Here is a 48,068-nt window from a genome sequence, read left to right on the forward strand (position 1 = left end):
GCCTGCTGCGCGTTGCGCTGGACCGTCACCATCAGGTCCTTCTTGTCGCCGCGCTGCGGGATGCGCAGGCTGACCTGGGAGCCCCGGCGGCCGGCGAGCCACTGGGAGACCGCTTCGGGGTCCTCCGGAAGGGCCGGGACGAGGACCTCCTTGGGGACGGAGTCGCCCGTCTCCTCCCCGTACAGCTGCTGCAGGGCGTGCTCGACGAGGCCCGAGGTGTCGACCGCCTCGACCTTGTCGGTGACCCAGCCGCGCTGGCCGCGCACCCTGCCACCGCGGACGTGGAAGATCTGCACGGCGGCTTCGAGCTCGTCCTCGGCGACCGCGATCAGGTCGGCGTCGGTGGCGTCGGCGAGGACGACGGCGCTCTTCTCCATGGCCCGCTTGAGGGCCTCCACGTCGTCCCGGAGCCGGGCCGCCCGCTCGTACTCCATCTCTTCGGCCGCCGCCATCATGTCCTTCTCCAGGCGGCGGATGTACGTGCCCGTGCGGCCGGCCATGAAGTCGCAGAAGTCGTCCGCCAGTTCGCGGTGCTCCTCGGGGGTGATCCGGCCGACGCAGGGTGCCGAGCACTTGCCGATGTAGCCGAGGAGACAGGGGCGGCCGGTCCGCGCGGCGTTCCTGAAGACGCCGGCGGAGCACGTACGGACGGGAAAGACCCGGAGCATCAGGTCGACGGTCTCGCGGATCGCCCAGGCATGGCCGTACGGACCGAAGTAGCGCACGCCCTTCTTCTTGGCGCCGCGCATGACCTGGACGCGTGGGAACTCCTCGTTCAGCGTGACCGCGAGATACGGATAGCTCTTGTCGTCGCGGTACTTGACGTTGAAACGGGGGTCGAACTCCTTGATCCAGGAGTACTCCAGCTGCAGCGCCTCGACCTCGGTGGCGACAACGGTCCACTCGACGGAGGCCGCCGTGGTGACCATGGTGCGGGTGCGCGGGTGGAGACCGGCCAGGTCCTGGAAATAGTTGGCCAGCCGCTGGCGCAGGCTCTTCGCCTTCCCGACATAGATCACCCGGCGGTGCTCGTCGCGGAATTTGTAGACCCCCGGGGAGTCGGGGATCTGTCCCGGCTTGGGGCGGTAGCTGGAGGGGTCTGCCATGTGTCCCACCCTACTTGCGGGCGGTGACAGTCCGGTGTCCCCCGGAGTGGTGCCGTGCTCCCGGGTGCGGGGGTGAGGAAGCGCGCCCCGGAGCACGGGATCAGCGGGCACCGTCACCGTTCAAGGAGCCGCAACCGTTGTCGGGAACGGGTCAACACGCTTCAATGCGGGGGAACAACGCGGTGTGAACGGTGTGACGGATGCGTGAACCGTCCGGCCCCGGCCACCTGCCGTCCCGCTCCCACCGGCGCGGTCTCCCCGCCCCGTGCCGTGAACGTTCACTGGAGGCACGTCATGCAGCGCACCGAGGTCGAACTGGCGCAGGTGCTGCGCACCGGCCCGTTCCATCTGGCGCTGCGCACCGCCTTCTCGGTGCGCGGGCTGCCGCTCCAGCGAGTGCAGCACCATCTCGCGCACCGCGGGGTCAAGGTCGGCGTGACCAGCCTGAGTTACTGGCAGCAGGGGGCCCGGCGCCCGCAGCGTGCCGAGTCCCTGCGGGCGGTGAAGGCGCTGGAGGAGGTACTGGAACTGCCGGGGAACTCGCTGCTCCGGCTGCTCAGCGCCGGGGATGCCGGCGCGGACGCCGAGCGACCCGCCGCGCGTTCGTACCGCTCCCTGATGGAGCCGTCCGGCACGGTGGAGCGGCTGCTCGACGCGCTGGGGTCACCGGCCGACGGCGGGCTGCACACGGTGGGGCACCAGGAGCGGGTACGGATCGGAGCCGGCCGGGAGCTGCGGCGCCGGGACTCGCAGCATGTCGTGCGCGCGCACCGCGACGGGATCGACCGTTATCTCGCCGTGTACCGCGGCGATCCGGGCTGCGACCCCGCGCGGATCGAGGTGGCGGCCCGGGAGAACTGCCGGACGGGCCGGGTCCGCTGGGACCGGGAGGAGGGGGTGCTCGTCGCCGAGCTGCTGTTCGACACCCGGCTGCGGGCGGGTGAGACGTATCTCTTCGGCTATGGGTTCGGCGACGGTACGGGCGGGCCGTGCGGCCAGTACGTGCGCGGCTTCAGCTTCGGCGGCGGACAGTACGTGCTGCAGGTGCGCTTCGACGAGGACGCGCTGCCGGTACGGTGCCGGCGGTTCGCCCAGACTTCGGTGGGAGCTCCGCGCGGCGGGCGTACGGACCTCGCACTCACCGGCCGGCACCGGACCGTGCACCTGGTGGAGCAGGGGGTGCGGCCCGGCCTGGTCGGCATCGACTGGGACTGGGAGTGACGACCACTGTCGCCGTGCGGCCCGGCGTCGAGCACCGTGCGTTCTCAGGCGTCGGGACCGGCCATCAGCTTTCCGCCCTCGACCTTGACCGGGACGGAGGGCAGCGGCACGGTTGCCGGACCGTGCACCGCCTCGCCGGTCGTGGTGTCGAAGCGGCTGCCGTGGCAGGGGCAGTTCCCCTCATTCTTCTCGACCTTGTCCAGCAGGCAGCCCGCGTGGGTGCACTGGGCGCTGAACGCCTTGTACTGGCCCTTGGCCAGGCAGCTGACGACGACCCGCTGCTCGCGGTAGAGCTTTGATCCGCCGACCGGCACCTCGTCCGCGGCGCCGAGCTCGACAGGGACGGTGGGGGTGGGCGTCTCGGCGTGCCCGAGCTTCGACTCGGTCGAACAGGCGGCCACTCCCAGTCCGGCGACACCGGCGAGAGCGGCACCCTTCAGCACGGTACGGCGGGCGGGCTGGCCGGACATGCGGACTCCACGGGGTGAGAGCGGGCAGGGCGAGGGGCGTCGAGGAGGCGCCGGGGTACCGGGGCACCGGGGCACCGGGGTACCAGGGCACCGGGGTACCAGGAGGCTCCGGGGATACGAGGGGCACCAGGGGCACCCCAGGCATCGGTGACAGAACCGACGATACCGGCGGAGAAGGACGACCTTGCGGCCGGGCCGGTCCTGGACGATCGCGCCTGGTCACAGCCCCACGCGCGAGGCGGCGGCTCCCGTCCGGGAACCGCCGCCTCGGCGTCGTGCGGGTCAGGCCTTGCGTGTGCGGGTCGCCTTCTTCGCCGCCGGCTGCTTCGCCGCAGCCGCCGCTGCCGAAGCCGTCTTCGCCGTCGCCGTCTTCCTCGCCGGGGACGACTTGGCGGCCACCGTCTTCGCCACCGCCTTCCCTACCGGCTTGCGCGCCGCCGGCACCGCCGCCTCGCTCACCCGGTCCGCGTCCAGGACGCCCTGCAGGAACTTGCCGGTGTGACTCGCCGGGACCGTGGCGACCTGCTCCGGCGTGCCCTCGGCGATGACCAGGCCGCCGCCGTTGCCGCCCTCGGGGCCCATGTCGATGACCCAGTCCGCGGTCTTGATGACATCGAGGTTGTGCTCGATGACGATCACCGAGTTGCCCTTGTCGACCAGCCCGGACAGCACCTTGATGAGCTTGCTGATGTCCTCGAAGTGCAGTCCGGTGGTCGGCTCGTCCAGGACGTAGACCGTGCGGCCGGTGGAGCGCTTCTGCAGCTCGCTCGCGAGCTTCACGCGCTGCGCCTCACCGCCGGAGAGCGTCGGCGCGGACTGGCCGAGCCTGACGTATCCGAGGCCCACCTCGTGGAGCGTACGGAGGTGGCGGGCGATCGTCGGGACGGCCTCGAAGAATTCCAGGCCCTCCTCGATCGGCATGTCCAGCACCTCGGCGATGGACTTGCCCTTGTAGTGGACCTCCAGGGTCTCCCGGTTGTACCGCGCCCCGTGGCAGACCTCGCACGGGACGTACACGTCCGGCAGGAAGTTCATCTCGATCTTGATCGTGCCGTCACCGGAGCAGTTCTCGCAGCGGCCGCCCTTGACGTTGAAGGAGAAGCGGCCCGGCAGATAGCCGCGCACCTTCGCCTCCATCGTCTCGGCGAACAGCTTGCGGACATGGTCGAAGACGCCGGTGTACGTCGCCGGGTTGGACCGGGGCGTACGGCCGATCGGCGACTGGTCGACGTGCACCACCTTGTCGACCAGATCGTCGCCGTCGACCCGGGTGTGCCGACCGGGGACCGACTTGGCGCCGTTCAGCTCACGCGCCAGGTGGGTGTAGAGGATGTCGTTGACCAGCGTCGACTTTCCTGAGCCCGAGACACCGGTGACCGCCGTGAGCACGCCGAGCGGGAACGAGACGTCGATGTCCTGGAGGTTGTTCTCCCGGGCTCCGCGCACCGTGAGCCGGCGGGCCGGGTCGGCCGGACGCCGGATGTCCGGCATCGGGATGGACTTCTTGCCGTTCAGATAGTGGCCGGTGATCGACTCGTCGTTGGCCAGCAGTTCCTTGAACGATCCGGAGTGGACCACCTTGCCGCCGTGCTCACCGGCGCCGGGGCCGATGTCGACGACCCAGTCGGCGACCTTGATGGTGTCCTCGTCGTGCTCGACGACGATGAGCGTGTTGCCCATGTCGCGGAGGCGGACCAGGGTCTCGATCAGCCGGTGGTTGTCGCGCTGGTGCAGCCCGATGGACGGCTCGTCCAGCACGTACAGCACGCCGACCAGGCCGGAGCCGATCTGGGTGGCGAGCCGGATGCGCTGCGCCTCGCCGCCGGACAGGGTGCCTGCCGCGCGGTTCAGTGAGAGGTAGTCGAGGCCGACGTCGACCAGGAACCTCAGCCGCTCGTTGACCTCCTTCAGCACCCGCTCGGCGATCTTCTTGTCGCGGGCGTTCAGCTTCAGCCGGCCGAGGAATTCGGCGCACTCGCTGATCGACATCGCGGAGACCTGGGCGATGGACTTCTCCATCACCGTCACCGCGAGGACGATCGGCTTCAGCCTCGTGCCCTCACAGGTCGGGCAGGGCACCTCACGCATATAGCCCTCGAAGCGCTCCCGGCTGGAGTCGCTCTCGGCCTCGGAATGCCGCCGCTTGACGAACTGCACCGCACCCTCGAAGGAGGGGGTGGTCCACGCGCGCTCGCGCCCGTAGCGGTTGCGGTAGCGGACCTCGGTCTGGATCTTGTGGCCGTGCAGCAGTGCCTTCTTGGCGCGCTGCGGCAGCCCGGCCCAGGGGATGTCCGTACGGAATCCGAGGGCGTCGGCGAGTGCACCGATCAGCCGCCCGAAGTACTCCTTGGTGTGGCCGTGCGACCAGGGGTGGATCGCGCCTTCGTCGAGGGACTTCTCCACGTCGGGGACGATCAGCTCCGGGTCGACCTCCATCCGCGTACCGATACCCGTGCAGTCGGGGCAGGCACCGAAGGGCGAGTTGAAGGAGAAGGAGCGCGGCTCCAGCTCCTCGAAGGAGAGGTCGTCGTACGGGCAGTAGAGGTGCTCGGAGTACATCCGCTCACGCTCGGGGTCGTCCTCGGGGAGGTCGACGAAGTCGAGCACGACCATGCCGCCGGCGAGACCGAGCGCGGTCTCGACCGAGTCGGTCAGCCGGCGCTTGGCGCTGTCCTTCACCGTGAGACGGTCGATGACCACCTCGATGGTGTGCTTCTCCTGCTTCTTGAGCTTGGGCGGCTCGGCAAGGTGGATGGTCTCGCCGTCGACCCGGGCCCTGCTGTAGCCCTTGGTCTGCAGATCGGCGAAGAGGTCGACGAACTCGCCCTTGCGCTCGCGCACCAGCGGCGACAGCACCTGGAAGCGGCTGCCCTCGGGCAGAGCAAGCACCTTGTCGACGATGGCCTGCGGCGACTGGCGGGAGATCGGCCGGCCGCATTCGGGGCAGTGCGGCTTGCCGATCCGGGCGAAGAGCAGCCGGAGGTAGTCGTAGACCTCGGTGATCGTGCCGACCGTCGACCGCGGGTTGCGCGAAGTCGACTTCTGGTCGATGGAAACGGCGGGCGACAGGCCCTCGATGAAGTCGACGTCCGGCTTGTCCATCTGGCCGAGGAACTGCCGGGCGTACGAGGAGAGCGACTCCACGTAGCGCCGCTGGCCCTCGGCGAAGATCGTGTCGAACGCCAGCGATGACTTGCCCGACCCGGAGAGCCCGGTGAAGACGATGAGGGAGTCGCGGGGGAGGTCGAGCGAGACGTTCTTGAGGTTGTGCTCGCGAGCGCCACGGACGATGAGACGGTCGACCACGCCGGTCCGCACCTTTCTAGAGAGAAGCGGGGGAACTGAGCCCCTGTCCCAGGGTATGGGGGGCGCCACAGCGATGTACGAAGCTTTCGACTCCGAGCGTATAGCACGCGCATTCGATTTACGGACGTCCGATATCCCCTTCACCCGAATGAGTGGCGACGCTAGGCTCGGCCCCATGATTGATCATGCGCACGACCTGGAAGCCGTACGTGAAGCGACCGATCGGCTCCTCAGCGCAACGGTCACATTGGACAACATCACAGTCGCCGAGCCGTCGCGGCTGCCCGGCTGGAGCCGGGGCCATGTTCTTGCGCACCTCTCTCGTAACGCCGACGCGCTCGTAAATGTTCTCCAGGGCCGCCCGATGTACGCAGACAGCGAAACCCGCGATAGCGACATCGAGCGCGACGCACCCCGGCCGCTCGCCGAACAGCTGGCCGATCTGCGCGAGAGCGCGGCCCGCTTCGTGGCCGCGTCCGCCGAGCCGGCCGACTGGTCGCGCACGATCACGATGCGCAACGGCGTGACGGACTCGGCGTCCCGCGTCCCCTTCCGCCGCCGGATCGAGCTCGAGCTGCACCATGTCGACCTGGGCATCGGCTATGAGCTGGAGGACCTGCCGGACGAGTTCGTGGTCCGCGAGATCGACTTCCTCGCGGAGCGGTTCGGCCGGCACCCGGAGGTCGTGTCCACGGGTGTGGCCGCAGACAACGGCCGGTTCTGGACCACCGGCGGCGGCGCGGAAGGCCGTCCTGTCGTGGTCCGTGGCACGGCACCGGACCTGCTGGGCTGGCTCTCCGGGCGCCGAGACGGGTCCGCACTCACCGTGGACGGCGGCCCCCTCCCCGCACTGCCCCCGCTATAGGCTGAGACGTATGACGTACAGCGGAGCGGTCAAGGTCGGCGGACCTGCGGATGTACACGAGTTGACGGATCTGATGATCTCCAAGGTCGCCGTCGGCCCGATGAACAACAACGCCTATCTGCTGCGCTGCCGGGCCACCGGCGAGCAGCTCCTGATCGACGCGGCCAACGACGCCGGGACCCTGCTGCGGCTGATCGGTGACGACTCCATCGCGTCCGTCGTCACCACCCATCAGCACGGCGACCACTGGCAGGCGCTGGCCGAGGTGGTGGCGGCCACCGGTGCGCGTACCTACGCCGGACAGTACGACGCCGAGGGCATCCCGGTCCCGACCGATGTCCTCGTCGACGACAACGGAACGATCCGGGTGGGTCAGGTCACACTGACCGTCCGCCATCTGGTCGGCCACACCCCGGGCTCCATCGCGCTGGTCTACGACGACCCGCACGGCGCTCCGCACCTGTTCACCGGGGACTGCCTCTTCCCTGGCGGGGTCGGCAATACGCACAAGGACCCCGAGGCGTTCGCGAGCCTGCTCCACGATGTGGAGACCAAACTCTTCGACAAGCTGCCCGACGAGACCTGGGTCTATCCGGGCCACGGCCACGACACGACGCTCGGTGCCGAGCGGCCGCAGCTGCCCGAGTGGCGCGCACGCGGCTGGTGAGGGAAGGGCGGGCGGCTCCGCCGCCCGCCCCGCCCGGATCAGGCGTCGATGCTGGAACTCTCCTCCGTCGCCCGGTCCGCCTCCGCGGCCTCGGCCGCCTCCTGCTTCTTGTTGGCGATGAGGCTCGTGATCGTGGTGATCACGAGCACCGCGCAGATGAAGCCGAGCGAGAAGGGGATCGAGATCTCGGGGACATGCACCCCGGACTCGTGCAGGGCGTGCAGCACCAGCTTGACGCCGATGAAGCCGAGGATGACCGAGAGCCCGTAGCTGAGGTGCACCAGCTTCTTCAGCAGACCGCCGATCAGGAAGTACAGCTGCCGCAGCCCCATCAGCGCGAAGGCGTTGGCGGTGAAGACGATGTACGGGTCCTGGGTCAGGCCGAAGATCGCGGGGATGGAGTCCAGCGCGAACAGCACATCGGTGGTGCCGATGGCGAGCATGACGACCATCAGCGGAGTCAGGACCCGCTTGCCGTTGCTCCTGATGAAGAGCTTGGTGCCGTGGTACCTGTCGGCGACACCGAAGCGGCGCTCGATCGACTTGAGGAGACGGTTCTCCTCGAACTCGTCCTCCTCCTCGTCGGTCCGCGCCTCCTGGATGAGCTTCCAGGCGGTGTAGATCAGGAACGCGCCGAAGATGTAGAAGACCCACGAGAAGTTGGCGATGACCGCGGCGCCCGCGGCGATGAAGATCCCTCGCAGCACCAGGGCGATCAGCACACCGACGAGCAGCACGCGCTGCTGAAGGTGGGAGGGCACCGAGAACTTCGCCATGATCAGGACGAACACGAAGAGGTTGTCGACACTGAGCGACTTCTCGGTGATGAAACCGGCGAAGAACTCGCCCGACGCCTGACTCTCGCCGAAGACCAGCAGGCCGAGCCCGAAGAGCACGGCCAGCACGATCCAGACGATCGTCCAGATTCCGGCTTCCTTCGTCGTCACGTCATGGGGCTTGCGCCCGATGAAGAAGTCGATGGCAATGAGGGCTGACAGACCAAGAATGGTCAGCGCCCAGAGGGTTCCTGAAACGTCCACTGCGCCTCCGGCAGTTCGCTACGGCTACTGATCAGCGTCGTCGCTGCCGGAGGTCTCTTCCACCCGGGCGCACGGGATGCGCACCACGGGCCGACGCCCCGGGACCGGTCACAGTCCGTATTGACGGGAACGCCGCATATGGGAGTACTCCCCTCCGTCCGAGGAACAGTACAGGCAACACCAAGAAAAGGTAAAGCCCAGGGCAAAGATCACCCAAAAGACCAGGTCAGGAGCGCCTGAGGGGGCATTGCCCTAGGGGCGTCGGCCGGTGCGCCGGACGGCGGCGACCTGGGCGAGGACCTGCTCCAGCACCCGGCTGCCGGGCGGCGTCCTCAGCGGCTCGTACGTCCAGGCATGGCCGACCCAGGGATCGGCCAGGTGGTCGTCGGCGACCGGGGTGATCCGCAGCAGGGACCGCCACAGCGGATCGAGCACCGGTCCGTAGGCGCTCGCGTCCTCCCGGTCCGCGACCATCAGCAGATGGACGCCGACCGAGGGCCCCTCGTCTGCCAGATAGCGCAGCTGGGTGACGGCCCGGTCGTCGAAGCCGTGCGGGAAGTCGTTGACGATCAGCAGCTGCTCGGCGGTGTCCAGGTCCGGCGGAAGCGAGTCGGCGGCGCCGGCCCGGATCGCCATCTGCACCAGATCGACCCGCCGCGTGAGACGGGCGAGGACCGATGCCACTCCCTGGGTGCCGGCGGCGGGCGGCCCGGCGAGCACCCCGGAGTTCGCCAGAGGGGCGAGTGCTGCCGCCGCCGAACCCGCGGGGTCGATGACATGGACGGAGAACTCGCCCGCGGGGTAGACGGCGAGCAGCCGGGCGGCGTGCGCGACCGCGTTGTCCATGGCGAGGCGGCGGAGCCGGTCCGGATCGGTCAGAGCCGCGGCTTCGGACGCCGTACGCCCGCTGTCGACCCAGATGCCGCGCTCCAGCGGCAGCCGTACGAGCAAGGGGATGCGCAGATCGGGGCTCTCGGGCAGATGGAGGTCGCCGATCCGCAGGGCCATGGGGATCTCCATAGGGACGCGGTAGGCGTGCCAGACGGGATTGTCCCAGCCCGCGAACGCGGCGGGGAGCGCGGGCTCGACGACGGCCGACTCGGCGGCGAGCTGCGCGAGATCGCGGTCGAGCGCCTCACGGGCCCGGTCGGTCAGCTGGTCGCGCTTGGCGCGCGCCTCCTCGCGGGCCCGGTCGCCCGCCCCGCCGATCCTGTTGCGCGGGTCGGACAGGGCCCGGTCCAGCTCCTGCTCCATGCGGGACTCGGCGAAGTCGACGGCGCTGCGGTACGCGGCGGTGGTGCGGGCCAGGTCCTCGAACATGCCCCAGACCTGGTTGTAGAGGCGCTCCTCCATGGACCAGCCGGTCGCGTCCCCGGCGACGGGCTGCGCGGGCCGGCCAGGTTCGGCGGGCGGTGCGGTGGGCGGGGGCGGCGGGGGCGCGGTCGCCTGGCGGCGTGGGTGCGCGTAGTTGATGGGACCCATGGCGGGGCCCGCGCTCGGTCCTGTGGTGGGGCCGCCCGCGGTGGGGCCCGTGGCGGCTGCGGGCCGGGAGGGCGCGGGGTCGGCCGACGGGGTGACGGGCGGCGCCGGATCGCCGATGGCCGCGGTGTGGCGGACCCGGTCCCCCTCCGGGGTGCGGGGCGGGGGCGGCGCCACCGAGCGGGCCATGCCCCGGGCGACCGCCTCTTGGATCGACCGGGCCAGCTCCGCCGCTCCGGTCACCCCCTGGTCGGCGAGCATCGCGGCGAGGCCGCCCGCATATCCCTGGCCGACCGCACGGACCTTCCAGGCGCCCTGCCGACGGTAGAGCTCCAGGGCGGCGACCGCGGACTCCGCGTCCAGGCCGGTGAGGGTGAAGGTGGCGATCTCGGCGCCATCGAGGCCGGTGACGGCGACGAAGGGCGCGGCGACCGCGCCGAACGTGACCGGGCCACCGGCCTCCATGGGCAGGGCCAGCAGCACGGTGACGCGGTGCACCGCGGCAGGCACGGCATCGAGGTCGACGGCCAGCCGGTGCTCGGCGGCGGCCTGCTTGGACACTTCGAGTCCGGGCAGCTGGGGCGAGCCCGGGTGGGCGATCCACTCGATGCCGTGCACGGTGCCCTGCTCGTCGCCGAGCGTGGCACCGGCCACGACGGGCGCACCGGCCGATACCCGGATCTCCAGACGGGTCTGGGGCAAGGTGTGGTTCTGCCCCCGGACCAGCTCGGCCGTCATTGCCCTGTCCCCTCGACGCGTTGATGATGCGCGGTCCGCCGCCACGATCCGCCGTGCCGCGCGATGCCGCGCCATGTGGTGCGGTGCGGTGCATGTGCTGCAGCTCCCGGCGGCCGATGCCTCCGGGAGCTGCACATACCGATACGGACCCGATCGGCCCGGCCGTGCCTACAGGTGCGGCAGGATCGCCGGCATCAGGTCCTGGAACGTGCGGCCGTTGGCCGGGTTGCCGAGGGCCGTCATCTGCCACCCTGCGCCGACGCGGTGCACCTTGGCCATGATCTGCGCGGTGTACTGACCGCCGCCGTCGAGCGTGTAGCGGGCGAGCTCCTGGCCGTTGGTCTCGTCGACGATGCGGCAGAAGGCGTTCTGCACCTCCTGGAACGTCTGGCCGGTGAAGGAGTTCACCGTGAAGACGATCTGGTCGATGTGGACCGGCACCCGCTGCAGGTCGACAAGGATCGCCTCGTCGTCGCCGCCCGAACCGGCACCGCCGACCAGGTTGTCACCGGTGTGCTTGATCGACCCGTCGTCACTGACGAGGTGGCGGAAGAAGACCACGTCGACCGGCTGCTTGTCGGCGAACAGCACCGCCGACGCGTCCAGGTCGATCTCCCGCGTGCGTGAGCCGAACAGACCGCGGCGCGGCGCCGCCTGCCAGCCGAGTCCCATCCGTACCGCGGTCAGGGTCCCCCCGTCGCTCTTCTGCAGGCTGATGGCCTGACCCTTGGTCATGTTGACCGTCACGCGCTGTCCCCTCTCCCCTTGCCCCGCAACCGTCCGTGCGCGGTTTCCCAGCACCCTACGCAGTCACGCCGAAGGCGCAGCAGCCTTGGACCGTTTTTGTGTCGGTCCTGCAACACACGCCGGTACGACAGGTCAGCCGAGGCCCGCCTCGCGCATGTGGCGCAGCTCCTTCTTCAACTCTCCGACCTCGTCGCGCAGTCGGGCGGCCACCTCGAACTGCAGGTCCGCGGCGGCTGCCCGCATCCGGTCGGTCATCTCCTCGATGATCCCGGCGAGCTCGGTCGCGGGCCGGTCGGTGACCACCGCGCCGGCCTTCTTGGCTCCGGCCGCCTTGCCCGCCTTGCCGCCGAGCGCGGGCACCGGGGCCTTGACGCCCTTCGTCTGGCGGTAGCCGGTGCCGAGCAGTTCCTCGGTGTCGATCTCCTCGCGGGCGATCGTCGCGACGATGTCGTTGATCTTCTTGCGCAGCGGCTGCGGATCGATCCCGCGCTCGGTGTTGTAGGCGATCTGCTTCTCCCGGCGGCGGTTGGTCTCGTCGATGGCCTTCTCCATCGCCGGGGTGATCTTGTCCGCGTACATATGGACCTGGCCGGACACATTGCGGGCCGCGCGGCCGATGGTCTGGATGAGGGACGTCCCGGAGCGCAGGAAGCCCTCCTTGTCGGCATCGAGGATGGCCACCAGGGACACCTCGGGCAGGTCGAGCCCCTCGCGCAGGAGGTTGATCCCGACCAGTACGTCGTACTCACCGGCGCGCAGTTCGCGCAGCAGCTCGATGCGGCGCAGCGTGTCGACGTCGCTGTGCAGATAGCGGACCTGGATGCCCAGCTCCAGGAAGTAGTCGGTGAGGTCCTCGGACATCTTCTTGGTGAGGGTGGTGACCAGGACTCGTTCGTCCTTCTCGGTGCGCTTGCGGATCTCGTGCACCAAATCGTCGATCTGGCCCTCGGTGGGCTTGACGACGACTTCCGGGTCGACGAGGCCGGTGGGGCGGATGATCTGCTCCACGAATCCGTCGCCGCGGGACAGCTCGTACTTGCCCGGGGTGGCGGAAAGATAGACGGTCTGGCCGATCCGCTCCACGAACTCCTCCCACCTCAGGGGACGGTTGTCGAGAGCGGACGGCAGCCGGAAGCCGTGGTCGACGAGGTTGCGCTTGCGGGAGGCGTCGCCCTCGTACATCGCGCCGATCTGCGGCACGGTGACATGCGACTCGTCGATGACGAGCAGGAAGTCCTCGGGGAAGTAGTCGAGGAGGGTGTTGGGGGCGGTGCCGCGATCGCGGCCGTCCATGTGCATCGAGTAGTTCTCGATGCCGGAGCAGGTGCCGATCTGGCGCATCATCTCGATGTCGTACGTGGTGCGCATCCTCAGCCGCTGGGCCTCCAGCAGCTTGCCCTGCTTGTCCAGCTCGGCGAGGCGCTGCTCCAGCTCCTGCTCGATGCCGTTGACCGCCTTCTCCATGCGCTCGGGTCCCGCCACGTAGTGGCTGGCGGGGAAGACATAGAGCTCGCTGTCCTCGCTCATGACCTCGCCGGTGAGCGGATGGAGGGTGGAGAGCGCCTCGATCTCGTCGCCGAACATCTCGATGCGGACGGCGAGCTCCTCGTAGACCGGGAAGATCTCGATGGTGTCGCCGCGCACCCGGAAGGTGCCCCGGGTGAACGCAATGTCGTTGCGGGTGTACTGGATCTCTACGAAGCGGCGCAGCAGCTGGTCGCGGTCGATCTCGTCGCCCACCTTGAGCGGGACCATGCGGTCCACGTACTCCTGTGGCGTACCGAGGCCGTAGATGCAGGAGACCGAGGCGACCACGATCACGTCGCGGCGGGTGAGCAGCGAATTCGTCGCGGAGTGGCGCAGCCGCTCGACCTCGTCGTTGATCGACGAATCCTTCTCGATGTACGTGTCCGACTGCGGAATGTACGCCTCGGGCTGGTAGTAGTCGTAGTACGAGACAAAGTACTCGACGGCGTTGTTGGGGAGCAGTTCGCGGAACTCGTTCGCCAGCTGGGCCGCGAGGGTCTTGTTCGGCGCCATCACCAGGGTGGGGCGCTGCAGCTTTTCGATCATCCAGGCGGTGGTCGCCGACTTCCCGGTGCCGGTCGCGCCGAGCAGCACGACATCCTTCTCACCTGCCCGGATGCGCCGCTCCAGCTCGGCGATGGCCGCGGGCTGGTCGCCGTTGGGCTGGTAGGGACTGACGACCTCGAAAGGCGCCACCGAACGTTCGATCTTCGAAACGGGCCGCATGGAACCACCGTACGACCACCCACTGACAACCGGGGTCCGGTCACCGGTCCCGCGACGGCGGGGCGTCCTGACGCTGCGACTGGAAGGACGCCGGGTCGGCGTAGGTCCCGAACCGCGGGACCTGCCGCTGGACGGGGATGCCGGGGGCCCGGCCGATGCCGTGGCTTCCGCGTCCCGCCGGATCGTCCCAGTCCGGGTCACCCATCACCATCAAGGGGTCGAACATCACGACCACCGCGGCGAGCACGAGCAAGCAGCCGGGACCGATCAGCAGCGGGATCAGGGGCGGGACGGTCGGCGCGCTGTCGGCCGCGTGGCCGGTGACGGCGGGGTGCAGATGGACGCTGAGCGCGGCCATGCCCGTGTAGTGCATCCCGCTCACCGCCACGCCCATCACCACGCTGGCACCGAGGCTGGGCAGGAAGCCGCGGATGGAGACGGCCGCCCAGAGTGCGACCGTCGCGGCGACGACGGCAATGACGACGGAGAGCGAGACGGTGAGCGTGTCGTACTCGAACTGCCCCCGGAGCCGCATTCCGGCCATGCCGAGGTAGTGCATGGTGGCCACGCCGAGGCCGGTGATGGTGCCGCCGGTGATCATGGCCATGCGGGTCGCACCCTGGTACCCGACGATGAACATGCCGATGCCGACCATGACGATCGCGACGGCCAGGCTGGCGAAGGTGATCGGGATGTCGTAGCTGATCGGCACCTCTTCGACGCTGAACCCCGTCATCGCGATGAAGTGCATCGTCCAGATGCCGGAGCCTATGGACGTCGCCCCGAGAGCCAGCCAGCCGGCCTTGAAGGAGCGCTCGGTCCGCAGCGACCGCGTCGTGCAGCGCAACCCCAGGGCCGCGCCGAGGCACGCCATGAGGAAGGCCGCAGCGGGCGTCACCATCCCATAGCTGAAGCCGTCGATTGTGCCCTGCATGCTCGTACGCCCTTCGAGTGAAGCCCGGGTTCGGGGTGACCCTAAGGCGCCATGCCCGGCAAACAAACAGAAGAACTGCATTTTATCGGCAGGTCAATCGGCCAGAGACCCGGTCTCGGCTCTTCCGTTCATGTGGTGGCCATCCTTCGCCAGTCCGTCGTTCGGAGGCGGCTGTCACCCTCGGCCGGGACGTAACTCTGACGCAAGGAGTACACGTGTACGCACGCACCGCTACCGCCTCCCTTGCCGCCGCCGTCCTGCTGGGCGCCGGCGCGCTGCTGCTGATCCCCCACTCGCAGGCCACGGACTCCGGCACGGACACGGGTGCGGGTACGCGCATGGACACGGGCACAGGGAAAGTCATCCGGACCGTCGTGAGCACGCGGGCCATGCCGGCACCCGGCGTCCCGGTCGTCTTCGCCCACCGGGGCGCGTCGGCGTACGCGCCGGAGAACACCCTGGCCGCTGTCGACCGGGCCGACCGTCTCGGCTTCGACTGGGTGGAGAACGACGTCCAGCTCACCAAGGACGGGGTGCTGGTCGTCATCCACGACCCCGACCTGAAGCGGACCACCGACGTGGAGAAGGTCTTCCCGAAGCGCGCACCCTGGGCGGTCAAGGACTTCACGGCGGCGGAGATCGCCCGGCTGGACGCGGGCAGCTGGTTCGGCGCCCGGTACGCCGGGACCCGGATCCCCACGCTCAAGCAGTACCTGGACCGGATCGAGCACAACCGCCAGAACCTGCTGCTGGAGATCAAGAGCCCCCAGCTCTACCCGGGCATCGAGAGGGAGACGCTGCGGGTGCTGCGCCGGAAGGGGTGGCTGGACCAGGATCACGTCAGGAACAGGCTGGTGATCCAGAGCTTCAGCGCGGGCAGTATCAAGAAGGTGCATCAGCAGCGGCCGGACGTCACCACCGGTTTCCTCGGCACCCCCGCGATTGCCGATCTGAAGTCGTACGCGGTGTTCACCGACCAGATCAATCCGTCGTACGCGTCGATCAGCGCCCGTTATGTGGCGGCCGTGCACGCGCTGAAGGGCGCGCACGGCAAGAAGCTCCGGGTCAACACATGGACGGTCAACGATGCGGCGACCGCGGTGAGGGCGGACAGGTTCCGCGTCGACGGAATCATCACCAACACCCCTGACGTGGTACGCAAGGCCACCGGCTGACGCCCGGCCGGGGCATCTCCTCCCCCGCTGTCAGTGGCCGGCCGTACGGTGGTTTCCATGAACAGCAACGGGGATGCCGGCGGTAGCACCGGCGGGACTGTCGAATGGGCCGTCGTCGGGAGCGACATCGGGCCGCTGCTGCTCGCCGCGACCGGTGCGGGGCTGGTGAGCGTCGTTTTCCACGCCGGCCCCGCGGTGCGGGACAAGACGGTCGAGCAGCTGCGGGCCCGGCTCGGTGCGGATCCGGTGGAAACACCCGGCTCCGCCCGTCTCGCCGAGCCGATACGCCAGCTCGCGGAGTACTTCGCGGGTTCCTTGCGGGAGTTCTCCCTCCCGCTGGACTGGTCGCTGACGTCCGGCTTCAACCGTCAGGTGCTCCGCGAGCTCGCGGCGGGTGTGCCGTACGGAACGGTCGTCGGGTACGGGGATCTCGCCGGGCGGGTGGGGCAGCCGGGGGCGGCCCAGGCGGTCGGGGCGGCCATGGGGTCCAACCCGCTGCCGGTGGTGGTTCCGTGCCACCGGGTGGTGGAGAGCGACGGCGGGCTCGGCGGGTTCGGCGGCGGGCTGGAGACCAAGCGGCAGCTGTTGGCGCTGGAGGGGGTCCTGCCGCAGCCGTTGTTCTGAGGCCGCTCACCACGACCGGCCTCCCCGGACCCGTTTTCGCACCCGCGTGCGAGCTGGCACACTCTGTCAGTGACCAACGCCCTCGACGCACCTGACACGCCCGCCGGGCCCGGCTGCCCCGTCACCGCGGCGGAGCTCCCCGCCCTGCGGCGCAGAACATCGGCGGTGCTCATCGCCAGCCAGATACTCGGCGGACTCGGCGTGCCCATCGGTATCGCCCTGGCCCCTGTGCTGGCGACGGAGGTGAGCGGCTCGGAGACGCTGTCCGGTCTCGCACCGACGGCGTCGGTGACCGGTACGGCGCTGCTGTCGCTGCCGCTGGCCGCACTGATGACCTCGCGGGGCCGGCGCCCCGGCCTCGTACTGGCCTATCTGATCGGTGCGCTCGGCGCGGGTCTGGTGGTCCTGGCCACTGTCGTGGGCAGTTTCCCGTTGCTGCTGCTCGGCATGGCCGGATTCGGTGCCGGGTCGTCGGCCAATCTGCAGGCCCGGTTCGCCGCCGCCGATCTGGCCGAGCCGGACCGCCGAGGACGGGCGATCTCCACCGTCATCTGGGCCACCACGATCGGTTCGGTCCTCGGGCCCAACATCGCGGCTCCTGCGGGCCATGTCTTCCGTGGCACATCCATATCCGAGACAGCCGGACCGTTCCTCATGGCGGCGGCCATCTTCCTGCTCGCCGCGGTGGTGGTCGGGTTGCTGCTGCGGCCCGATCCACTGCTCACCGCGCGTGCGCTGGCGCCGCAGGACGGCCAGTCCGCGGGCGGCCGTTCGCTGCGTGCGGGCCTGGCGGCGGTGCGGGCTTCGCCGATGGCACGGCTGGCGCTGCTGACGGTGGCCGTGTCGCACACCGCGATGGTCTCGATCATGGTGATGACCCCGGTCCATCTGGGCCACCACGGCGCGGACCTCCAGCTGATCGGCCTGGTCATCAGCGGTCATATCGCGGGCATGTACGCGTTCTCTCCGGTGATGGGCTGGCTCTCCGACAGGTTCGGACGGCTCGCCGTGATCGGCCTGGCGGCCGGGCTGCTCTCCTGCGCCGCTCTGCTGGCCGGCACCGCAGGCCCCAGCCACAACCAGACGGCCGCCGGTCTGTTCGTGCTGGGTCTCGGCTGGTCGGCAGGGCTGGTCTCCGGTTCGGCGCTCCTCACCGACTCCGTGCCGCAGCCCACCCGCGCCGCCGTGCAGGGCCTGTCGGACCTCACCATGAACACGGCGGCGGGCATCGGCGGTGCGGTCGCCGGGGTGATCGTCTCCCAGGCGAGCTACGGCTGGCTGAACGCAGTCGGCGCGTGCCTGCTGCTGCCGATGGCGGCACTGGCGCTGCGCCGCGCGCTGACCCGACCCGCCGCCGCCTGACCGGGCGGGATCCGCACGCCGGGCATCACGGGAAGAGGCAGGCCCGCACGGCAGGGCAGGCCAGGCCAGGCCAGGCCAGGGGAAACCCCGGGTCTTCAGAGGCTGATGTGGTACGCCTTGCGCAGCGTCTCGTGCACGGTCCAGGTCGTACGGTCGCCCTCGCGCAGGACGCAGGCGTCACCGGGGCCGATCTGCAGCGTCGCGCCGTCCTCGACCGCGACGGTCGCGCGCCCGCTGACGACCACGAACAGTTCGTTGGCCTCGGTGTCGGTGACCACGCCCGGCGTGATCTGCCAGATGCCCCGCACCTGCTTGCCGTCGGCGGACTCCCACAGCACCTTGCCGGTCACCACGGGCTCGCCCGAGACGATCTGCGCGGGGTCGAGCGGCTCCGGTTCGAGCGCGGCGTCGGGTATGTGCACGGCAAAGGAAGCGGGAGCTTGATCAAATATGGTCATGGCCGGTCACCCTAGCGACCGTCGCAGGACGTCCGGCGATCAGGCCCGGCCAGAGGGAGCCCGACGCGTCCGGCTCGTGCCGCACGGTCCGGCGGCCGTTCGGCTCCCGGGACACGTTTGAGGGAAGCCCGGTTGCGACAGGGATGTGGACATGTCACTGAATGCGCCGGACAGCGCCCACCCGTACGTACCGGTCCTCTCCGCCGAGGTGCAGGAAGCCCTCACCGCGCACCGCCCTGTCGTGGCCCTGGAGTCGACGATCATCGCGCACGGCCTGCCGCGCCCCCGGAATCTGCGGGTCGCAATAGAGCTGGAGGAGCTCGCGCAATCCGCGGGCGCCGTCCCCGCGACCATCGCCGTACTGGACGGACGGGCCCATATCGGCCTGGACAAGTCCCAGTTGGAACGGGTAGCCGAGGATCCGGCAATGCGGAAACTCGGGCACCGAGACCTCGCACCGGCGCTGGCGACCGGTGCGAGCGGGGCGACAACTGTGTCCGCGACCGCGTTCCTCGCGGCCCGCGCGGGCCTGCGCGTCTTCGCGACCGGCGGCCTCGGAGGCGTACACCGGGACTGGACCGCCACGCAGGACGAGTCCGCGGATCTCCGGCTGCTCGCCCGCACCGACATCACGGTGGTGTGCGCCGGCGTGAAGTCGATCCTGGACGTCCCGGCCACGCTGCAGCGCCTGGAGACTCTTGGGGTCGGGGTGCTCGGCTACGGCACGGAGCACTTCCCCGGCTTCTATCTGAGCAGTTCGGGCGAGCCCGTGGACTGGACGGTGCGTACGCCCGAGGAAGTCGTGGAGGTGATGCGGGCCAGGGAGACCCTGGGCGGTCCCGCCGCGGCGCTGATCGTCGCCAACCCCGTACCGCAGAAGGATCAGCTGGATCCCGCCCTGCACGACCGGGTGCTGGCCCAGGCGCTGGACGCATGCCGGGAGCACGGCATCGTGGGGCAGGCGGTCACACCGTTCCTGCTGGACCATCTGATGCAGCACACCGGAGGGGCTTCGCTGGAGGCCAACCTGGCCGCCGTGCGCGGAAACGTATCGCTTGCCGCGCGGATCGCGGTTGCCCGGGCCGCCGCGGAACAGGGAACAGCGGGGCCCCGGACGGCTGCCGCCCGATGACCGACGACGGTCTTCTCGTCGTCGGGGACGTGGTCACGGATGTGGTGGCCCGGCACGGGACGCCTCTCGTGCACGGCACGGACACGGTGGCCCGGATCAGCACGCTGCCGGGCGGGGCCGGCGCCAATGTCGCCTGCTGGGCGGTACGTTCGGGCTGCCGGGACGTGCGGCTGCTGGCGCGGGTGGGCGCCGATTCCGCGGCCTGGCACGAGGATGTGCTGCGCCGGGCGGGGGTACGTCCGCTGCTGGCCGTGGACGACGAGGCGCCGACCGCCACCGTCGTCGCGCTCGTCGACTCCGCTGCCGAGCGCACCTTCCTCACCGACAGCGGCGCCGCACTGCGGCTGTCCCCCGACAACTGGTCGCCTTCGATGCTCGACGGCATCGCACATCTTCATGTCTCCGGCTACCTCCTCTTCGCCGCCACGAGTCGCGCGACGGCCCTGCTCGCCCTGCGGGAGGCCCGGCGGCGGTCCATCCCGGCGAGCGTGGACCCCGCCTCCGCGGGTTTCCTCGCCGAGCTCGGCGTCGACCCGTTCCTGACGGCCGTGGAGGGGACGGAGCTGCTGCTGCCGAACGCGGACGAGGCCCGGCTGCTCACCGGTCTCCCCGAACCAGCCGATGCCGCAACAAAGTTGAGCCTCCTGGTTCCACAGGTCGTCGTCACCCTGGGCGAGGCGGGAGCCTTGCTGGCCACCCGAGGGACGATCACCGGGCGCGTTCCGGCCATCCCGGTGCGCGGACCGGTGGACTCGACGGGGGCGGGCGACGCCTTCACCGGAGGCTTCCTTGCGGCGCGGCTGGCCGGGGCGGACGATGCCACCGCCGCGGCGGCGGGCTGCCGGTCGGGGGCCGAGGCGGTCACGACAGTAGGCGGCCGCCCCGGTACGGAGCGGTGAAGCCCTTTCCGGGCAGGACAGCCCTAACTCTCCTGGGGCAGACCGGTCCAGGCCGGGTGGAGCGGATCGTCTGCCCGGACGACCGCATCCGCGCGCCCGGCGGGCGCCACCTCGTCCTCGTACCGCGCGAAGGCGGGCAGGGTCCACCGCTCGCTCTCCTCGGTACGCCGCCGCAGCGCACCCGGCGAGAGCCGCAGATGCACGCTCACGTCGAACGGGAACCAGTGCCCGAGCAGCAACGGACCGTGCACCACCAGCACGCCGCCCTCGGGGAGCTGTTGGTACGGGCTGCGGGTGGCCCGGTCCGTCGCGGGGTCCCAGAGATCGGGCAACACGCGTCCGCTGCCGCCCGCCTCCAGCGGCCCGAAGACCTCGCGCCAGAGCGCACCCGTGTCGAACCAGCTGTCGAAGTACGAGTCGGGGTCCTCCTTGCCGTACTCGTACCGCAGACTCGCCGGGCGCAGGAACCCCTCGGTGGACACGACGAACACCGCACGGCCGCGGATCCGCAGCGCCTCGGCGACACGCTCCGCCAGCTCTCCGGTACGGGCGGCCGGAGCGCCGTCGACGGCCACCCTGAGCCAGGGCCCGCCGCCGGCCGGCCTCAGTCCGTCGGCGTGCGCGGCAAACGCTTCGGCCAGCCGTTCCCAGGTGATCGGTTCAAGTCGCACGTGTCCATCATCGCTCCCGGCGCCCGCGCGTCAGCGCCGGCCGTCCCACCAACGGGGTGCTTCCTCGTCGGGTGACGCACGCCGACCAACGGTCGGCGAAGGCGGGGGCGAGCGTCTCTCGCCCTGTCACTTCTTCGCGCCGCAGTCCACCGCATCGGCATCGTCGGACAGTGCACTGCCCTCGGGCAGCAAATAGGTCACCCAGAGCACGACCGGCTCGGTGCCCAGGTTGCGTCCTATGTGGGGGTGGCGGGCGCCGGACGGCTCGATGAACGACGTGCCCTCGGCCATCACCTCGACCGAGCAGTCGTCCAATGTGCGCGTCAGCGTCCCCGATTTGACGACGGCGATCACCTGACCGCTGTGGGTGTGCCAGCCGGTTGAGCCGCCCGGCTGCACGGTGATCGTCCGGAAGGTCACATCCGTACGGCCCTTCGGCGTCTTGACCTTCAGCTTCCCGGTCGACGTGCCCTTCGCGACAACCGTGCCGCTCACCCCGCTGGCGGGCAGGGCCGCCGACGGTGCGAAGCCGAGCGCGGCCACACAGCCACCGCCGACCAGTGCCTTGCCGAGTCGCACCTGCTGCCCGTGCTGGTCCTGCAGTTCTTGCCGTTCCCGCCGTTCCTGTTGTCTGCCTATTCTCACGCGAACTCCTCCGCCTCGGCGTCCAGGACATCCCAAATGCCCCCACGCTACCCGGAAGTTGATACGCGGAATCATCCGGACACGAAGGACGCACGACAGTCACATAACGGTCATTCACCCCGAAGCTCTCCGGCCAGCGGCCCCTCGCCCACGACCTCGATCCGTCCGTCCTTCACGGCCTCGGCGAGCGTGCACTCGCCCCTCCCGAGCGCGAGGCAGATCTCGACGTCGAGCGTGATCCGTGCGTCGGCATGAGCGGCGGGCCCGTCCCCGTACACCCCCGTTCCGTCGGCCGGTCCACCTACCCGCACGTGGAACTCCCCCTCGTCGAGGTGGACTTCGACGACCCCTTCGTGAGTCATCCCGTCCAGCACCCGCAACAGCGGAAGGGCGAACCAGTGCGCTCGCACCGCATCCGTCGGCCGCCGCTCACCGATCGCAGGCACACCCCACTCGGCGAGCGCGGCGAGGACCGGCAGCAATCCGTGGCCGCGCTCGGTCAGTTCGTACACCGAGGCGGCGGCGGGTGGCGGCAGCCGCCGGCGAGTGGCCAGGCCGCCCTGTTCCATGTCCTTGAGACGGGAGGCGAGGACGTCCGTGCTGACGCCGGGAAGGTCGGCGTGCAGATCGGTGTAGCGGCGAGGTCCGGCCAGCAGTTCACGGACTATCAGCAGGGTCCACCGGTCTCCGACGGAGTCGAGGGCCCGGGCGGTCGCGCAGAACTGGTCGTAACTTCGGCGGCGCGCGGAGCGTGCGGACGGCTGCTGCTGACGTGGCATGCGACGCAGTCTAGACATGTTGTTGGACTTTCCAAGTCCAAGCTTGGTAAAACCAAGTATCGCAATCAGGTCGGGGAGGCCTCCGCATGGAATTCCGGCAGTCCAGCAAGCTCAACGAGGTCTGTTACGAGATCCGGGGCCCGGTCATCGAGCACGCCAACGCCCTGGAGGAGGCGGGCCACAGCGTGCTCCGCCTCAACACGGGCAACCCCGCGCTCTTCGGTTTCGAGGCGCCGGAGGAGATCGTCCAGGACATGATCCGGATGCTCCCGCAGGCCCACGGCTACAGCGATTCGCGCGGCATCCTCTCCGCCCGCCGCGCGGTGGCGCAGCGCTACCAGGCAATGGGCCTGACCGATGTCGGGGTGGACGACATCTTCCTCGGCAACGGGGTGTCCGAGCTGATCTCCATGTCCGTACAGGCGCTGCTGGAGGACGGCGACGAGGTGCTGATCCCGTCTCCCGACTATCCACTGTGGACCGCGGTGGTCACCCTGGCCGGCGGCAAGGCGGTGCACTACACCTGTGACGAGGCGTCGGACTGGAACCCGGACCTCGCCGACATGGCCTCCAAGATCACCGACCGCACCAAGGCCGTCGTGATCATCAACCCGAACAACCCGACCGGCGCCGTCTATCCGCGCGAGATCCTCGAAGGCATCCTCGATCTGGCGCGCAGGCACGGTCTGCTGGTCCTCGCCGACGAGATCTACGACCAGATCCTGTACGACGACGCCGAGCACCACAGTGTCGCGGTTCTCGCCCCCGACCTCGTCTGCCTGACCTTCAGCGGTCTGTCGAAGACGTACCGGGTGGCAGGGTTCCGCTCCGGCTGGATGGTGGTGTCGGGTCCGCAGCAGCACGCCGAAAACTATCTGGAGGGGCTGACGATGCTCGCCTCCATGCGGCTGTGCCCGAACGCGCCCGCCCAGTACGCCATTCAGGCCGCGCTCGGCGGCCGGCAGTCCATCCGTGAGCTGGTGGCACCGGGCGGCAGGTTGTACGAGCAGCGCAACCGGGCCTGGGAGAAGCTGAACGAGATTCCCGGGGTGTCGTGCGTGAAGCCGAAGGGAGCGCTGTACGCGTTCCCGCGCATCGACCCGAAGGTGCACAACATCGTCGACGACGAGAAGTTCGTCCTCGATCTGCTGCTGCGTGAGAAGATCCAGGTGGTGCAGGGCACCGGCTTCAACTGGCCGCGTCCCGACCACTTCCGGATCCTGACCCTCCCGCACGCCGACGATCTCGACGCGGCGATCAGCCGCATCGGCCGCTTCCTGAACGGATACCGTCAGTGACCTGCCCCGCCTGCCGGCTTCCTGTCCATACGCAGTTCGCCTCGCCCGGACTCGTCGGCCCGATCGTCGAGGGCGGACTCGATCCGGCCCACGACCCGGGGTGGGCGGAGTCCGGGGCGGAATCACCCGCTGAGTACGCGCGCTGGGCAGGTCACCTGTGCGGTGTGACCTGTCTGCGCATGGCGCTCGGCGCCGGCGCCCCGCCGCTGTTCTCCCTGCGTGACGGGGCGCTCAAGTACGGCGCGTACACGGAGGATTCCGCGGGTGCGATCCGGGGTCTGGTCTATGCGCCCTTCGCGCAGTACGTGCGGGAGGTGCACGGCCTCGATGCCACCGTCCACCGCCACCTGTCCACGGACGAGATCACGGCCCTACTGGACGAGGGCCGGACGGTGATGGCGTCGGTGCACTACGGGATCCGGCATCCGGAGCGGCCGGCTCCGGGCCGGGGCGGTCATCTGGTGCTGGTGACGTCCCGTACGCCGGACGGCGACGGCGTCCACTTCCACAACCCGTCCGGCACGACGGCCACGACGCGGGCCGCGGACCTGCCCCTGACGGACTTCGAGCAATTTTTCGCCGGGCGCGGGGTATCGCTCACCGACAGAGCGCAACAGGGCCCGGAAACGGGAGCGGCCCCGGGGGCGTAGCCGGCCCCCGGGCCCTGATCATGTCCGTCAGCTGCTTCTCCAGGAAGCCAGCACCGGCAATCCGCCCGGTACGAAGGGTTTTTGCGGTCGTACTCCGGCTCCTGCGCCCCGGTCTTCACCGGTAGGGGTGGTTTCCACCCGGCGCCCATGTTCTGCCGCGCTCGCCGACAGGGGCCGCTTGCCAGAGTGAGCCATGCGCAGTCCGCGCCCGCCCCCTCCGAAAGGCCCCTCCGTTGCCGCTCCTCCGCCACTCGACCGGCCACCACAGCAATGACAGCACCGGCGCCGGTGTCAGCCGGCGCGGCCTGAAGCAGAACACCGCACTGACCGCGGCGGCCGCCGCCCTCGGCGTACTCGCCGTGGGCACACCCGTCGCGTACGCCACACTGGGTGACGGCTCGCCCGCCGCCTCGCAGCCCGATCCATCGACCGTCGCCGCCCGCGGCAAGGCCTACATCGAAACCAGGCTGTTCTTCGGCACGGAACGCCCGGACGGCGGACCCGATGTGACCGACCAGCAGTTCCTGGCCTTCGTCGACGAGGAGGTCACCTCGCGCTTTCCGGGGGGCCTGACCATCCAGGACGGCCGAGGCCAGTGGCGGGACTCCCACGGGGTGATCGAACGGGAGCGCAGTTACGAACTGATCCTGCTCTACCCGGCGACCGAGGCACGCCTGCGCGACCCGCAGATCGAGCGGATCCGCACCGCGTACGAGACCGCGTACGCCCAGGACTCGGTGGCCCGGCTGGAAGAGCGCACGACCGCCGACTTCTGACGACACCCGCCGTCCGCGGCTGCACGCCCGCTCAGCTGTCCTGCCCCGCTGCCGTCCCAGATGCTCCCTGTCAGATCCGATACTGTGCCGCGGCCAGGATTCCGGATGCGCGGATACGTGCAGCAGGGAGCAATCACATGGGTACGCCAATACGCCACTTCACTGCCGCACGGGCGGACGGTCAGGGGGCGGTTGATCGTTCTGCCGATCGTCGCCGAGATTCTGATCGCGCTCTTCGTCCATCTGCAGAGCTGACAGCCGGAGTCGGGGACCGAAACGGGGTGGGGCCAGGGGGAGTCGGTGGTCAGCGGCCGAGCAGCGCCATGAGTGTGGTCACCGGGTCCACGTCCGGCATGGCGCGGGGCCACCAGTCGTCCTTGTCCCGGTCCGATTCGTAGCCGTACCAGCGGCCGTCGTGGCCGAAGCGGAGCTGGAGTGTGCCGATGGGGTGGGTGAGGTGGTTGCGCCAGGGCTGGAAGCGGGGGAAGTCGGCGGCCGCAAGGGCGGGTCGGGCCCGGTCGAAGGGGCCGGCCGGGGGGTCCCAGGGTGTTTCCAGGACCTCCAGGCCTTCGGCGCCGCCCTGACGCCAGGCGGCGACGGCGCGGGCCAGGTCGGTGGTGGTGCGGCCGGTGGCGAAGGCCAGCTCGCGGTAGAGGGCACGGGTGGTGGCGGTGAGTCCGGCGGTGGGGCGGGCCGCGGCCAGCCGGACGGCATCCTGCCAGGGGGTGAGCCCGGAGAGGGGGTCCTGGCCGGTGGTGAGGAGCGTGTACGCGCGGGCGGCCGCGTCCGTGGCGAGATGGTCGAGGGAGAGCGGGTCGCGGGCGCCGGGCAGCTGCGGGTACGAGGGTGGCTGGCCGGGCTGCGCCGGCACCGGGAGCGGGGCGGGCAGCGGCGGGAGGAAGCGGTCGGCCAGGGCTTCGTGCGCCGGTACGGAGGAGGTGGCGGGGGCCGTGGGGCGTTCCCGGGCGCCGTGCGCGGCGCTGCGCCGGCCCAGTTCCTCGACGAGTTCGCGCTCACCGCGGCCGCGCAGCAGCAGAAGGACGAACGGGTCGGTGTCCAGCAGTCGGGCCATCTGGTAGCAGAGGGCGGCGACGTGTTTGCAGGGCCAGCCGTGGTCGGGGCAGGAGCAGCTCGGGTCGAGGTCGTTCGCGGCGGGCAGCAGTCCGGTGCCCGCCTCGGCCGCCGTGTCGACGAGGGTGTGCGGCATCTCCTTGGCGAGCAGCGCGGAGAGATGGTCGGGCCGGGCGGCAACGGCGTCGAGGAAGGTGTCCCAGCCGGTGTCGGTAAGGGCGCGCAGCCGTAGCTCGGCCCGGTAGGGACGGGGGCGGCTGCCCTGGACGTAGGCGACGACACGGCCGGGGGTGACGGTGATCGCGGCGACATGCCCGCTGTCGGCGTAGGTACGGCCGCGGGCGAGCCGGCCCTCGTCCATCGACAGGGACTCCAGCGCCGCCGCCCAGGACCGCCCCCACCAACTGTCCGCGAACGGTTCGTCGCCGTGGGACGTGCGGGGCGGAACCGCCTCGAAGGTACGACGCAGATCGTCGGGGCCGGGGCGGGCCCTGACGTACGACGGGGACGAAGGCTGGGAGTGGGGGCTCATGACGGCCTCCGGAGCGAGACGAGATCGGCGAGGTCGCGGTCGCTGAGTTCGGTCAGCGCGGTCTCGCCGGTACCGAGGACCGCGTCGGCCAGGGCCTGCTTGGCCGCCAGCATCTCGCCGATCCGGTCCTCGACGGTGCCTTCCGCGATCAGCCGGTGCACCTGGACGGGCTGTGTCTGCCCGATGCGGTACGCGCGGTCCGTGGCCTGTTCCTCGACGGCCGGGTTCCACCAGCGGTCGTAGTGGATGACGTGGGCGGCGCGGGTGAGGTTCAGCCCGGTGCCGGCCGCCTTGAGGGAGAGCAGGAAGACGGGCACCTCGCCGGACTGGAAGCGGTCCACCATCCGTTCCCGTTCGGCCACCGGCGTACCGCCGTGCAGGAGTTGGGAGGGGACGGCGCGCGAGGCGAGATGGGCGGAGAGGATCCGGGCCATCGTCACGTACTGCGTGAAGATCAGCACGGAGCCGTCCTCGGCGAGGATCGTGTCGAGCAGCTCGTCGAGCAGGGCGAGTTTGCCGGAGCGGCCGATGAGGCGGGTCGGCTCCTCCTTCAGATACTGCGCCGGGTGGTTGCAGATCTGTTTGAGCGAGGCCAGCAGCTTCATGATCAGACCGCGGCGGGCGATGCCCTCCGAGGCTTCGATGAACGCCATGGTCTCGCGCACCGCCGCCTCGTAGAGCGTGGCCTGTTCGCGGGTGAGGAAGACAGGGTGGTCGGTCTCCGTCTTGGGCGGCAGCTCCGGGGCGATGCCCGGGTCGGACTTCTTGCGGCGCAGGAGGAACGGCCTGACCAGCCGGGAAAGGCGCTCGACCGCGTCGTCGTTACCGAGTCCTGCCGCGGTGCCGGTGTTCTCGACGATCCGGGCGTGCCGGGCACGGAACGCCTTGAGCGGGCCGAGCAGCCCGGGGGTGGTCCAGTCGAGCAGGGCCCAGAGCTCGGAGAGGTTGTTCTCCACGGGGGTGCCGGTGAGGGCGATCCTGGCCGGCGCCGGGATGGTGCGCAGCGCCTTCGCCGTGGAGGAGTGCGGGTTCTTCACGTGCTGCGCCTCGTCGGCGACGACAAGTCCCCAGCTGTGGGCGGCGAGTTGGGCCGCGCTGGAGCGCATCGTGCCGTACGTGGTGAGGACGAAGCCGTTGTCGGGGTCGTCGAGCGTGCGGCCGGCGCCGTGGAAGCGGCGCACGGGGACACCGGGGGCGAAGCGGTTGATCTCGCGGTGCCAGTTGCCGAGGAGGGAGGCGGGGCAGATCACCAGGGTGGGTGCGGGGTGCGCGCGGTGCAGATGGAGGGCGATGACGGTGATGGTCTTGCCGAGTCCCATGTCGTCGGCGAGGCAGCCGCCGAGGCCCAGCGATGTCATGCGGTCCAGCCAGGCCAGGCCGCGCAGTTGGTAGTCGCGGAGCGTGGCGTCGAGCCCGGGCGGCGGTGCGATGGACGTGTCGTCGGCGAGGATGCGGGAGCGGAGCTCGGCGAGGGCACCGGCCGGCACCGCCTCGACCTGCTCACCGTCCACCTCCGCGCTGCCGGTCAGTGCGACGGCGAGGGCGTCCACCGGATCGAGCAGCCCGAGCTCCCGCTTGCGCGCCTTGCGCACGAGCGCGGGGTCGACGACGACCCACTGGTCCCGCAGGCGCACCACCGGCCGGTGGGCCTCCGCGAGGATGTCCATCTCCCGCTCGGTGAGCTGTTCGTCGCCCAGGGACAACTGCCAGTTGAACGCGAAGAGCTGCTCGGCGTCGAAGAACGAGGTGCCGTCGGTGGCCGAACCGGGTGCGGGCCGGACCACAGCGGCGGCAGTCAGGGAACGGACGAGTTCGCGCGGCCAGTGGACGCTCACCCCGGCCTGCGCCAGCCGCGCCCCGGCGTCGCTCAGCAGCTCGTACAGCTCGTCCTCGGTCAGCGCGAGCACATCGGGGACCGGCTGGTCCAGCAGTCGGCCCAAGGGCGCCCAGACACGGGCGGCACGGCGCAGCGCGAGCACGGCGTCGATCCTGGCCCGCGGGCCGAACGGCTCTCCTCCGCCGCCGTTCCACAGTGCGGCGGCGTCGATGACGTACGTCGGGTCGGCCAGGCTGTGCACCTGTGTGATCGCCGCGGCGGCGTGCCGGGCGGCGCCCCGGTGGACGTCCGCGGAGTTACCGGAGGCCTCGGACCTGCCGGTACCGGCAGCGGTGTCGTCGGCTGACTCCTCGGCGTCGGGACTGCCGTAGGTGTCGGCTGTGTCGAAGAGCTCGTACGCCGACAGGTCGAGGCGGAGCGACACCCGTACCCCCGCGTCCAGACCGGCCGCGACCTCGACGGCCCAGTCGCGGGCCCGGGGCAGATGCTGGGCCTCACGGGCCGCGAAGGGAGCCCCCATCGCGTACGCCGCCGCGGGCGTCCGGGGCAGGGTGTCCGCGACGGCGTCGAGGAAGGTGCCGAGCAGCGACTCGGGGTCGGGGAGCCGGAGCGGTGTGCGGTCCGGGAGCGGGACGCCGTATGCCTCGGGCGGCATGGCGGCGGCGACCGCCCGCAGATGGGCGATGTCCTCGGCGTCGCGGGGTCCGGCCCGCCAGGCGTCGTGGTCGTCGGCCGTCAGGCCGGGTACCAGCCGGCCGCGGGCCACCAGGCTGAGCGCATGGAGTGCGGCCGCGCCCCAGCAGCGCGCGGCCGGATGAGCGGACTGCTGATGCCGGGCGCGGGCCAGCAGGGGCACGGCATCGGCGACGGACAGCAGCACGGCGGGCACCGTGCGGCGACGGACATCGCCCTGTTCTCCGTGGCGTCGTACCACCGTGATCTCGGCGGTCTCGGCTGCAGCCTGCTCGTGAGCGCCGCCGATCGCCGGGAGCGGTCCGCCGTCCGGGTCCCAGAAGGCGACGCGCCCCTCTCTCGGCAGCGGTGCGGGCAGGAAGACGGCAGCACAACGCAGGAGGCGGGCAGTTGCCGCGTCCTGCGTCTGTTGCTGTACGTGGGGTGCCGAGGTCATCGCTCCCCTCCCGTCCCGCCCTTGATCGTCCGATCCTCTCGATCTCTCTGTCCCTGCGAGTCTAGGCGGGGGGTCTGACAACCGGTCTCGCACCGACATTCGTGCAGGTCAGTGCCTGGCCAGCGGCTTGGGGCGAGTGACCCGCGCGGGCCCGGAGGGGGTGGGCGCGGGGGCGGACGCAGGCGTCACAGGCGGCGGCTGCTGTGGATGCTGCGCCTGTTGTTGCTGGGTCTGGGGCTGAGGCTGAGGCTGCTCTTGCTGTTGCATCGGTGCGGACTGCTGCGCCCGCTCCAGGAAGCGGAGCAGCTCCACCGGGAACGGCAGCACCAGCGTGGAGTTCTTCTCCGCGGCGACCGCGACCACGGTCTGCAGCAGTCGCAGCTGGAGCGCGGCCGGCTGGGAGGACATCTCCTTCGCCGCTTCGGCCAGCTTCTTCGATGCCTGCAGCTCCGCGTCCGCGTTGATGACACGCGCACGCCGCTCCCGGTCGGCCTCGGCCTGACGCGCCATGGAGCGTTTCATCGTCTCAGGCAGCGATACGTCCTTGATCTCCACCCGGTCGATCTGGACGCCCCACCCCACGGCCGGGCTGTCGATCATGAGCTCCAGCCCCTGGTTCAGCTTCTCCCGGTTGGACAGCAGATCGTCCAGGTCGCTCTTACCGATGATCGAACGCAAGGACGTCTGTGCCATCTGCGACACCGCGAACCGGTAGTCCTCCACCTCCACGACCGCGCTGGCCGCGTCGACCACCTTGAAGTAGATGACCGCGTCCACCCGCACCGTCACGTTGTCCCGCGTGATGCCGTCCTGCGCAGGCACCGGCATCGTCACGATCTGCATATTGACCTTGCGCAGCCGCTCGATACCGGGAATCACCATGGTGAATCCGGGTCCGCGCACATCGTTGCGGAGCCTGCCGAGCCTCAGCACGACACCCCGTTCGTACTGCTTGACGATCTTCGCAGCCGCCGCCACGTAGACCACGCCCACGGACGCCGCCGCCACTACGGCGACCATCAGTTCTTGGACCATGACGGCCCCCTGCCAGCCGGATACATGCGATTGATGCCCTATTACCACGTTATGCCCTATATGAATACCGGGCGAACATGGGCCCGCTCCACGATCACCCGGCAGGCCGCGCACCGGATGCCGGGACGGCCGGGAGCGGGCAAGGTGACCAGCGGTACAGATGAGCCGGACGAGACAGACGAGGACCCGCCCATGCCCGTGATCGATCACCGACGCCGCCGTTTCGGCATCGCCGCCGGGACCGCGCTCCTGACCTTCACCGTCGCAGGCTGTTCCGGTCTCGGCCGCACCGCGGTCGGGCCGGTCACCTACGTCACCGAGCGGGACGCCGTGATCATGGTGAACAGCCCCTCCGTGAAGGGCTGCCACCTGCTCGCTCCTGCGGGCGCCAAAGAAGTGGTCAACGGGACCATGATCGACATCATCCTGTACCGCACGCGCGACTGCACAGGTCCGGGGACGACGTATGTCGCCACGACGCTCACCGACGTCAACCCGCCGAGCGCTCTCCCCTGGCGCAGCTTCAGCACGGTCCACTGACGGGCGCGGGGCGCAGGCCCCGCCGATGTCCCTACGCGCGCCGACGGACGAGCGTGATCAGCTGTGCCGTGCTGTGCTGCCGGTCCCGGGCGATCAGGACGACCAGCACAATGAGCAATGCCGGCATGATCGCGTTCACCGGGTCGAGCAGCGTGAGTTGGACGATGGACGCTCCGGCCAGCAGCCCGACGAAGGCCATCGCCGCCACCCCGGACAGCAGGGGCACCAGCAGCGCGACGGCGCCTGCCATCTCCAGGGCTCCGATGAGGTACATCGCGCCATGGCTCCAGCCCATCCGGTCGAAGGACTCGATCGCGGACTCATGGGCGATCAGCTTGGCGAACGCGCTGAACGCGAAGAACAGGGCAAGCGCGAACCGTGCGACGGTGAGCGCGACCGCACCGCGGCTGCGTGTCGCGGCTGCCGTGGTCGCGGAGCCCCTCGTGTTCGCCGGCGTGGTGGTCTCGGACATCTGGATCTCCTCGGGAAGCGTCGCGTGGTGTTGCGTACACAAGGAAAGACCCCACGGCAGTCCGGAACTCATCGCATTCCGGACCGCCGGTTCCTCTCGGTTCCCGTCGCCCCGGCGACTACCTGGGCACAGCCCCCACCCACACCCCGTCATCCGTCAGATAGCGGTCGACGGCCAGTCCCGCCGCCTACGGCCGTTGGGCACCGTACCGGGTCCCGGCGGGGCGGCCGGGGATGGACTCGTCAGCACACCGGATACCGCTCCTGCGGCCACTCCACCGCCTGCTCGAACTCCAGACACAGATCGTCGGCCAGCTCGGCGATCACTGCCCGCCCCTCCGTCAGCACCAGCCAGGACGACGGGAGTTGCACGTCTGCGTGGTGGGCGCCGAGCAGATTGCCGCAGACCGAGCCGGTGGAGTCGCTGTCGCCCGAGTGGTTGACCGAGAGCAGCAGAGCCCGAGCCACCTGGTCGGCGCCCGGCAGCACCAGGGCGCAGTACACGGCGATGGCGAGAGCCTCCTCGGCCACCCAGCCCGCGCCCAGTGATTCCACCTTCTCGGCGGTCGGCGCGCCCTGCGCGGCCAGGTCGACGGCCGCGCGCAGCGCCACCGTCGTCTCCTCGTGTCCCGGGTGGCGGGCCAGCAGCTCCATGGACCGGAGCACGGCGCCCGCCATCGAGTCGCCCTCCATCAGATGGGCGATGATCACGGCGAACGCGCCGGCCGCGTACGCACCGGTCGGATGCCCGTGGGTGATCTGCGCGCACCGGTACGCCAGCGCGAAGCCGGTCGCCGCTCCCTCACCGATCAGACCGAAGGGCGCGGACCGCATCCCTGATCAGTCCTTCGGCGGTGAACAGGGTCATCTGTGTGTCGTCGGTTATCCGGCCGACGGTCCCGTCCGCGTCCGCGACAAGTCCCCGGATGCCGTCTTCTCCGTACGCCCTGCGGATACCGGCAAGCGAGAGGAACTCCACCGGGTTGCCCAGTGCGTCCCCGATCGCACCGCCCAGCAGCGACCCGCGGACCCGGGCCCTGCGGGCGGCGCTGTTCCGCCATGCTGTGCCGTTCACGTACGGGTCCCCCACAATCTGTCTCGGCGTGCCTCGAAACCGCAGTCGTGGGTCCATCCTGGTAGGAGAGGCGATCGCCATGCGTACCGGTAACGAACCAATGACTGCGCGCAGCCCCCTGCGACTGCGGCTGTGCCTGAGTCTATGGGGCATGGCCTGGGCCGTTTTCGGCCTGACGGCCTTCTCCCTGGTCGATCGTCCGGGCTGGGCCCTGGCCTGCGGGGCGCTGCTTCTGCTGACGCTGGTGGATCTTGTGGTGATCGTCCACCACATCCACCAGGGCCCGCACTACCAGCCCGGCCGCGACATCCCCCCGTACGAACCGGACCACGGTGGACGCGGCCGGTACGGACACTGAGCCCTCGGTTCGGCCCCGGCGCAGTTATGCGCGACGGGCCGGGGCCCGTCAGGCGCCCGTGTCGAAGCGGGCCGCCCGCAGGTACTCCGGGTTCGGGTCGAGGGCGGCGGCCAACCGGAAGTGGCGCACGGCCTGTTCCGAGCGGCCGGAGCGCTGGAAAGTGCGGGCCAGCGCGAAGTGTGCGAACGCGTTGTCCGGCTCGCGTTCCAGGACGAGCTCGAATTCGAGTTCGGCGGGCCGCAGTTGGGCGGCGGCGAAGAAGGCGCGGGCCCGCAGGAGCCGGGCGGCCGTGTTCTCCGGATGGGCCGCGATCACCGAATCCAGGAGCTTGACCGCACCCCGTGGATCGCGCGCGGCCAGCAGGCGTTCGGCCGCGCGGAAGTCGATGACGTGGGTTTCCGGGGTCCTCTCGGGCACGCTCGCATCCTTCCCTTCGCTCCCGGGTTTCCAACGTCCGGGCGGGGACCGGTATTCCGGTCCGGTGGTCAGCCGGCGGCCGCCCGCCGGGTCAGCTCGGCCCAGACCTTGCGGACCTGCGGCTCCAGCGCCTCGAACGGCCCGTCGTTGTCGACGATCAGATCGGCGACGGCGCGTCGCTGCTCGCGGTTGGCCTGCGCGGCCATCCGGGCGCGGGCCTCGGACTCCGTCATTCCGCGCAGCCGCACGAGCCGGTCGAGCTGGGTCTCCGGGCTGGCGTCCACGACGACGACCAGGTCGTAGAGGGGGGCGAGGCCGTTCTCGGTGAGGAGGGGAACGTCGTGGACGACGACGGAGTCGGGGCCCGCGGCCCGCTCCAGTTCGGCGGAGCGGGCACCGACCAGCGGGTGGACGATGGCGTTGAGAGTGGCGAGCCGGTCGGCGTCGGAGAAGACGATCGAGCCGAGCTTCGGCCGGTCCAGGGTGCCGTCGGCGGTGAGGACGCCGGCCCCGAACGCCTCGACGACGGCCGCGAGTCCCGGCGTCCCGGGTTCGACGACCTCGCGCGCGATCCTGTCGGCGTCGATCAGCACCGCCCCGTACGAGACCAGCAGCCGCGACACTTCGCTCTTGCCGGCGCCGATACCGCCGGTCAGGCCCACTTTCAGCATGGTCGGCAGCCTAGTGTGCGGCCCACCGGCCGGTCATGGCCCGGTCACGGCGAACCCGCCAGCCGGTCACGGCATCGCACCGCCGGTCCGTCAGGCGTCGCCCTCCCGCTCGGCGAGGAACCGCTCGAATTCGAAGCCGATCTCGTCGGCGGACGGCAGTTCGACCGATTCCGCGACCAGATTGCCGCGCGTCTCGGAGCCCGCGATCGCGTCGTACTGGTGCTCAAGCCCTTCGATGAGCGAGACGAGCTCCTCGTCGCCCTGGTCGATCTGGCGGTCGATCTCGGTCTGTGTGCGGTGCGCCTCCGTGCGCAGCGAGTGGGCGATGTTCGGCAGGACCAGTCCGGTCGCGGCCGTGATCGCCTCCAACGCGGTGAGCGCGGCGTCCGGGTAGGCGGAGCGGGCGACGTAGTGCGGCACATGGGCGGCGACACCGAGGACGTCATGCCCGGCCTGCATCAGCCGGTACTCCACCAGGGCCTCGGCGGAGCCCGGGACCTGCGTCTCGTCGAACGGGCTGCTGTGGCCGGGCATCAGATCCGTGCGGTTGCCGTGCGGGGTGATGCCGACCGGGCGAGTGTGCGGGACGCCCATCGGGATGCCGTGGAAGTTGACGGCGAGGCGGACACCGAGCCGCTCGACGATCTGCTCGACGGCTGCGGCGAACCTCTCCCACTCCACGTCCGGTTCGGGCCCGGACAGCAGCAGGAAGGGCGCTCCGGTGGCGTCCTGGACCACCCGGACGTCCAGCGTCGGGGTCTCGTACCCCGACCAGCGGTCGCGCTTGAACGTCAGCAGCGGGCGCCGTGCACGGTAGTCGACGAGCCTGTCGTGGTCGAAGCGGGCCACGACCTGGTGCGGCAGCGTTTCGAGCAGGCCGTCCACGATCTGCTCGCCCGTCTCACCCGCGTCGATGTACCCCTCGAAGTGGTAGAGCATGACCAGGCCGGCCGACTCCTGGGCGAGCGCCATGTCGACGACGGCCAGGCCCTTCGGCTCCCATTCGTACAAACTCTGCGGATCAGGCACGGTTACCGCTCCTCCTCGTGTTCCTAGGGAAGAACGTCGGAACGGGCACGGGCATTCCCTGCCTGTGCCCGTTCACAGGGTGTTTTACGCCAGGACGCGCGCGTGCAGTGCCGTGACCGCCTTCCGCGCGGAGGTGAAGGCTCCGTGCTGCCAGGCGTCGGTGTGGCTGAGGTAGTCACCGGCGAAGTAGACGCGGCCCGCGGCCTGGTTGAGCGGTGCGAAGGCGGGGGCGTCGGGGCCGCCGGACAGGGAGTGCCAGGCCGCCTCCAGGTGCGGGGTCTGGCGCCAGTGGTGGGAGAACGACGCGGCGAGTTCCGATCGGTACTTCTCGCCGTGGATCTTCACACCCTGGGCGACGGCGCGCGCCTCCCGCTCGCTCGGGGTGAGTGCCGCATACGCGTCGGCCTGCGCACCGTAGTTGTAGTAGCCGATGACGGTGCCGCGGGCGCCGTTGTGTCCGTACGACGGGTACCAGATGTGCGCCAGGTCCATGTCCGTCTCGGTGATGCCGCCGTAGATCCGGTGGTCGGTCTCCCACCAGCGGCTCCGGTACTCCAGGCCGATCTTGCCGGCCGAGGACGGCTTGCAGGCCTCCAGTGCGGCCTGTACGGCGGGGCCTAGGTTGTGGGAGGTCTTGGCGAGGATGTTGGGCGGCAGGGCGGCGATGCAGTAGTCCGCCTCGATGGTGCGGGTGCGTCCGGCCTGGGTGTAGGTGACGGTGACACCGTGGGCCGTGTCGGTGATGTCGCTGACGGCGGCGCCGGTACGGATCCTGCGCTCGCCTATCGCCCGGGTCAGCGCGGCGGGTATCCGGTCCATGCCACCGACCGGCTGGAACATCAGCATGGCCTGGTCGTACTCGAATTCGAAGGAGAAGTAGCGTCCGACGCCGGTCGCGAAGACCTCGGAGGCGGACGGTACGGAGCCGAGTTCCTCGCCGGGGGTTCCGGCGGCCGCCGGGTCGATGCGGTAGCCGCGCCGGGCGCTGCCGGTGTAGTCGAAGGTGTCGCCGATGTCGCCGAAGTCCTTGAGGAATTCGAGGAGTCGCTCCTGGTCCTCGGCGGTGATCTGCCGGTCGAGGGCGCCCTTGTCGGTGGCCTTGGCGAGGAGTTCGGCCACATAGCCGTACACATCGGCCTTGGCGGTGCGGTAGCGCACCGGGGCCTTCATGCCCGCCTTCTCGTTGAAGATATAGGCGTTGGCGTTCACGTTGGTGAACACCTCGATGGGAACGCCGAGCTCGCGGCAGTAGTCGAGGGTGACCATCCACTGCGGAATCCGGGCGGGTCCCGCGTTCATGTACTGCCCGTCGGTGAAGCGGGCGGTCTGCTTGTTGCCGTAGGTGTCGGTGGCGGAATCGCCGCCGCGCACGGTGAAGTTGCGCCCGCCGGTACGGCTCCGGGCCTCCAGGACCGTACAGTCGTAGCCGGCCTTGCCCAGCTCGTACGCGGCGGCGAGTCCGGCGATGCCGCCGCCGACGACGACGACCTTGGCCGCCCCCTTCCCCTTCAGTGCGAAGTCGCCCTTGCTGGGGGCGTGGAAGGCGGGTTCGCGTTGTGCGGCCTGGGCGGTGGGGGCGAGACCGAGGGCCCCCATGGTCGCGAACATCGCGCCCGCCCCACCGGTGATCCCGGCCTGGCGCAGAAAGCTGCGGCGGCTCGCGCCCGTGACCACGGGCGAGTTGTTCGAAGTGTGCGTCATGTCCCGGCTCCCGTTCAGATCTTGACGTTGCCGGGATCCTGACAAGCGCGTGTTACGGCCCGTCAGTTACTCATGTATCCCGCACGTTTCTCTCTGTTCACCGCGCGGCGACGACCGGCGAACAATGGTCCAGACCTTGACAGGGACACACCCCCTCCCTACCGTCACTGGGTGGCGCGTTCAGAGATGAACCCCACATTCATGTACCCGAACGGTTCGCGCTTCTTCGACGGGAAGGCACCCCCATGCGCACCCGCACGCTGCTCCCCGCCCTGCTGGCCACGGCGCTCGCCACCGGAGGCCTGGCCCTCGTCTCCGCCACCACCGCCGACGCCGCCTCGGTCATCGACGTGAGCACCGCCGCCCAGCTCAAGACGGCCCTGGCCGCCGCGGTCCCCGGCGACACGATCCGGCTCGCCGACGGCACGTACACCGGCAACTTCAAGGCGACCGTCCCCGGCACCGCCGCCGCCCGGATCACCCTCACCGGCTCGGCCGGGGCGGTCCTCACCGCAAGCGGCGGCTACGGGCTCCACCTCAACGGCGCCTCCTACTGGACCGTCCAGGGCGTCACCGTCACCGGCGGCCAGAAGGGCATCATGGCCGACGCCGCCAACGGCGTCGTCATCGACTCGGTGACCGTGCACGACCTGGACATGGAGGGCGTGCACTTCCGCAAGTCCAGCGCGAACGGCGTCATCAAGAACTCGCGGATCTACGACACCGGACACGACGGCCGCGGCATGGGCGAGGGCGTCTACGTCGGCACGGCCGGTGATCTCACCGACCGGAGCGACCGGGCGCAGATCCTGAACAACACCATCGGGCCGGGCGTCGGCGGCGAGAACGTCGACATCAAGGAAGGCACCACCGGTGCGAAGATCATCGGCAACACCTTCGAAGGCAGCGGTCTGACCGGCGCCAACTACGACGACTCCTGGGTCGACGTGAAGGGCAATGACGTCCTGGTCGAGGGCAACACGGGCTCCCGTACGACCAACAACGGCTACGAGACCCACACCCAGCAGAGCGGCTGGGGCTGCGGCGCCGTGTTCCGCGACAACACCTCGGATCTGTCCGGCTCGACAGGCGACAAGCGGATCGCCTTCAACGTCACCAACTACAGCGCGAGCTGCCCGACCACCGTCTACAGCAGCAACACGGTGACCGGCGGCAACGGCCTGACCAACATCACGGTCACGCCGTAGCCCCGGCCGCGGAAACAAGTGAGGCCCGCTCCCCGAAGGGAGCGGGCCTCACTTGTCAGCTACTGCAGTCGATGACCGACCGGAGCGTCAGAGCGTCAGCTCTGGCCGCCCGCCAGCTTCTCGCGCAGGGCAGCCAGGGCCTCGTCCGACGCCAGGGCGCCGGAGTTGTCCGCGGACTCCGAGGAGTACGAGCCCCCGCCGCCACCGGTGCCACCGGAGGCAGCCGGGGCACCGCCGGCCGGGGCAGCAGCGCCCTCGGCCGCAGCGGCCTCGTCGGCCTCGCGGGACTTGATGACCTGGGCCTGGTGCTGCTCGAAGCGCGCCTGCGCCTCGGCGTACTGCGTCTCCCACACCTCGCGCTGAGCCTCGAAGCCCTCGAGCCAGTCGTTGGTCTCGGGGTCGAAGCCCTCGGGGTAGATGTAGTTGCCCTGGTCGTCGTAGGACGCGGCCATGCCGTACAGGGTCGGGTCGAACTCGACCGACGCCGGGTCGGCACCGAAGGCCTCGTTGGCCTGCTTCAGCGAGAGGCTGATGCGACGACGCTCGAGGTCGATGTCGATGACCTTGACGAAGATCTCGTCGTTGACCTGGACGACCTGCTCCGGGATCTCCACGTGGCGCTCGGCCAGCTCGGAGATGTGGACCAGGCCCTCGATGCCCTCGTCGACGCGCACGAACGCACCGAACGGAACGAGCTTCGTGACCTTACCGGGAACGACCTGCCCGATCTGGTGCGTACGGGCGAACTGCTGCCACGGGTCTTCCTGCGTCGCCTTGAGCGACAGCGAGACGCGCTCGCGGTCCATGTCGACGTCGAGAACCTCGACGGTGACTTCCTGGCCGACCTCGACAACCTCGGAGGGGTGGTCGATGTGCTTCCAGGAGAGCTCGGAGACGTGCACGAGACCGTCGACGCCACCGAGGTCCACGAACGCACCGAAGTTGACGATCGAGGAAACGACGCCGGAGCGGACCTGGCCCTTCTGCAGGGTCGTGAGGAAGGTCTGGCGGACCTCGCTCTGGGTCTGCTCGAGCCAGGCACGGCGGGACAGGACCACGTTGTTGCGGTTCTTGTCCAGCTCGATGATCTTCGCCTCGAGCTCCTTGCCCACGTAGGGCTGAAGGTCGCGGACACGACGCATCTCCACGAGCGACGCCGGGAGGAAGCCGCGGAGGCCGATGTCGAGGATGAGACCACCCTTGACGACCTCGATGACGGTACCGGTGACGATGCCGTCTTCTTCCTTGATCTTCTCGATGGTGCCCCAGGCACGCTCGTACTGAGCGCGCTTCTTCGAGAGGATCAGGCGGCCTTCCTTGTCCTCCTTCTGGAGAACCAGGGCCTCGATCTCGTCGCCGACCTTGACGACCTCGTTCGGGTCGACGTCGTGCTTGATCGAGAGCTCGCGGCTCGGGATGACGCCTTCGGTCTTGTAACCGATGTCGAGGAGAACCTCGTCCCGGTCAACCTTGACGATGACACCGTCAACGATGTCGCCGTCGTTGAAGTACTTGATCGTCTCGTCGATCGCCGCGAGGAACGCGTCCGCGTCGCCGATGTCGTTGACCGCAACCTGCGGAGTGGTGGCGGTGGTCTCGGTGCTGCTCGTCATGTGGGAAAGGGCTCCGGTACGGACAGTGAGTCGTAGGTACTGCTACGCCGTGAGCCCGTATCGCCTCTGCAGAAGCCGGACAGCCTGGGAAGCACCCGACCCGCGAGCGGGAGGCGCCTCGTGAACCGAGGGGACATGCAACAGACGCAAGCGCGGCCTGCTAGGTCTGAGGCGCGCAGGCTCGCAGCGCAACTTGTAGCATACGGGGGCAGCCGGGCAGGGTCAATGCGCGAAGGTGCACACCCGGGGCACAAAGGCCCAAACCCGACACAATTCTTGTTCTCCGAGGCCACATCGGCCCCGGCCGTGTTGCGTGAATACGCGTTTCGTACTCGCAGGTACCCCCAGGTACGTACCTCGCGCAACGGGGTGAAGGCAAACTACAACGACGGACACGATGAGCCAAGAGATCTACACCGCCGAACCGGAAGCGACCCGCCGCAGCGCCGGGAAAGCGGAGAGCAGCCGGGCCAGTCGCAGCTGGTGGGACCGGAACGCCGACGAGTACCAGAGCGACCACGGCGCCTTCCTCGGCGACGACCGTTTCGTCTGGGGTCCGGAGGGTCTCGACGAGGCCGACGCCGCTCTGCTCGGCCCCGCCGAGTCGCTGAGCGGCCTGGACATCCTGGAAATCGGTGCGGGCGCGGCGCAGTGCTCGCGCTGGCTGGCGGCCCGGGGCGCCCGCCCCGTCGCCCTCGACCTCTCCCACCGCCAGCTCCAGCACGCGCTGCGGATCGGCGGCGGGGTACCGCTCGTCGAGGCGGACGCCGGGGTGCTGCCGTTCCGGGACGGCTCCTTCGACCTGGCCTGCTCCGCCTACGGCGCGGTGCCGTTCGTCGCCGACCCGGTCCAGGCCTTCCGCGAGGTGCACCGGGTGCTGCGCCCGGGGGGCCGCTGGGTCTTCTCGGTGACGCACCCGATCCGCTGGGCGTTCCCGGACGAGCCGGGCCCCGAGGGCCTGTCGGTCGCCGCCTCGTACTTCGACCGCACTCCGTACGTCGAGCAGGACGAGCAGGGCAACGCCGTGTACGTCGAGCACCACCGGACGGTGGGCGACCGGGTGCGGGACGTGGTGGCCGGCGGGTTCCGGCTGGTCGACCTGGTCGAGCCGGAGTGGCCGGCCTGGAACGCCCAGGAGTGGGGCGGCTGGTCCCCGCTGCGCGGAAACCTGATCCCGGGTACGGCGATCTTCGTCTGCGTCCGGGACTGAGCGCTCCCGCCGTCCGGCGTACGGGACCGGGTGCCATCCGCCGTACGGGACCGGGTGCCCGCCGTACGGGACCGGGCGCCGGTCGTACGAGACTGGGGGCGTGATCCGTACCGACGCTCTCGACCGGCTGCCCGTCCGTACCGCCGTGCCCGCGCTCCGGCAGGCGCTCGACGACCGGGGTGTCGCGGTGCTCTGCGCACCGCCCGGCACCGGCAAGACGACGCTGGTACCGCTGGTCCTCGCGGGCCTGGTCGGCGGCGGCCCCGCGCGCCGTGTGGTGGTGGCCGAGCCGCGCCGGATCGCGGCCCGGGCGGCGGCGCGACGGATGGCGTGGCTCCTCGGGGAGCAGACCGGGCGGCGCGTCGGGTTCACCGTGCGCGGGGAGCGTGTCGTGGGGCGCGACACGGTGGTGGAGGTCGTGACCACCGGCGTGCTCCTGCAACGGCTCCAGCGCGACCAGGAGCTCGCCGGGGTCGATGCGGTGATCATCGACGAGTGCCATGAACGGCATCTGGACGCGGACACGGTCGCCGCGTTCCTCCTCGATGTACGGGAGGCGATCCGGCCCGATCTCCGGCTGGTCGCCGCGTCGGCGACGACGGACGCTCAGGGCTGGGCCCGGCTGCTCGGCGACGCGCCGGTGGTCGAGGCGCAGGGCGTGTCGCACCCGGTGGACGTGGTGTGGGCCCCGCCGGTGAAGCCGGTCAGGCCGCCGCACGGGATGCGGGTCGATCCGGCGCTGCTGACGCATGTCGCCTCGGTGGTGCGCCGCGCGCTCGCCGAGCGGGACGGCGATGTGCTGTGTTTCCTGCCGGGCGTCGGCGAGATCGGCCGCGTCGCGGGACAGCTGGCGGGGGTGCCCGCAGAGGTTCTGCAGGTACACGGGCGGGCTCCGGCGGCGGTGCAGGACGCCGTGCTGGCGGGTTCGTCGGAGAGCCGCCGGGTGGTGCTGGCGACCTCCGTCGCGGAGTCGTCGCTGACGGTGCCGGGGGTTCGGATCGTCGTCGACTCGGGCCTGGCCAGGGAGCCGCGTACCGATCATGCGCGCGGGCTGAGCGCGCTGACGACCGTACGGGCCTCGCAGGCGGCGGGGAGGCAGCGGGCGGGCCGGGCGGGGCGCGAGGCGCCGGGGGCGGTGTACCGGTGCTGGGAGCAGGCGGAGGACGGTCGGCTGGCCCGGTTCCCGTCGCCGGAGATCAAGGTGGCCGATCTGGCGGCGTTCGCGCTGCAGGCGGCGTGCTGGGGCGATCCGGACGCGTCGGGTCTGGCGCTTCTCGATCCACCGCCGGCCGGCGCCATGGGCGCGGCCCGCGAGGTGCTGACGGCGGTCGGTGCGGTGGACGCGGACGGCCGGGTGACCGACCGGGGCGTACGGATGTCCCGGCTGGGTCTGCATCCGCGGCTCGCGCGGGCGCTCCTGGACGGTGCGGCCGAGGTCGGCGGCCGCCGGGCGGCCGAGGTGGTGGCGCTGCTGAGTGAGGAGCCGCCGCGGGAGTACGGGGACGATCTGGCGGCCGCGCTGCGTACCGCACGACGGGGCGGGGACGGTTATGCGGCGCGCTGGCGGCAGGAGGTACGGCGGCTGTCGTCGTCCATCGGGAGCAGCGGCGAGGGTTCCGGGCAGGGCGGTTCGGACGATGCGGCCGTCGGCCTGGTGGCGGCGCTGGCGTTCCCGGAGCGGGTGGCGCGGGCCCGCGGCGAAGGAGTCTTCCTGATGGCATCGGGGACGGGCGCGGAACTGGGGGACGGGTCGCGGCTGCGCAGTGCGCCGTGGCTGGCCGTGGCGGTCGCGGACCGCCCGGCGCACGCGGCGTCCGCCCGGGTGCGGCTCGCCGCCGTCATCGACGAGGACACGGCGCGGCTGGCCGCCGGACATCTGCGGTTCTCCGGTGAGGAGGTCCGCTGGGTGGACGGCGATGTGGTGGCGCGCTCGGTGGAGCGGCTGGGCGCCGTCGAACTGTCGGTGCGCGCCCTGAAGCAGCCGAGGCCCGAGCTGGTGCGGGCGGCGCTGGTGGACGGGCTCGGGCGCGAGGGGCTCGGGCTGCTGCGCTGGAGCCGGGAGACCGGACAGCTGCTGCGCGAGCGGCTCGCCTTTCTGCACCGGGAGCTGGGCACCCCGTGGCCGGATGTGTCGGACGGTGCGCTGCTGGCCCGTACCGAGGAGTGGCTGGAGCCCGAACTGTCCCGGGCCCGCCGCCGCTCCGACCTGGCGAGGATCGACGCCGGGCAGGCGCTGCGGCGGCTCCTGCCGTGGGCGACCGGCGAGGCGGCCCGGCTGGACGAGCTGGCACCGGAGCGCATCGAGGTGCCGAGCGGGTCGCGGATCCGGGTGGAGTACGGCGGCGGGCAGCCCGTACTGGCGGTGAAGCTCCAGGAGCTGTTCGGTCTCACCGAGACACCGAAGGTGGCCGGGGTGCCCGTCCTCGTCCATCTCCTCTCCCCCGCGGGCCGTCCGGCGGCGGTCACCGCGGATCTGGCCTCGTTCTGGCGGGACGGATACCGGGCGGTGCGGGCGGAGCTGCGCGGCCGCTACCCGAAGCACCCGTGGCCGGAGGACCCGACGACGGTGCAGGCGACCCGGTACACCTCGGCGCGGCTCAGGCGGGAGTAGGCGCCGGATCCGGGGCGGGTGCGGCCGAAGGCTCCGCCTGCCGGCCACCCGGCCGCCGGGACCGCGCCTCCAGCCACAGCGCGAGCGTGAGCAGCCCGGCGGCGAGCACCAGGAAGCCCCACGGCAGGTACGAGGTGAGCAGCAGGACCAGCACCCGCTGGGACTTCACCAGGGCGACGGTGTAGTCGATGTAGTCCTCGCGCATCTTCACGTGCCCGGCGAACGCGGTGACCGTGTCCTGGGGCATGCCCATCGCCTTCGCGTTGCGCAGCTCCTCCTTGTGGATCTCCTCGCCGTTCACGGGCGCGCCGGTGACCGGGTCGACCCAGAACATCCGCTTGGTGGTGTACCAGCGGGTCATGCCCGTCTTGGCGACCTGCTCGGCGGTGACGCCCTTGATCGGCATCTTCTTCGGCATCGGGACCTCGGTCCACGGGATGGTCTGCTCGAAGTAGTACACGTCCATGCCGCGGAACTTCCGGGTGGCCTGGTAGTGGATGGGCGAGGTGGTGCGGCTCTGGGCGTCGAAGTACTCGTAGTCGCGCTTCTGGGTGAGGAACGGCCACTTGAACTCGATGCCCTCGCGCTCGACCGGGTCGCCGTCGACCATCTCGCCGGTGGCGTGGACGGGGGCCTGGCTGTGCGCGTCGAAGATGTAGCGCTCGGGGATCTCCGAGACCATCTTGCCGTCCGGGTCGACGACGTAGCTGAGGCCGTCCCAGACGACGACGTCGCGGCCGGCGCTGCGCTCGATCTTCTCGGACGCCTCCACATTGCCCTTGAGGGTCTGCACGATGGTGACTTTGGGGACCTGCTTGACCTTCATGCCGTCGTTGTAGTCGAGGAGGGTGGCGGGCTTCGCCTCCAGCACCATCTCCTGGTACTGGCTCGGCGGGATCTTCGCCAGCCTCGGGAAGGCGTACCAGCGCAGCAGTGGCGACAAGGCGGCGAAGAACACGGCGAAGGCCAGGAGTACGAGGCCGGCTCGGCGACGCATGGCGCCCTCCCTCTACTTCTTGGGGCCGGGGACGGTGGTCAGCAGGGGTTTGGGCGAGGTCTCGCCGGGGGGAGCGCCGATCGCGCTGATGGTGAACACGAGGGCGAGGGCCGCGGCCAGCCCGATGGCGGCGGCGATGACGGCACGCATGCTCGGCCTCCCGGAGAGCGCTCACCTGACGGGGCGTCAGGGTTGGGGCACCGTAGCAACGCAGGCGCGAGATGAGAACACGTAGAGCAGCCCCTGTGCCGGGTGGTGGCACAGGGGCTGCTCGGTGAACGCGGTGCGGGTCAGTACACCCAGGGGTCAGGCGGCAGGGGCCTCGACCGTGAGCTCGATGACGACTGTCGCACCGCCCTCGGTGGTCAGGCGGAGCTTGTACGTGCCCGCGGTGCCGTCGGCGTAGATCTTCGGGAGCTTCAGCGTGCCGTCGGCGCCGGTCTTCAGCTCCGTCAGGGTGCGGACCGTCCTGCCGTCCGCGTCCTTGAAGTACGGGCCCTTGTCGTTCTCGGCCGGAGTGTCCCCGTCGGTGATCATCGTGGCGGTGACGGCGACACCGGACGCGATCGCACCCTTGTAGGTGGCCTTGACCTCGACGGTGTCGGCGAACTCGGCGCCGGCTGCCGCGGTCAGTGCCTTGTCGTCGGTCCGGGCGATGGCGTCGGCCTGCCGGGCGGTGACGGTCGCGGGGTACGTGACGGCCGGCAGCGAGCGGCCCGTGGCGATGGCCCGGACGGTGAACTCCCCCGTTGTCTCGCCCGCTTGCAGCACCGGGGCGGTCACCGTGCCGTCGGGTCCGGTGGCCAGGGTGACCGCGCTCTTGCCGCCCTCGAAGCGGGCGTCCGTGTCACCGGCGATGGTGAACGTCACGGACACCTTGGCGAGCGGCCCGCCGAGGCTGTTCTTCGCCCGCACCTTGATCCGCTCGGCGAACGCGTCGCCCGCGGTGGCGGTCAGCGCACCGGTGCCCGCGTTCTCCACACCGGCGAGCGTCTGGGACGGCTTGGGGGGCTGGGTGGACGGGGGGGTGGAGGGCTTCGGGTCGGTCGAACCGCCGCCCGGTTTCGGCGGCTTCGGGTCCGGCTTCGGCTTCGCGGGCGGGGTCGGGGACGGCGAGGTGCCGGGGTTCGGGCTCGGGTCCGTACCACCGTCGAGGGGCGGCGGGACGACGCCGGTGCCGTCGGGGACCTCGTGCGTGCCGCGCTTGTAGTAGTCGAACCAGGAGCGGACCGTACGAAGGTATTCGTTCGAGTGGTTGTAGCTGAGGACCGCCCGGTCGAGATCGGCCGCGATCGCCAGATCACGGGAACCGGCGCAGAGATAGTGCCCGGCGGCGAGCGCCGCGTCATAGACGTTGTTGGGGTCCTTGCGACCGTCGTCGTTGCCGTCCTGGCCCCAGGTCGCCCATGTCGACGGGATGAACTGCATAGGGCCGACCGCACGGTCGTGCGTCGAGTCCCCGTCGTACGCCCCGTTGTCGGTGTCCTTGATCATCGCGAAGCCCTGGCCGTTGAGGACCGGGCCGAGGATCGGGGAGAACGTGGTGCCGTTCGCGTCGACCCGGCCGCCGCGGGCCTGGCCGGACTCCACCTTGCCGATCGCGGCGAGGAGTTGCCACGGCAGCCGGCAGGCCGCGTCGCTGCTCGCGATGGACCGCTGGGCCTTCTTGTACGCATCCAGGACCGAGGCCGGTATGCCGGACTCCGCACTGCCGGTGATCGGCAGATTGGTCGACGTACCGGGCTTGTTGGGGGTGACCAGCGGCGGCAGGTCCGTGTAGTACGGCGAGTTGCCGGTGGCCGCGCTGTCGTCGGACGGTGCGGATCCGGCTGTGCGCTGGTCACCGCCGCCACCGTCCGATGCGAGCACTGCGCCGGGGCCCTGTGACGCGGAGAGCGCCGCCACAGCAACTGCGGCCACCGCAGTAGTGGTCGCCCCTCGGCGCAGTCGGCGGCCGAATTGCGCTGCCATACGTCTGGTCCCTCCCCATCGACGGCTGCCCGCGCTCCCCAGCGCGAGGACTCAGGCGACCCTACGGCAACTTGCGCCGCCCGAACACAGTGGCCTGACCGATTTTTATTGGTATTTCACGTTCCGGACTGCAAGTTGAACGACGGGTGTCGGGTGTCCATCGGATCCGCACCACAGTGCTCGCGCATACTTGCGGCCATGCCGTTCACCCTCAGCCATGCAGCGGCCGTACTGCCGGTCGTCCGACGCAACGGCACCGCGCGCGGGCCGCTCTTCGCTTCGGCGCTCGTCGCGGGTTCGTTCGCCCCCGACATGACGTACTACGCGGATACGGCGATCCCTGGCGCAATGGAGTTCGGGCAGATCACCCATGCCGTGTGGGGTGTTTTCACGGTGGATGTCCTGATCACCGCGGCCGTGGTGGCACTGTGGCTGCTGCTGCGCGAACCGCTGGTGGCGCTGCTGCCGGGGCCCTGGCAGGGGCGCGTGCACACCTTCGTACGCGGAGAGCGGCGGGGCCCGTGGGGGGTGCGGGACGGTGCGTGGTTCGCTGTGTCGGCCGTCATCGGGGCGGGCACACACGTGGTGTGGGACGCGTTCACCCACCACGACCGGTGGGGCACCCGGTTGGTGCCGGTCCTCAATGAGAACGCCGGCGGCTTCCCGGTGTTCCAGTGCGTGCAGTACGGCAGTTCGGCGGTGGCGCTGACCGTGCTCGTCTGGTTCACCGCGTCCGGGCTGCGACGGACCGGGGCGCGGCCCGTCCCACCGTCCGTACCGGTCCTCGACCGCCGGGCACGGTGGTACGCGGGCGTCCTGTTGAGCGCCTGCGTACTGCTCGGCACCGTCCACCGGTGCGCCCGCTGGTACGCGTACTTCGGGCACATCGACACACCGCTGGACATCATCCCGACCGCATGCTTCGGCGCCGGAGCCGGCCTTGCGGTCGGCCTGGTGCTGTACGGAACGTGGATACGGCTCCGAGCCCGGCCCGGGGACGAGCCACCCACCGCCACCGCACCACCCGGCCACCGGACCGGCCTGATAACAAGCCCGCCCGGCGACTAGTAGGGCTTGGTCAGGTCAGTGTTGGTGGTGCGTGTCCTGTGGGTTCAATGTGTCGTTGAATGCGTGTGACTCCGGAAGAAATTGCGTCTGTGCGTGGCGAGTTGGAGGACCTCGCGGCAGAGGTCTTCGAGCCGTTCGCGCGTGATGATCAGCGTCGGTGGGGACAGGTCTACCTGCGGGGGCTGCTAACCGATGGGCGGCGCAAGTCGGTCGAGCCGATGGCGGCGCG

General features: G+C 70.3%; 43 protein-coding genes and 1 pseudogene (1 of these 44 cut by a window edge). 19 read left to right on the forward strand and 25 right to left on the reverse strand.

The annotated features are described in order from the left end of the window. Positions 1–1,106 carry the 5' portion of an excinuclease ABC subunit UvrC gene (gene uvrC / locus ABZV38_RS04875; RefSeq protein ID WP_356324565.1) on the reverse strand. The gene continues 931 nt to the left of window position 1, outside the view, so only the first 1,106 of its 2,037 coding nucleotides appear in the window; the start codon lies at positions 1,104–1,106; its stop codon lies off the left edge, out of view. Positions 1,107–1,400: 294 nt separating this feature from the next. On the opposite strand from uvrC, the gene ABZV38_RS04880 reads away from it, so the two are divergent. Beyond that, positions 1,401–2,327: a hypothetical protein gene (locus tag ABZV38_RS04880; RefSeq protein WP_356324567.1), complete on the forward strand. Its 927-nt coding sequence runs from the start codon at positions 1,401–1,403 to the stop codon at positions 2,325–2,327. 44 nt (positions 2,328–2,371) lie between these two features. Here the strand turns inward: ABZV38_RS04880 and ABZV38_RS04885 are convergent, their stop codons facing one another. Next, the gene (locus ABZV38_RS04885) at positions 2,372–2,797 is read right to left on the reverse strand and encodes a Rieske (2Fe-2S) protein (RefSeq protein WP_356324569.1); all 426 of its coding nucleotides are present in this window, start codon (positions 2,795–2,797) and stop codon (positions 2,372–2,374) included. 282 nt (positions 2,798–3,079) lie between these two features. Beyond that, entirely contained in the window at positions 3,080–6,103 is a 3,024-nt protein-coding gene (uvrA, locus tag ABZV38_RS04890) for an excinuclease ABC subunit UvrA (protein WP_356324571.1), read from the reverse strand. 175 nt (positions 6,104–6,278) lie between these two features. Between uvrA and ABZV38_RS04895 the strand changes: the two genes are divergently transcribed. Further along, complete coding sequence (locus ABZV38_RS04895) at positions 6,279–6,968, forward strand: maleylpyruvate isomerase family mycothiol-dependent enzyme (RefSeq protein WP_356324573.1); 690 nt, start codon at positions 6,279–6,281, stop codon at positions 6,966–6,968. Between the two features lie 10 nt (positions 6,969–6,978). Further along, positions 6,979–7,635: an MBL fold metallo-hydrolase gene (locus ABZV38_RS04900; RefSeq protein WP_356324575.1), complete on the forward strand. Its 657-nt coding sequence runs from the start codon at positions 6,979–6,981 to the stop codon at positions 7,633–7,635. A gap of 38 nt (positions 7,636–7,673) precedes the next feature. Here ABZV38_RS04900 and ABZV38_RS04905 read toward each other — a convergent pair whose 3' ends face one another. From ABZV38_RS04905 to ABZV38_RS04925, 5 genes are all read right to left on the reverse strand, one after another. Further along, positions 7,674–8,675, reverse strand: coding sequence for a TerC family protein (locus ABZV38_RS04905; protein ID WP_356324577.1), 1,002 nt, complete (start codon positions 8,673–8,675; stop codon positions 7,674–7,676). Positions 8,676–8,927: 252 nt separating this feature from the next. Next, the gene (locus ABZV38_RS04910) at positions 8,928–10,892 is read right to left on the reverse strand and encodes a TerD family protein (protein ID WP_356324579.1); all 1,965 of its coding nucleotides are present in this window, start codon (positions 10,890–10,892) and stop codon (positions 8,928–8,930) included. A 168-nt stretch (positions 10,893–11,060) separates the two neighbouring features. Further along, positions 11,061–11,639, reverse strand: a complete 579-nt coding sequence (locus ABZV38_RS04915; RefSeq protein ID WP_356324581.1) for a TerD family protein — start codon at positions 11,637–11,639, stop codon at positions 11,061–11,063. Positions 11,640–11,771: 132 nt separating this feature from the next. Next, positions 11,772–13,892, reverse strand: a complete 2,121-nt coding sequence (gene uvrB, locus ABZV38_RS04920; protein WP_356324583.1) for an excinuclease ABC subunit UvrB — start codon at positions 13,890–13,892, stop codon at positions 11,772–11,774. Positions 13,893–13,932: 40 nt separating this feature from the next. After that, on the reverse strand, positions 13,933–14,826 hold the full coding sequence (locus ABZV38_RS04925) for an MHYT domain-containing protein (protein WP_356324585.1): 894 nt from the start codon (positions 14,824–14,826) through the stop codon (positions 13,933–13,935). A 215-nt stretch (positions 14,827–15,041) separates the two neighbouring features. Here ABZV38_RS04925 and ABZV38_RS04930 point away from each other — a divergent pair, with 215 nt between their 5' ends. The 3 genes from ABZV38_RS04930 (at position 15,042) to ABZV38_RS04940 (ending at position 17,987) form a co-directional block, all read left to right on the forward strand. Beyond that, a complete protein-coding gene (locus tag ABZV38_RS04930) occupies positions 15,042–16,001 on the forward strand; it encodes a glycerophosphodiester phosphodiesterase family protein (RefSeq protein ID WP_356324587.1) in 960 nt (319 codons plus the stop codon). Positions 16,002–16,058: 57 nt separating this feature from the next. Further along, complete coding sequence (locus tag ABZV38_RS04935) at positions 16,059–16,625, forward strand: methylated-DNA--[protein]-cysteine S-methyltransferase (RefSeq protein WP_356324589.1); 567 nt, start codon at positions 16,059–16,061, stop codon at positions 16,623–16,625. A gap of 69 nt (positions 16,626–16,694) precedes the next feature. Beyond that, on the forward strand, positions 16,695–17,987 hold the full coding sequence (locus tag ABZV38_RS04940) for an MFS transporter (protein ID WP_356324590.1): 1,293 nt from the start codon (positions 16,695–16,697) through the stop codon (positions 17,985–17,987). A 95-nt stretch (positions 17,988–18,082) separates the two neighbouring features. Here the strand turns inward: ABZV38_RS04940 and ABZV38_RS04945 are convergent, their stop codons facing one another. After that, complete coding sequence (locus ABZV38_RS04945; protein ID WP_356324592.1) at positions 18,083–18,445, reverse strand: cupin domain-containing protein; 363 nt, start codon at positions 18,443–18,445, stop codon at positions 18,083–18,085. A gap of 151 nt (positions 18,446–18,596) precedes the next feature. Between ABZV38_RS04945 and ABZV38_RS04950 the strand changes: the two genes are divergently transcribed. Further along, the gene (locus ABZV38_RS04950) at positions 18,597–19,577 is read left to right on the forward strand and encodes a pseudouridine-5'-phosphate glycosidase (protein ID WP_356324594.1); all 981 of its coding nucleotides are present in this window, start codon (positions 18,597–18,599) and stop codon (positions 19,575–19,577) included. Continuing rightward, on the forward strand, positions 19,574–20,476 hold the full coding sequence (locus tag ABZV38_RS04955) for a PfkB family carbohydrate kinase (RefSeq protein ID WP_356324596.1): 903 nt from the start codon (positions 19,574–19,576) through the stop codon (positions 20,474–20,476). Before ABZV38_RS04950 ends, ABZV38_RS04955 begins: the two co-directional genes overlap by 4 nt. A 23-nt stretch (positions 20,477–20,499) precedes the next feature. Here ABZV38_RS04955 and ABZV38_RS04960 read toward each other — a convergent pair whose 3' ends face one another. The 3 genes from ABZV38_RS04960 to ABZV38_RS04970 form a co-directional block, all read right to left on the reverse strand. Next, positions 20,500–21,147 (reverse strand): uridine kinase, encoded by a 648-nt coding sequence (locus ABZV38_RS04960; RefSeq protein WP_356324598.1) that lies wholly within the window; start codon positions 21,145–21,147, stop codon positions 20,500–20,502. Between the two features lie 126 nt (positions 21,148–21,273). Then, the gene (locus tag ABZV38_RS04965) at positions 21,274–21,792 is read right to left on the reverse strand and encodes a cupin domain-containing protein (protein ID WP_356324600.1); all 519 of its coding nucleotides are present in this window, start codon (positions 21,790–21,792) and stop codon (positions 21,274–21,276) included. Between the two features lie 110 nt (positions 21,793–21,902). Beyond that, positions 21,903–22,571 carry a helix-turn-helix domain-containing protein gene (locus ABZV38_RS04970; RefSeq protein WP_356324602.1) on the reverse strand — a complete coding sequence of 223 codons (669 nt, stop codon included), beginning with the start codon at positions 22,569–22,571 and terminating at the stop codon, positions 21,903–21,905. Positions 22,572–22,657: 86 nt separating this feature from the next. Here ABZV38_RS04970 and ABZV38_RS04975 point away from each other — a divergent pair, with 86 nt between their 5' ends. The 4 genes from ABZV38_RS04975 (at position 22,658) to ABZV38_RS04990 (ending at position 25,550) form a co-directional block, all read left to right on the forward strand. Beyond that, positions 22,658–23,869: a pyridoxal phosphate-dependent aminotransferase gene (locus ABZV38_RS04975; protein ID WP_356324604.1), complete on the forward strand. Its 1,212-nt coding sequence runs from the start codon at positions 22,658–22,660 to the stop codon at positions 23,867–23,869. Beyond that, positions 23,866–24,519 (forward strand): C39 family peptidase, encoded by a 654-nt coding sequence (locus ABZV38_RS04980; protein WP_356324606.1) that lies wholly within the window; start codon positions 23,866–23,868, stop codon positions 24,517–24,519. The genes ABZV38_RS04975 and ABZV38_RS04980 overlap by 4 nt, the downstream gene beginning before the upstream one ends. 305 nt (positions 24,520–24,824) lie before the next feature. Continuing rightward, complete coding sequence (locus ABZV38_RS04985) at positions 24,825–25,295, forward strand: DUF3574 domain-containing protein (RefSeq protein WP_356324657.1); 471 nt, start codon at positions 24,825–24,827, stop codon at positions 25,293–25,295. Between the two features lie 105 nt (positions 25,296–25,400). Next, positions 25,401–25,550 carry a hypothetical protein gene (locus ABZV38_RS04990; RefSeq protein ID WP_356324607.1) on the forward strand — a complete coding sequence of 50 codons (150 nt, stop codon included), beginning with the start codon at positions 25,401–25,403 and terminating at the stop codon, positions 25,548–25,550. A 49-nt stretch (positions 25,551–25,599) separates the two neighbouring features. On the opposite strand, the gene ABZV38_RS04995 is transcribed toward ABZV38_RS04990, so the two are convergent. The 3 genes from ABZV38_RS04995 to ABZV38_RS05005 form a co-directional block, all read right to left on the reverse strand. Next, positions 25,600–26,898 (reverse strand): SWIM zinc finger family protein, encoded by a 1,299-nt coding sequence (locus ABZV38_RS04995; protein WP_356324609.1) that lies wholly within the window; start codon positions 26,896–26,898, stop codon positions 25,600–25,602. Beyond that, on the reverse strand, positions 26,895–29,864 hold the full coding sequence (locus ABZV38_RS05000; RefSeq protein WP_356324611.1) for a DEAD/DEAH box helicase: 2,970 nt from the start codon (positions 29,862–29,864) through the stop codon (positions 26,895–26,897). Before ABZV38_RS05000 ends, ABZV38_RS04995 begins: the two co-directional genes overlap by 4 nt. A 108-nt stretch (positions 29,865–29,972) precedes the next feature. After that, positions 29,973–30,899, reverse strand: coding sequence for a slipin family protein (locus ABZV38_RS05005; protein ID WP_356324613.1), 927 nt, complete (start codon positions 30,897–30,899; stop codon positions 29,973–29,975). A gap of 192 nt (positions 30,900–31,091) precedes the next feature. Here ABZV38_RS05005 and ABZV38_RS05010 point away from each other — a divergent pair, with 192 nt between their 5' ends. Continuing rightward, the gene (locus tag ABZV38_RS05010; protein ID WP_356324660.1) at positions 31,092–31,439 is read left to right on the forward strand and encodes a hypothetical protein; all 348 of its coding nucleotides are present in this window, start codon (positions 31,092–31,094) and stop codon (positions 31,437–31,439) included. Positions 31,440–31,470: 31 nt separating this feature from the next. On the opposite strand, the gene ABZV38_RS05015 is transcribed toward ABZV38_RS05010, so the two are convergent. Beyond that, the gene (locus tag ABZV38_RS05015) at positions 31,471–31,911 is read right to left on the reverse strand and encodes a DoxX family protein (protein ID WP_356324616.1); all 441 of its coding nucleotides are present in this window, start codon (positions 31,909–31,911) and stop codon (positions 31,471–31,473) included. Positions 31,912–32,153: 242 nt separating this feature from the next. After that, positions 32,154–32,985 (reverse strand): annotated as a pseudogene (locus ABZV38_RS05020) (ADP-ribosylglycohydrolase family protein). A 79-nt stretch (positions 32,986–33,064) separates the two neighbouring features. On the opposite strand from ABZV38_RS05020, the gene ABZV38_RS05025 reads away from it, so the two are divergent. Then, entirely contained in the window at positions 33,065–33,343 is a 279-nt protein-coding gene (locus tag ABZV38_RS05025; RefSeq protein WP_356324618.1) for a DUF6343 family protein, read from the forward strand. 48 nt (positions 33,344–33,391) lie between these two features. Here ABZV38_RS05025 and ABZV38_RS05030 read toward each other — a convergent pair whose 3' ends face one another. The 4 genes from ABZV38_RS05030 to ABZV38_RS05045 form a co-directional block, all read right to left on the reverse strand. Next, the gene (locus ABZV38_RS05030; RefSeq protein WP_356324620.1) at positions 33,392–33,760 is read right to left on the reverse strand and encodes a tetratricopeptide repeat protein; all 369 of its coding nucleotides are present in this window, start codon (positions 33,758–33,760) and stop codon (positions 33,392–33,394) included. A gap of 68 nt (positions 33,761–33,828) precedes the next feature. Further along, positions 33,829–34,431 (reverse strand): dephospho-CoA kinase, encoded by a 603-nt coding sequence (gene coaE, locus ABZV38_RS05035; RefSeq protein WP_356324622.1) that lies wholly within the window; start codon positions 34,429–34,431, stop codon positions 33,829–33,831. A 90-nt stretch (positions 34,432–34,521) separates the two neighbouring features. Then, complete coding sequence (locus ABZV38_RS05040; protein WP_356324624.1) at positions 34,522–35,460, reverse strand: PAC2 family protein; 939 nt, start codon at positions 35,458–35,460, stop codon at positions 34,522–34,524. Between the two features lie 84 nt (positions 35,461–35,544). Continuing rightward, on the reverse strand, positions 35,545–37,068 hold the full coding sequence (locus ABZV38_RS05045) for an FAD-dependent oxidoreductase (RefSeq protein ID WP_356324662.1): 1,524 nt from the start codon (positions 37,066–37,068) through the stop codon (positions 35,545–35,547). A 338-nt stretch (positions 37,069–37,406) separates the two neighbouring features. On the opposite strand from ABZV38_RS05045, the gene ABZV38_RS05050 reads away from it, so the two are divergent. Next, positions 37,407–38,369: a right-handed parallel beta-helix repeat-containing protein gene (locus tag ABZV38_RS05050; RefSeq protein ID WP_356324626.1), complete on the forward strand. Its 963-nt coding sequence runs from the start codon at positions 37,407–37,409 to the stop codon at positions 38,367–38,369. A gap of 95 nt (positions 38,370–38,464) precedes the next feature. Here ABZV38_RS05050 and rpsA read toward each other — a convergent pair whose 3' ends face one another. Continuing rightward, positions 38,465–39,982 (reverse strand): 30S ribosomal protein S1, encoded by a 1,518-nt coding sequence (rpsA, locus tag ABZV38_RS05055; RefSeq protein ID WP_356324628.1) that lies wholly within the window; start codon positions 39,980–39,982, stop codon positions 38,465–38,467. Between the two features lie 397 nt (positions 39,983–40,379). Here rpsA and ABZV38_RS05060 point away from each other — a divergent pair, with 397 nt between their 5' ends. Both ABZV38_RS05060 and hrpB read left to right on the forward strand, forming a co-directional pair. Beyond that, positions 40,380–41,192: a class I SAM-dependent methyltransferase gene (locus ABZV38_RS05060; RefSeq protein ID WP_356324630.1), complete on the forward strand. Its 813-nt coding sequence runs from the start codon at positions 40,380–40,382 to the stop codon at positions 41,190–41,192. A gap of 100 nt (positions 41,193–41,292) precedes the next feature. After that, positions 41,293–43,803, forward strand: coding sequence for an ATP-dependent helicase HrpB (gene hrpB, locus ABZV38_RS05065; RefSeq protein ID WP_356324632.1), 2,511 nt, complete (start codon positions 41,293–41,295; stop codon positions 43,801–43,803). On the opposite strand, the gene ABZV38_RS05070 is transcribed toward hrpB, so the two are convergent. The 3 genes from ABZV38_RS05070 to ABZV38_RS05080 form a co-directional block, all read right to left on the reverse strand. Next, positions 43,790–44,800 (reverse strand): DUF3068 domain-containing protein, encoded by a 1,011-nt coding sequence (locus ABZV38_RS05070; RefSeq protein WP_356324634.1) that lies wholly within the window; start codon positions 44,798–44,800, stop codon positions 43,790–43,792. The genes hrpB and ABZV38_RS05070 overlap by 14 nt on opposite strands. Positions 44,801–44,812: 12 nt before the next feature. Then, positions 44,813–44,950 (reverse strand): SPW_0924 family protein, encoded by a 138-nt coding sequence (locus tag ABZV38_RS05075; RefSeq protein ID WP_356324637.1) that lies wholly within the window; start codon positions 44,948–44,950, stop codon positions 44,813–44,815. Between the two features lie 156 nt (positions 44,951–45,106). Continuing rightward, positions 45,107–46,771 (reverse strand): lytic transglycosylase domain-containing protein, encoded by a 1,665-nt coding sequence (locus ABZV38_RS05080; RefSeq protein WP_356324638.1) that lies wholly within the window; start codon positions 46,769–46,771, stop codon positions 45,107–45,109. Positions 46,772–46,969: 198 nt separating this feature from the next. Here ABZV38_RS05080 and ABZV38_RS05085 point away from each other — a divergent pair, with 198 nt between their 5' ends. Then, positions 46,970–47,839 carry a DUF4184 family protein gene (locus tag ABZV38_RS05085; RefSeq protein WP_356324640.1) on the forward strand — a complete coding sequence of 290 codons (870 nt, stop codon included), beginning with the start codon at positions 46,970–46,972 and terminating at the stop codon, positions 47,837–47,839. Between the two features lie 59 nt (positions 47,840–47,898). After that, a partial coding sequence (locus ABZV38_RS05090) for a transposase (protein ID WP_356324664.1) occupies positions 47,899–48,068 on the forward strand: 170 nt, incomplete at its 3' end.

The organism is Streptomyces sp. NPDC005181 (assembly GCF_040608395.1).
Taxonomy (GTDB): Bacteria; Actinomycetota; Actinomycetes; order Streptomycetales; family Streptomycetaceae; genus Streptomyces.

Excerpts from the sequence above, each read along its gene's own strand:
- ABZV38_RS04945 (WP_356324592.1), bottom strand. The coding sequence starts at position 18,445 with ATGACCATATTTGATCAAGCTCCCGCTTCCTTTGCCGTGCACATACCC.
- ABZV38_RS04990 (WP_356324607.1), top strand. The coding sequence starts at position 25,401 with ATGCGCGGATACGTGCAGCAGGGAGCAATCACATGGGTACGCCAATAC.
- ABZV38_RS04935 (WP_356324589.1), top strand. The coding sequence starts at position 16,059 with ATGAACAGCAACGGGGATGCCGGCGGTAGCACCGGCGGGACTGTCGAA.
- ABZV38_RS05010 (WP_356324660.1), top strand. The coding sequence starts at position 31,092 with ATGCCCGTGATCGATCACCGACGCCGCCGTTTCGGCATCGCCGCCGGG.
- ABZV38_RS05025 (WP_356324618.1), top strand. The coding sequence starts at position 33,065 with ATGCGTACCGGTAACGAACCAATGACTGCGCGCAGCCCCCTGCGACTG.
- ABZV38_RS04895 (WP_356324573.1), top strand. The coding sequence starts at position 6,279 with ATGATTGATCATGCGCACGACCTGGAAGCCGTACGTGAAGCGACCGAT.
- ABZV38_RS04955 (WP_356324596.1), top strand. The coding sequence starts at position 19,574 with ATGACCGACGACGGTCTTCTCGTCGTCGGGGACGTGGTCACGGATGTG.
- ABZV38_RS05000 (WP_356324611.1), bottom strand. The coding sequence starts at position 29,864 with ATGACCTCGGCACCCCACGTACAGCAACAGACGCAGGACGCGGCAACT.
- ABZV38_RS04975 (WP_356324604.1), top strand. The coding sequence starts at position 22,658 with ATGGAATTCCGGCAGTCCAGCAAGCTCAACGAGGTCTGTTACGAGATC.
- ABZV38_RS04995 (WP_356324609.1), bottom strand. The coding sequence starts at position 26,898 with ATGAGCCCCCACTCCCAGCCTTCGTCCCCGTCGTACGTCAGGGCCCGC.
- ABZV38_RS05005 (WP_356324613.1), bottom strand. The coding sequence starts at position 30,899 with ATGGTCCAAGAACTGATGGTCGCCGTAGTGGCGGCGGCGTCCGTGGGC.
- ABZV38_RS05070 (WP_356324634.1), bottom strand. The coding sequence starts at position 44,800 with ATGCGTCGCCGAGCCGGCCTCGTACTCCTGGCCTTCGCCGTGTTCTTC.
- coaE (WP_356324622.1), bottom strand. The coding sequence starts at position 34,431 with ATGCTGAAAGTGGGCCTGACCGGCGGTATCGGCGCCGGCAAGAGCGAA.
- ABZV38_RS04970 (WP_356324602.1), bottom strand. The coding sequence starts at position 22,571 with ATGCCACGTCAGCAGCAGCCGTCCGCACGCTCCGCGCGCCGCCGAAGT.
- rpsA (WP_356324628.1), bottom strand. The coding sequence starts at position 39,982 with ATGACGAGCAGCACCGAGACCACCGCCACCACTCCGCAGGTTGCGGTC.
- ABZV38_RS04910 (WP_356324579.1), bottom strand. The coding sequence starts at position 10,892 with ATGACGGCCGAGCTGGTCCGGGGGCAGAACCACACCTTGCCCCAGACC.
- ABZV38_RS04880 (WP_356324567.1), top strand. The coding sequence starts at position 1,401 with ATGCAGCGCACCGAGGTCGAACTGGCGCAGGTGCTGCGCACCGGCCCG.
- ABZV38_RS05015 (WP_356324616.1), bottom strand. The coding sequence starts at position 31,911 with ATGTCCGAGACCACCACGCCGGCGAACACGAGGGGCTCCGCGACCACG.
- ABZV38_RS05085 (WP_356324640.1), top strand. The coding sequence starts at position 46,970 with ATGCCGTTCACCCTCAGCCATGCAGCGGCCGTACTGCCGGTCGTCCGA.
- ABZV38_RS04950 (WP_356324594.1), top strand. The coding sequence starts at position 18,597 with ATGTCACTGAATGCGCCGGACAGCGCCCACCCGTACGTACCGGTCCTC.
- ABZV38_RS05045 (WP_356324662.1), bottom strand. The coding sequence starts at position 37,068 with ATGTTCGCGACCATGGGGGCCCTCGGTCTCGCCCCCACCGCCCAGGCC.
- ABZV38_RS04925 (WP_356324585.1), bottom strand. The coding sequence starts at position 14,826 with ATGCAGGGCACAATCGACGGCTTCAGCTATGGGATGGTGACGCCCGCT.
- ABZV38_RS05080 (WP_356324638.1), bottom strand. The coding sequence starts at position 46,771 with ATGGCAGCGCAATTCGGCCGCCGACTGCGCCGAGGGGCGACCACTACT.
- ABZV38_RS05060 (WP_356324630.1), top strand. The coding sequence starts at position 40,380 with ATGAGCCAAGAGATCTACACCGCCGAACCGGAAGCGACCCGCCGCAGC.
- uvrB (WP_356324583.1), bottom strand. The coding sequence starts at position 13,892 with ATGCGGCCCGTTTCGAAGATCGAACGTTCGGTGGCGCCTTTCGAGGTC.
- ABZV38_RS05050 (WP_356324626.1), top strand. The coding sequence starts at position 37,407 with ATGCGCACCCGCACGCTGCTCCCCGCCCTGCTGGCCACGGCGCTCGCC.
- ABZV38_RS04900 (WP_356324575.1), top strand. The coding sequence starts at position 6,979 with ATGACGTACAGCGGAGCGGTCAAGGTCGGCGGACCTGCGGATGTACAC.
- ABZV38_RS04885 (WP_356324569.1), bottom strand. The coding sequence starts at position 2,797 with ATGTCCGGCCAGCCCGCCCGCCGTACCGTGCTGAAGGGTGCCGCTCTC.
- ABZV38_RS05075 (WP_356324637.1), bottom strand. The coding sequence starts at position 44,950 with ATGCGTGCCGTCATCGCCGCCGCCATCGGGCTGGCCGCGGCCCTCGCC.